Genomic DNA, 57,671 nt, shown 5'->3' with positions numbered 1-57,671 from the left:
AGTCCGCCGACATGGCTGCTGCTTGGGTGCGCCTGTGCGCGTTGGTATTGATTGGTGTCTCCAGCGGCGCCGCGCTGGCTAAGGACAAGACGCCCACGGCGATTGTCGTGGGTGGCGGCCTGGCGGGCCTGACGGCAGCGTACGAGCTGCAAAACAAAGGCTGGCAGGTGACCCTGCTGGAAGCCAAGTCGGGCATGGGCGGGCGTTCTGGCCTGGCCACCAGCGAGTGGATCGGCAATGCCAAGGCGCAACCGGTGCTCAACCAGTACCTTGACCGTTTCAAGCTTGAAACACTGCCGGCACCGGAGTTCGTGCGTACACCCGGTTACCTGATCGACGGTGAGTACTTCAGCGCCGCCGACCTGGCCACCAAGCAACCGGCTACCGCCGAAGCGCTCAAGCGCTACGAGAAAACCCTCGATGACCTGGCCCGTTCGATCGATGACCCGCTGAACCCGCAGGCAACCAGCACGCTGTTCGCCCTCGACCAGATCAACGTCTCCACCTGGCTGGACAAACTGCAACTGCCTGCCACCGCCCGTCAGTTGGTCAACCAGCAGATCCGTACCCGTTACGATGAACCGTCGCGCCTCTCGCTGCTGTATTTCGCCCAGCAGAACCGTGTGTACCGCGGTGTCAGCGACCGTGACCTGCGTGCCGCGCGCCTGCCCGGTGGCAGCCCGGTGCTGGCCCAGGCCTTCGTCAAGCAGCTGAAGACCATCAAGACCAGCTCGCCGGTCACCGCCATCGTCCAGGACAAGGATGGCGTAACGGTAAAAGTCGGCAGCGTCGGCTACCAGGCTGATTACCTGGTCATGGCCGTGCCGCTGCGTGCCCTGGCCAAGATCCAGATGACCCCGGGCCTGGACACCCAGCACGTGGCGGCGCTCAGAGGCACCAACTATGGCTGGCGCGACCAGCTGATGCTCAAGTTCAAGAAGCCCGTGTGGGAAAGCCGCGCGCGCATGTCGGGCGAAATCTTCAGTAACGCCGGCCTCGGCATGCTGTGGATCGAGCCAGCGCTCAAGGGCGGCGCCAACGTGGTGATCAACCTTTCCGGTGACAACGCCCGCCTGCTGCAGGCGTTCGGCGACAAGCAGATGGTCGATCAGGTGCTGATCCGCCTGCATGCGTTCTACCCGCAGGCCCGTGGTGCCTTCACCGGTTACGAGGTCAAGCGCTACAGCACTGACGCCGGTACCGGCGGCGCTTACCTGGCCTATGGCCCGGGGCAGATCAGCAAATACTGGCGCCTGTGGGAGCGCCCGGTGCAGCGCATCACCTTTGCCGGTGAACACACCGATGCCCTGTACCCGGGCACACTGGAAGGCGCCCTGCGCAGTGGCCAGCGTGCGGCCAGCCAAGCACAGGACCTGTTGGCCGGGAAGTCGTTCGACCCCGCCAAGGCGGTGCCGGTTGCGGCGGCAGCTGCAGCAGGTGCAGCTGCGGCCAAGGACAGCAAGGGCGGGTTCTTCTCCAATATGTTCGGTGGTTCGTCCGACAAGGCCGACAAGGCTGACAAACCGCCGGTCAAGGCTGAGCCGAAGCAGGCCGAAGAGGCCAGGCAGGACAAGCCAGGTTTCTTCAAACGCCTGTTTGGCGGGGCGGATACGCCAGAGGTGAAGGCTGAGCCAATCGCCAAGGCAGAGGAAGTGGCGCCGGCACCTGCGCCTGCTCCCCAGGCCGCGCCAGCTCCGGCAGCGCCTGCACCTGTCACCAAGGAAGCGGCAGCCAAGCCTGCGGCAACCAAGGCTGCCCCGGCCAAGCATGCGCCGGCGCGCAAGCCGGCCGAAACGAAGAAGGCAACTGCCAAATCCGAGCCGACCAAGAAACCTGTGGCCAGTACCCAGGCCAAGGCTGGCTGATTGATCGACAGTGCCGGCCTCTTCGCAGCACAAGGCTGCTCCTACAGGCACCGCATACCCCTGTAGGAGCAGCCTTGTGCTGCGAAGAGGCCTGTACTGGCATCCTCTACTTCCCCGACTATCGTTAATGTTTCCTTAATGGCAAGCTTACAGAATACATATCGGATTTCTCGATAAACCGAAGCAACTTTTTCCGCTTTTCTTCGATACGTTACGCGTTAGTCTGTGCACAGCTTTCACGGGGATACACGCCAACATGCAACTGCGCAATTCACCATCTCGCTACGGCGTGGTCAGCATCATCCTGCACTGGGGCGTGGCGCTGGCAGTCTTCGGCCTGTTCGGCCTGGGCCTGTGGATGGTCGGCCTCGACTATTACAGCCCTTGGCGCAAAGCCGGCCCGGACCTGCACAAAAGCATCGGCCTGGTGTTGCTGGCGGTGATGCTGCTGCGGGTAGTCTGGCGTTTCATCAGCCCGCCACCACCGGCCCCCGCCAACCATGGCGCAGTCACACGCCTGGCGGCCAAGCTTGGCCACCTGGCCCTGTACCTGGGTCTGTTTGCGGTAATGGCTGCCGGATACCTGATTTCTACCGCCGACGGCGTCGGCATTCCGGTGTTTGGCCTGTTCGAAGTGCCGGCACTGATCAGCGACCTGCCTGACCAGGCAGATGTTGCGGGTGTGGTTCATCTTTGGCTGGCCTGGGGCCTGGTGATTTTTGCCGTGCTGCATGCCCTGGCAGCGCTCAAGCACCATTTCATCGACCGTGACGCGACCCTGACTCGCATGTTGGGCCGCAAAGCTTGACTCTCCACCACAATTGCATAGGAAGGAAATAAGGATGTTGAAAAAGACTTTTGCCGCTCTGGCGCTCGGTACCGCTCTGCTTTCCGCCGGCCAGGTCATGGCTGCCGAGTACAAGATCGACAAGGAAGGCCAGCACGCGTTCGTCGACTGGAAAATCAGCCACCTGGGCTACAGCTTCATCCACGGTACCTTCAAGGACTTCGACGGCAACTTCACTTGGGACAGCGCCAAGCCAGAAGCCAGCAAGATCAGCGTCGACCTGAAAACCGCCAGCCTGTGGTCGAACCACGCCGAGCGTGACAAGCACATTGCCAGCGCCGATTTCCTCGACGTGAAGAAGTATCCTGAAGCCAAGTTCGTCTCCACCGCCGTCAAGTCGACTGGCGAAAAGACTGCTGACGTGACCGGCGACCTGACCCTGCACGGCGTGACCAAGCCGGTCACCTTCAAGGCTACCTTCAACGGTGAAGGCAAGGACCCATGGGGCGGTGAGCGCGCTGGTTTCAACGCCACCACTACCCTCAACCTGAACGACTTCGGCATCAAGGGCCCAGGCGCGACTTCGCAGACCCTGGACCTGGATATCAGTGTTGAAGGTGTGAAGCAAAAGTAATCTGCTTTAAGTGAAAGACCGAGGGGGCTGCTTCGCAGCCCGTTCGCGGCACAAGGCCGCTCCTACAGGTATTGCGCAGTATGTAAAATCTGCGCAATACCTGTAGGAGCGGCCTTGTGCCGCGAACGGGCCGCAAAGCGGCCCCCTCATGCTTTCTATCAGCCCTTGCGGGTCAGTAGCGCCGGGCGCTCACCGCGCGGGCGGCTTGGCAGGTCATCCAGTTGCTCAGGTGTCGGGAAACGGTCGAGTTTGGATTCCTTGCGGATGATCACTGGCTGTTTTTCCGGCTGGCGCTGGTTGCTCACGGCCGGCTCTTGCCGGGCAGAATCGTCACGGTTCGGGCGACCACGGCCACCGCCGCCATCACGACGGGCACCGCCACCGTTGTTGGCGCGGGGCGGGCGTTTTTCGCCGCCGGCACTGCCACCATTGCGTTGCTGGCCGCCACTGCGCGCCTGGCCCTGGCCCCCGGTGTTGCTGCGTTGGCCGGTACCCTGGGCTTGGCCAGCACCACCGCCTGGGCGGCGATTGCGGCCCTGGTTCTTGCCTTGGTACGGGCTGACATAGTCGGCACGGTTGCCGAAGTTGTCGACGTCGTCGTCCAGGAATACTTCCGGGTCGCGGTTACCCTGTGCTTTAGGCTCGCTGCTGGCCTGCTGCTGTGGCTGGCGCGGCTTTTTGTCACGCGGTTTACGCGGCTGCTGTTGCTTGTCGCCGCTCTTTTCCTTGTCGGCCGGCTTGTCGGCAGCCTGTGGCTTGGCCCTGCCTTTATCCTTGCCTTTGTCCTTGCGGCCGCCGTTGGAGTCTTTACCCCCTTCGCCACGGGCCTGCTGGTTGCGACCGCCACGGCCGTTGCCCTGCGGGCGCTCGCGTACTTCGGGTTTCTCGGCTTCCACCTGGCTGGCGTCAAAGCCCATCAGGTCGCCGTCCGCGATCTTCTGCCGGGTTACCCGCTCGATGCTCTTGAGCAGCTTTTCTTCATCCGGTGCGACCAGCGAAATGGCCTCGCCCGAACGACCGGCGCGGCCAGTACGACCGATACGGTGTACGTAATCTTCCTCGACATTCGGCAGCTCGAAGTTGACCACGTGGGGCAACTGGTCGATGTCCAGGCCGCGGGCGGCGATGTCGGTGGCGACCAGTACGCGCACGCTGTTGGCCTTGAAGTCGGCCAGGGCCTTGGTGCGGGCGTTCTGGCTCTTGTTGCCGTGAATCGCGGCGGCGGTCAGGCCTTGTTTTTCAAGGTACTCGGCCAGGCGGTTGGCGCCGTGCTTGGTACGGGTGAACACCAATACCTGTTCCCAGGCACCCAGGGTGATCAGGTGTGCCAGCAGCGCACGCTTGTGGCTGGCGGGCAGGCGGTAGACGCGCTGCTCGATACGCTCGACGGTGGTGTTCGGCGGTGTCACCTCGATACGCTCCGGGTTGTGCAGGAGCTTGTCGGCGAGGTCGGTGATGTCCTTGGAGAAGGTGGCCGAGAACAGCAGGTTCTGGCGCTTGGATGGCAGGCGTGCCAGTACCTTCTTGACGTCGTGGATGAAGCCCATGTCGAGCATGCGGTCGGCTTCGTCGAGCACCAGGATTTCCACGTGGGCCAGGTCGACCTTGCCTTGGCCGGCCAGGTCGAGCAGGCGGCCCGGGCAGGCAACCAGCACGTCAACGCCTTTGGCAATCGCCTGGACCTGCGGGTTCATGCCAACGCCGCCAAAGATGCAGGCGCTGACCAGTGGCAGGTCACGGGCATAGACCTTGAAGCTGTCGTGCACCTGGGCTGCCAGCTCGCGGGTCGGGGTCAGGACGAGCACGCGCGGTTGGCGCGGGCCGTGACGCTGCGACTTGTCGGGGTGGCCGGCCGGGAACAGGCGCTCGAGAATCGGCAGGGCGAAGCCGCCGGTTTTACCAGTACCTGTCTGTGCGGCAACCATCAGGTCGCGGCCTTGCAACACGGCGGGAATCGCCCGCTGTTGCACGGGGGTCGGCTGGGTATAGCCCGCAGCCTCGATAGCGCGGACAAGAGCCTCGGAGAGACCGAGGGAAGCAAAGGACATGGGCGATCCTGTTCTCGTGTGGGCTGGGCCCGTTGGGATGTTCTGCCTGGCGCGACGGGCATCGGTGGGATGCGATCGCGTCCGGTCCAGCTGGGCTTTCACTGCACATCCGGGAAACGGAGGGGAACGCCAGGGGGCGTCGGTGCCGATCGGGATGCCTGTTGCGAGGCCGAGCGTCCGGGCGTGAGCCGGGCGGGAAGGCCCGAGTATAACAGAGCTATCGCGCTGTGCTGCTTTCCTGCTGCTCAACGGCGTTGAGAATGTTTCCGATGTCGCCTGTGTACCGGTGGCTTATGGCGGCAAAGGCCGGTTCCTGCTTGAAACGCTGCAGTTCTTCGGCAAAGGCCAGGGCCAGTGTTTCGCGCCCCGGTTTGCGCACCAGCCCCAGGTACTGGGCCTGGCGGTTGATCACCAGCGGCAGTTCCTCGACTTGCTGCTCCATGCCCAGCTGCTGGATCAGGTAATGCCCGACCACGCGGTCGGTGATTGCCAGGTCGATACGGCCCAGCAGCAGTTTGCCGAAGTTGGCTTCCTGTGTCGGCGCCGCTTCACGTCGAAAATGCGTGGCCAGGTTGAACGCAGCGCCATAGGCGTAGCCGGGCGAGGTGCCTACGGTGAGGCCTGTGAGGTCTTCAGGCACGGCCACGGCATGGCGGCGTGCACGGGCCTGGAACAGCACGAACTCGACCTCCGACAAGGGCTCGGGGGCGTACACCAGATAGGGGCGCCGGGTTTCGCTCTGGAAGATGTCCAGAATGCCGTCGGCCAGACCTTGCTCGATCATTGCCAGGCAGCGCTTCCACGGCAGGAACTGCCATTCCACTTCGACACCCAGGCGTTTTAATACCTCGGTGGTGACTTCGTAGTCGATACCGCGTGGTTGGCCATCGTGCTGATAAATGTAGGGCGCCCAGTCATCGGATACCAGGCGCAGGCGCTCGCCCAGTGCCAACGGGCTCAGGCAGGCGAGCAGCAGGATCCAGAACAGGCGGGCGACGAGTGGCATGGCCGGAGATTACGCGCTCGGCCGAATCAAGGCCAGAGGCCTGATATTCAAAGCGGCCGCGATCTTGTGGGGTAATTGTCCTGCTCAGAAACTGATCTGCGGGAGCGGGCATGCCCGCTCCCGCAGGGATGGTGTAAGGCAATGGGGTGGCGGGCGTATCAGCCTTGCGATGCTCTGAGCAGATGCACCTCGATCTCTTTGCGCCGTTCGCCCAACGACAGGCGCAACCCCGGGTGGCGCAAGCACTGGCGCAGTTGCTCGGGCTGCATCTGGCCATGACGGGCATTGAGGTTCTCCAGGGCCTTGTCCCACCAGGCCGGCGCGCAGGCGAGGTCGAATTCGTTGGGGTAGGGGTAGCACCCATACAACAGCTCGCGGGCAAACTGGCGTTCGTGGCGCGGCAGGGTCAGGCTCAGCGCCTTGTAGCCCAGGCGGTGCAGGGCAGGCGGCCGTGGTAGCTGGTCATTGACCAAGGCGACGTCGGCCAGCGCCGCCTGGCTCAGCGGGTCATGGCCGTGCTTGCGCAACCAGGCCTGGATCTTGGCGCGGAACTGCGCCTTGCGGCTCCAGTAGTGGTGAATGACATCGGTGCACTCGGCCAGCTCCAGTTTGCGGTAGGCCGCCACCGCCAGGCAGAACTCTTCGAGTGTGTACGCCTCGCGCGCCAGCGGGTGGAACTCGTCCATCATGTCGATGGAACGGTCCAGGGTGCTGGCGTCCGCTGCCGTGAGGCCGATTACCCCAGAGTTGACCAGTGGCATCTGGCAGTCGGCCAGGCCCCGGGCTTGCAATATGGACAGCAGGCTCTTGTACAGCAGGCACTTCTGGTTCGCACCATAGCGTGGGCCGATGGCATTGCACAGCAGCTTGCCAGGGGCCACCCGGGCGAACAGCTGCAGCGGCGATGTGCGGAAGAAGGTGTCGGTGTCGATCAGCACGGCCAGCGGGTGTTGCTGCAGCACTTGGCGCAGCAGCACATGCTTGCTGCGAAAATGATAACCGTGTGGGGCGTTCCATGCCTGGCGCGTGGCTTCGTCCAGCAAGTGGACCGTGACGGGCAGCCTGGCGTAGGGCTGCGGGTTGTCGGTGTATACCTGGATGTCCATGGCTTCGCCTGCTGCCGGCCCCAGGTGGGCGAGGGCGCTGACGATGCTGAAGCAGGCTTCCTGATGGTAGGTTGCCGGACCAAAAGCCAGGTAGACAAGTTGTGGGCGCGATGGCTGGGGATGCTGCATGGCTGGCAAGACCTGTAACCCGGAAATGAATAAGGCTTTAGTCTATGACCAAAGCCTTAATCATTTCTTAAGCAGACTTTGCCAAAAAGTTTCAGCGCGGCAGCTTCAGGTTGTTCCAGATCGCCAGGCTTGGCTCGGCCTGGTTCAAGGTGTAGAAGTGCAGGCCCGGTGCGCCGCCTTGCAGCAGCTGTTCGCACATGCGGGTAATCACTTCTTCGCCAAATGCCTGGATGCTGGCGGTGTCGTCGGCATAGGCTTCCAGCTGCTTGCGGATCCAGCGCGGGATCTCGGCGCCACAGGCGTCGGAGAAGCGCGCCAGCTTGCTGTAGTTGGTTATCGGCATGATGCCGGGTACCACCGGGATGTCCACGCCCAGCTTCTGTGTGCGCTCGACGAAGTAGAAGTAGCTGTCGGCGTTGAAGAAGTACTGGGTGATGGCGCTGTCGGCGCCAGCCTTGACCTTGTGCACGAAGTTGGCCAGGTCGGTTTCGAAATTGCGCGCCTGTGGGTGCATTTCCGGGTAAGCGGCCACTTCCAGGTGGAAGTGGTCAGCAGTTTCCTGGCGGATGAACTCGACCAGGTCACTGGCGTAGCGCAGTTCGCCACTGGCCATGCCCATGCCCGATGGCAGGTCGCCACGCAGGGCGACGATGCGCTTGATGCCGGCAGCCTTGTATTCCGCCAGCAGGGCGCGCAAGTCGTCCTTGGAGTCGCCCACGCACGACAGGTGCGGTGCGGCCGGTACCTTCACTTCGCTTTCCAGCTGCAGCACGGTGTTCAGCGTGCGGTCGCGGGTCGAGCCACCGGCACCGTAGGTGCAGGAGAAGAAGTCCGGGTTGTAGGTGGCCAGCTGGCGGGCGACGCCCATCAGCTTTTCGTGACCGGCGTCGGTCTTGGTCGGGAAGAACTCGAAACTGTAGCGGCGTTCTTGTGACATTACTCGTTCCTCAAGCAGCCTGCTTCAAGCGGCAGGCTGCAAGTAAAAGCCAGGGCGGTGTGGGCCGGCCTGGCTTGGGCATCGTTGCGAAGCGTTGCCTGCGACTACTTAGTAGCGGTAGGCGTGCGGCTTGAACGGGCCCTCGACGGTCACGCCGATATAGTCGGCTTGCTGCTTGGTCAGCTTGGTAACCACGCCGCCGAAGCCGCGGACCATTTCCAGGGCCACTTCTTCGTCGAGTTTCTTGGGCAGTACTTCAACAGTCAGGCGCTCGGCTTTCTTCTCGGCCGACAGGTCGGCGTACTTCTGCTCGAACAGGAAGATCTGTGCCAGCACCTGGTTGGCGAACGAACCGTCCATGATGCGGCTTGGGTGGCCAGTGGCGTTACCCAGGTTGACCAGACGGCCTTCGGCCAGCAGGATCAGGTAGTCGTCGTTCTGCGGGTCGAAGCTGCCAGCGCCGGTACGGTGGATCTTGTGTACCTGCGGCTTGACCTCTTCCCAGGCCCAGTTCTTGCGCATGAAGGCGGTGTCGATCTCATTGTCGAAGTGGCCGATGTTGCAGACCACGGCACGCTTCTTCAGGGCCTTGAGCATGTTGGCATCGCAGACGTTGACGTTACCGGTGGTGGTGACGATCAGGTCGATCTTGCCCAGCAGGGCCTTGTCGATGCTGGCTTCGGTGCCGTCGTTGATACCGTCGATGAACGGCGAGACCAGCTCGAAGCCGTCCATGCAGGCTTGCATGGCGCAGATCGGGTCAACTTCGGTGACCTTGACGATCATGCCTTCCTGACGCAGGGACTGGGCCGAGCCCTTGCCCACGTCACCGTAGCCGATAACCAGGGCCTGCTTGCCCGACAGCAGGTGGTCGGTACCACGCTTGATGGCATCGTTCAGGCTGTGACGGCAGCCGTACTTGTTGTCGTTCTTGCTCTTGGTGACCGAGTCGTTGACGTTGATCGCCGGGACTTTCAGCTCGCCCTTGGCCAGCATGTCCAGCAGGCGGTGTACGCCGGTGGTGGTCTCTTCGGTCACGCCGTGCACGCGGTCCAGTACCTGCGGGTACTTCTTGTGCAGCAGTTCGGTCAGGTCACCACCGTCGTCGAGGATCATGTTGGCGTCCCATGGCTGGCCATCTTTCAGGATGGTCTGCTCCAGGCACCACTCGTACTCTTCTTCGGTTTCACCTTTCCAGGCGAACACCGGGATACCGGCGGCGGCGATCGAAGCGGCGGCCTGGTCTTGAGTCGAGAAAATGTTGCAGGACGACCAGCGCACTTCGGCACCCAGGGCAACCAGGGTTTCGATCAGCACGGCGGTCTGGATGGTCATGTGGATGCAGCCCAGGATCTTCGCACCCTTGAGCGGTTGCTCGGCCAGGTACTTGCGACGCAGGCCCATCAGCGCAGGCATTTCCGATTCGGCAATAATGGTTTCGCGACGGCCCCAGGCGGCCAGGGAGATGTCGGCGACTTTGTAATCGGTAAAACCAGCAGGCATGTTTGCAGCGCTCATGAGAGCCTCCATTCGTAATGTGCGAATGGGCGCCGTTGTGCGTTAAGCGCTCGCGGGAGCGAGCAACGCCCCATCCGAGCCTGACAGGCCTAGCCTGCTGCAGCGCCCCTCGGACAGGTGGCGGGCATGGCACCGCTGTGGGCAACCATGTAAAACGGCGCAGATTATAGCTGCCCCCGCCGGCTTGCCCAAGGTTTTCCGTCGATTAATCGCGACGATAGTCGATGTTCAATGGAGCGAAGGCAGCCGCTCTGCCATCATTGCTACACGTTAGCCAAGCAGGTCAGGAGTACAGATGAACTTTCACACCCGCAAGTGGGTTAAACCCGAAGACCTCAACCCCAATGGCACCCTGTTCGGTGGCAGCCTGTTGCGCTGGATCGACGAAGAGGCGGCCATCTACGCCATCGTCCAGCTGGGCAACCAGCGCGTCGTGACCAAATACATATCGGAAATCAACTTCGTCAGTGCTTCGCGCCAGGGTGACATCATCGAGCTGGGCATCACTGCCACAGAGTTCGGCCGCACCTCGATCACCCTCAAGTGCGAAGTGCGCAACAAGATCACCCGCAAGAGCATTCTGACCGTCGACAAGATGGTGTTCGTCAATCTCGGTGAAGACGGCTTGCCGGCAGCGCACGGGCGCACCGAGATCAAGTATGTCCAGGACCAGTTCCCGGATTCGGCAGTCGAGTGACGATTTTCTGGGGCCGCAAAGCGGCCCCGGCATTCTCAAGGCTGGGCGCTGACCTTGCGCACCACCCGCCCGATGCTCAAGCCCTGCACCAGGATCGACGACAACACCACGATGTAGGTGATCGACAGCAGCAGGTCACGCTCCGCGCCCAGTGGCAGCGACAGCGCCAGTGCCACCGACACCCCGCCACGCAGGCCGCCCCAGGTCAGCACCCGCACCGTGCCTTTGGGCACCGGGCGCCAGCGGCGCAGCAACACAATTGCCGGGGCCACGGTCAGCAGCCTCGACAGCAGCACCGCCAGCGCCAGCACACTGCCGGCCGCCAGGTGCATCCAGTTGAACGGCAACAGCAGCAGCTCCAGGCCGATCAGCGCGAACAGCAGGGCGTTGAGCATGTCATCGATCAGCTCCCAGAAACCGTCCATGTAGCGACGGGTCATGTCGTTCATCGCCAGGTTGCGGCCCAGGTTGCCGATGATCAGGCCGGCCACCACCATGGCGATCGGCGCAGAGACGTGCAGCTCGTAACACATGGCCGAGCCGCCGATGACCAGCGCCAGGGTCAGCATGACTTCCACCTGGTACTGCTCGATGCTCTTGATCATGCGGTAGGTGGCGTAGCCGATCAGGCCACCAAACACCACGCCGCCTATGGCCTCGCGGGCGAACAGGATCGCCGTGTCGGTCATGCTCGGCGTTTCACCCAGCTGAATGATGCCCAGCAACACGGTGAACACCACCACCGCGGTGCCATCGTTGAACAGCGACTCACCGACGATGGTGGTTTTCAGCGGTTTGGAGGCGTTGGCGGTACGCAGCGCGCCCAGCACGGCAATCGGGTCGGTAGGCGAGATCAGCGCACCGAACAGCAGGCAGTAGATCAGCGGCACTTGCCAGCCGAACATCGCGAATACCCAGTGCGACAGGTAACCGATGACCACGGTGGCAATCAGCACCCCGATTGTCGCGAGCAAACCGATCGGCCAGCGGTAACTGCGCAGATCGCTGAGGTTCACGTGCAGTGCGCCGGCAAACAGCAGGAACGCCAGCATCCAGTGCATCAACAGGTCGTTGAAATCGATCTGGTTCATCAGCCCTTCGACGCGTTCTTCCAGGCCAGGGAAGCCGATCAGGCTCAGGCCCTGCAGCATCAGGGAGAACAGCAGTGCCGTAACCATCACGCCGATGGCGGGGGGCAGGCCGATGAAGCGGTAATTTACATAGGTGAGGAGGGTGGTGAGGCAGATAAACGCGGCAACTAATTCAAGCATCCCGAATCCTGTGACAGTGGCTTCCAAGTCGTTACCCGAATGGCTCGGGCAGTTCTTTGATGACCTGGCGCGGGGTTCGGGACACAAGGTTTGACCCAATTAGTCCAAATCGTTCCCATGTAAGGGGCTGCTGCGCAGCCCAATCGCCGGCAAGCCAGCTCCCACATGTAGGGCATCATCCTTGAAAGCGGCGCGGTCAATGTGGGAGCTGGCTTGCCGGCGATTGGGCCGCACAGCGGCCCCTGAACGCTATATATTCACATCAATAAAAAGCCATTAAGGATAAGAAGGCGTGTTGGCAACATCCCTGGTGCTGGTCGCCGCCTTGCTGCATGCGACCTGGAATACCCTGATCAAATTCAGCGGCGAGCGCTTGCTGGTGATCGCCAGCATGGACACGGTGGCCCTGGTGTTCGCGGTGCTGGCGGTATCCTTCGTCGATGTGCCGCCAGCTGAAATATGGCCCTGGTTGATAGCATCAGCGTTGGCCGAGCAGCTGTACCGCTACCTGCTGATAAAAGCCTACCAAGTGGGCGACCTGGGGCTGGTCTATCCTCTGATGCGCGGGCTGTCGCCGCTGGTGGTGCTGGGGCTGACCCTGGCCTTCGCCGGGGAGTCGCTGAGCCAGCAGCAGATCATCGGTATCCTGTTGATCCCCTGTGGAATGGCCTGCCTGTTGTGGCAGGGCGGCGGCGGTGAGCGGCTGCCCTGGTCGATGTTACCGGTGGTTGCGTTGATTGGCCTGTGCATTGGTTGCTACACCTGGTTCGACGGCCAGGCCGTGCGACTGTGGGGCAAACCATGGGATTACCTGGTGTGGCTGACCCTGCTCAGTGCTTGGCAATTTCCGTTGTTGGCTGGCATAGCGCGGCGGGCGCCGTTTGTACTGTTCTGGCGTACCCAATGGCGCCTGGGGCTGGCGGTAGGGTTCTGCGTATTGTTCAGTTATGCCCTGGTGTTGTGGGCCATGCACCTGGGGTCAGTGGCCGAGGCGGCCGCATTGCGGGAGTTGAGCGTGATACTGGTGGTGCTGCTGGGTATGCGCTACCTCAAAGAACCTTTTGGCGGGCCGAGACTCCTAGCTTGCGGGCTGGTCCTGGCAGGCATGCTGGTGATGAAGCTCTAACCCATTATCGAACAAGGAGTCTGAGCATGACCGTTGCCCTGTGGTGCATCCTGATCGCGCTGCTGCTGAACCCGCTGTGTGCCTTGATCGCCAAGGTGGCCAGCGGCCGGTTCGGCCTCAAGGACAATCACGACCCGCGAGCCTTTCTTGATACCTTGTCGGGCTTGCCACGGCGTGCCCATGCGGCGCAGCAGAATGGCTACGAGGCATTCCCGGCGTTTGCGGCTGCGGTGCTGGTGGCGGATATCGTCGGTAATGCCGAGCAGGTGACGCAGGATGTGCTGGGGGTGATGTACATCACCAGCCGCTTGCTTTACATCATCTGCTACCTGGCCGATTGGGCGGCCTTGCGCTCGCTGGTGTGGTTTGCCGGGTTGGCAATTATCGTGTCGTTCTTCGTGGTTTCCATCTGAAACCGCGTTGCCTTCTTCGCGGGCTTGCCCGCGAAGAAGGCAACACCGATCAAGGTACCTTAGGTACCTCAGGTAGTGGCTGGCCTTTAGGCCAAAGCATCCAGATCTGCCCCTGCTGCTTCATGTTCCCCGCCAGCTCGCCGGCTTCCGGCCCGGTGCCCCAGAACAGGTCGGCACGCACTTCACCCGCAATCGCCCCACCAGTGTCCTGCGCACCCACCGGGCGCACCACTGGCGAGCCGTCCGGGCGCGTGGTGGAAAGCCACAACAGGCTGCCCAGCGGAATTACCTTGCGGTCGATCGCCACGCTGTAGCCGGCGGTGAGCGGTACGTTCAAGGAACCGCGCGGGCCTTCGTTGCTGTCCGGGCGGGTGCTGAAGAATACGTAGCTGGGGTTGCTGGCCAGCAGTTCCGGTACGCGCTGCGGGTTGGCCTGGGCCCAGGCATGAATCGCACCCATGCTCACTTCTTCTTTTTTCAACTGGCCCTGCTCCACCAGCCAGCGGCCAATCGGCCGGTAGGGGTGGCCGTTCTGATCGGCGTAGCCCAGACGCAGCTGACGGCCGTCTTCCAGTTGAACCCGGCCCGAACCCTGGATCTGCAGGAATTGCAGGTCCATCGGGTCGGTCAGCCAGGCCAGCACCGGTGCCTTGACGCCGTTACGGTTGATCACTTCGGCAGTGTCGTATGGTTTGAGTACCCGGCCATCGAGCCGACCACGCAGGCGCTTGCCCTTCAGCTCGGGGTATACGCTGGCCAGGTCGACCACGATCATGTCATCCGGGGGGCCGTAAACCGCCACATGGTTGGTCGCCGATTGGCTCAGGCTGCCGGGGTAGACCGGCTCGTAGTAACCGGTAATCAGGCCGTTGGCATTGTTCTCGGCGGAGCGCAGGCCATAAACCTGCAGATTCTGCTCAAGGAAGGTACGCACCTGGGCAGCGCTCGCCGTGTCGCTGCCGGCGGCTTCGCAGGTGGCGGCCCACACCGGGTCGCGCTTGAGCTTCTCACAGCCGCTGCGCCAGGCGTAGAAACCGGCCAGCAGGTCTTCGTCGCTGACTGCGGGGAGGTCTTTCCAGGTGGCCGGGGCGTAGGTGGCGATGGCGTGGGGCTCGGGCTTGGCGCTTTCGCCGCCGTTGCAGCCGGCCAGCAAAGCCAGCACTGGGAGTGTCCAGGCCAGGTGGCGCAGGGCAGATGTCATGTGTGCATTCCTGTCATGGGCGAACATGAAAATTCGCCCCTGTTTTTTATGTGGCTATTGGTGTTTGGCCCTTGGGCAGCGATACTGGCCGCCCATTTGCGTAGGCCGAAGTGAGCGTGATGTTGAAGCGATTGACCGTTGTTCTGCTGGCCGCCCTGGCCCTGAGTGGTTGTGACCGGGTTGACCCGAACTCGCCACTGGGCAAACGCAAGGTGATATTCAAGGACATGCTCAAGACCAGTGAAGACCTGGGCGGCATGCTGCGTGGCCGGTTGCCGTTCGACGGGCTGAAGTTTGCCGACGGTGCGCTGAAGCTGGACAGCCTGTCGCATCAACCCTGGCAGCACTTTCCGCAGGTGCGCGATGGCGGTGACAGTGCCGCGCGCGCAGAGGTATGGGAGCGTCAGGCGCGTTTTCATGACCTGGCCCGGCAGCTGGAAAGCGTCACGGGCGAACTGGTCGATGTCAGCCGCAGCCAGCCGCTGGACGCTGCACAGCTGAAAGCGCCGATGGACAAGGTCGAAGCGGCGTGCAAGGCGTGCCATACCGAGTTTCGTAATCATTGATGGCCTGCTGTGGCCTCATCGCCGGCAAGCCAGCTCCCACAGGTACTGCGCAGTAATTGAAGGCAGTGTGATACCTGTGGGAGCTGGCTTGCCGACGATGAGGCCAGTAAGGGCAACGCAAATCGCTGTTAGCGATCCAGATCGTCCACGGCTTCCTGCAGCTCCTTACGCGATTCGGCAAGCTTGTCCTTGCGCTTGTTGATCTTCTCCGCGTCGCCTTTTTTCTCGGCTTTCTTCAGGTCTTTTTCCCGCTGCGCCACTTCGTGACGTGCATCCAGCACCTTCTGCTCACGCTCTTTGCGCAGGCTCGCGTCGGTGCAGTTGTCCACGCCACGCAGTGCTTCCTCCAGCCCGGCGACCTGGTCGCTGTTGCCGTGGTCGCGGGCGATTTTCAACTGGTTCTCGATGGCGCTGCGCTTGGCGGCGCAACCGGTCAGGCCTGGGTCCGGCTGGGCCGCTTGTACAGCTCCCGCAGCCAAACCCAGTGATGCGAGCAGGATAAGAGTCGAAATGCGTTTCATGAAAAGCCTCCTGAACGGGGCGGGGCAGCAAAAGTTGGTGGAAATCCTGCCTTGGTTTTGCCCATTTAGGAACCCTTGGTGAGGTTTTCGGCTTGAATCTCGGGTTTTTCCTACGAGCTAAATGGTAAAAAATCATTGCTCAATGCGCTGGGGGCTCGCGGGGAACCCCTCTATGCCGGTTTTCGCCAACCGTGCAGCAACGGCCTGCACCTCAGGGGCCGCGAAGAAATCCACAAGTTGGCGCGAGCGTTTTGCGCCGATGCCGGGCACGGTTTGCCATTGCCCGGTACTGCGTGACGCCAGCTCTGCCCAGTCGCCTGTCAGTTGTTGGTGCTTGCTGACGGGCGCGCCAATGCCGCGCAGCCACTGATCGAAGGGGCGTGAGCGCGCTTGGTCGAAGCTGCCCAGCAGCTGTGCCGCCGTCAGGCTGCTTATGCCGGGTACTTGCTGCAGGCGCTCGGCATCGAGATGCAGCCAGTCGGTCATCGACGTTACCAGGCCCGCTTCGACCAGCCGGCGCCATGTGCCGGGCCCGGTACGCGGCAAGGCCAGGCCTTGTTTTCCGCCAAGCCAGGCAAGCCGGGCAATGAATTGCTCTTCACAGCCTTCGCTGGCCTGCCAGCAGCTGTGGGCATGATGCTGGTCGGGTGCAGGCACGGCCAGTGGCTGGCGCTCGACAGCGCGGTGCACGACGTGGTCCAGACGTGGAATGGTCAGCCCGGCCAGGCTGATGGCCACCTGGTCGCCGGGGCGGATATCCAAGGCTTGCCAGCGCCCCAGCGAGCCAAGGCTTACCTGGGAAATGCGCCGGTCATCGAGGGTTACCGGCTGCACATGCACAATGGGCGTGACCCTGCCGGTGCGGCCAACCCTAAAGCGCACGTCGCGCACCTCGGCCAAGGCTTGCACATAGGGGTATTTCCAGGCCGCGATCCAGTATGGCGCCTTGGCTTGCCAGCGCTGCGCGGGCGGCCGGCTGCCCTGGCGCAGGATCACACCATCGGTGGCAAAGGGCAGGGGGGAGCGGTACCAGTGCTCACGCCAGTGTGCTGCGTCCTCCAGCGTGTCGATGGCGATGCTGTAACGCAGGCTGTCCGGGAACCCCAGTTGTGCCAGCTGTGCGAGGCGTTCTGCTTGTTGCCCGGGCCCCTGCGGCCAGCTCCACACGAACAGGCCGATCGTGTCCGCTTGCTCGGCGGACAGTTGCTTGCGTGCGAGCAGCCCGGCCACGGTGCCGCGGGCGTTGGCACTGCCTGCCTTGGCTTGTACGTGTTCGTTCAGGCGCAGATACAGCTCACCTTGCAAGTGCAGGTCTACCGGCATGGGCAACTGTCGGGTGATTGCGCCGAGTTCTGGAATGTGTCGGCTCCAGTCATGGCCGTGTACACCGTCACCCCGGCTGGTCAGCTGTACCAATCGGCCCTGCTGGTAAGTGAGGGAAACTGCAACACCGTCGACCTTGGGCTGTACCCACACGCCGGTCTTGCCGGCCATCCATCGCGCCACGGCCTGGCGGTCTGCCAGCTTGTCGACGCCGGTATGCGGCACTGGGTGGGGGACCGGGCCGCGAGCGCTGGCCAAGGCGGAGGTGCTGCTGCCAACCGCGAAGCACTGCTGCAGGTGATTCAGGCGCTGGCGGCTTTGGTCGTACAGTTCATCGGCGACCAGGGCAACGCCCTGGCGATGGTAGTGCTCGTCCCATCGGGCAAGCGTGGCGCGCAGTTGCGCAACTTCGGCCCTGGCCTGTTGCGGCTTCCAGTCGGGGCATGAGGTGGCGCTGGCCAGTGGGGTGTGCAGCGCAAACAGCAGGACAAGCAGCAGGTAAGGCATGGCCAGCATCCTTGCATGGCGGGTGAGTCCTCCAGCCTAGGCAGGTTCGCAGGCGCTTGCCGCCGCGCGATTGTCAGCCGATATGTCACAAAAAAGCCCCTGCCGATTGCTCGGCAGGGGCTTTCGTCTGGCGCTGCAGGAAAACTTACAGGCCGGCAGCGTCACGCAGCGACTGGGCGCGGTCGGTGCGCTCCCAGGTGAAGGTGGTGAAGGTGTCGTCGCCGACAGTCTTCTGCTGTGGGGTACGGCCGAAGTGGCCGTAGGCAGCGGTTTCCTGGTACATCGGGTGCAGCAGGTCGAGCATGGTGGTGATGGCGTATGGACGCAAGTCGAAGCACTCACGCACCAGCTGGATGATCTTGTCGTCGGAGACCTTGCCGGTGCCGAAGGTGTTGATCGAGATGGAGGTCGGCTGGGCCACGCCAATGGCGTACGACACCTGGATCTCGCAGCGCTCGGCCAGGCCGGCGGCAACGATGTTCTTGGCTACGTAGCGGCCGGCGTAGGCAGCGGAACGGTCGACCTTGGACGGGTCCTTGCCGGAGAACGCGCCACCACCGTGGCGGGCCATGCCGCCGTAGGAGTCGACGATGATCTTGCGGCCGGTCAGGCCACAGTCACCCACCGGTCCACCGATGATGAAGTTGCCGGTCGGGTTGATGTGGTACTGGGTGCCCTTGTGCAGCAACTCGGCAGGCAGGGTGTGCTTGACGATCAGCTCCATCACGGCTTCTTGCAGGTCTTTCTGCGACACCTCCGGGTTGTGCTGGGTCGACAGCACCACGGCGTCGATACCGACTACCTTGCCGTTTTCGTAGCGGCAGGTGACCTGCGACTTGGCATCCGGGCGCAGCCACGGCAGCAGGCCGGACTTGCGCGCTTCGGCCTGGCGCTCGACCAGACGGTGCGAGAAGCAGATCGGTGCCGGCATCAGCACTTCGGTTTCGTTGCTGGCATAGCCGAACATCAGGCCCTGGTCACCGGCGCCCTGGTCTTCTGGCTTGGAGCGGTCCACGCCCTGGGCGATGTCCACCGACTGCTTGCCGATGATGTTCATCACGGCGCAGGTGGCACCGTCGAAGCCGACGTCCGAGCTGTTGTAGCCGATGTCGATGATGACCTTGCGCACCAGGTCTTCAAGATCGACCCAGGCCGAAGTGGTGACTTCGCCGGCGATGATGGCGACACCGGTCTTGACCAGGGTTTCGCACGCTACGCGGGCGTATTTGTCCTGAGCGATGATGGCATCAAGGACGGCGTCCGAAATCTGGTCGGCGATCTTGTCCGGATGCCCTTCGGACACGGACTCGGAGGTGAAAAGGGAGTATTCGCTCATCTCGAAGGTTCCTGAAATTTACCGATGGTGTATGTCGCCAGCCGTCCGCTGGAAATGGCGGACCTGGATCTGGAAACCGTTACGCAAGCCCACGTACAGGCTGTCCCCATGGGCCAGCCCGGCAGCGTTGGCCCAGCGGGCCAGGTCGTCCTGTTCAAAGCCAAGCCACAGGTCGCCGCAGGCGTCCCGCGCCCACCCCTGGTCATGGCTGCACAATTCGGTGACCAGCAGGCTACCGCCTGCCTTCACCCGTTTGGCCAACTGGCGCAAGGCCAGGGCCGGGTCGCTGAAATGGTGCAGCACCATGTTCAGCACAACGCAGTCGGCGGCCACATCCGTTGCACCCAGTGCATCGGCCAACTGCAGGTTCACGTTGTCGAGCCCCTCGCGCTGGCACACTTGGCGCGCCAGTTCGAGCATGGTCGGGCTGTTGTCCAGGGCGGTCACCTGGGCGAAGCGCCGGGCCAGGTCGGGGAGGAAGCCGCCGTCACCGGGGCCGACCTCCAGGGCGCTGGCGGCCGGGTCGAAATGCAGTTTGTCGAGTAGCGCAAGCAGGCTTTCGCGGTACTGTGGCAGGCCGGCGATCAGGTCTTGCTGAGCGCGAAACTTTTCTTCAACGCGCAGGAAGAAGTCCTGGCTGGTGGCCGCACGGCGCTGCTGCACCTGGGCGATCCGCGCCTGCACATCTGGCGGCAGGACCAGGTCGTCGACTTCATCGAGCAGCGCCGCATGCAGCCGACCGCCCAGGCGCAGGCCGTCGGGCAGGGCACGGCGATAGAAGATGGCGTTACCTTCGCGGCGGGTTGCCACCAGCTCGGCCTGGGCCAGCACCTTCAGGTGGTGGCTCATGCCCGACTGGCCGATGTCGAAGATCTGCGCCAGCTCCAGCACGCCGAACGAATCGTTGGCCAGTGCGCGCAAAACATTCAGGCGCAGCGCATCGCCACTGGCTTTGCACAGGGCGGCCAATGCTTCGCGTTGCTCGGGAATCGATTGCGCACGGAGGTTCATGGGGCGGCAGTCTAGACAGGCATCGATGCCCTAGCAAGGCCAATATCAAAAAGTTTTGATATTGGGTGATAGGCGGAGCGGTTAACCCGGTTTTGCCCCGAATTGAATGCCAATCACAGGAAAATCCCCCGACTGCGACCATACGTCATTGCCCCAAGCCCCCCCAGTGGGCGAAAATGGCCGCCTTTTTCGTAACACTACCTATTCAAGCCCCCAGGAGATCAGCGATGCCCAGCCGTCGTGAACGTGCCAACGCCATTCGTGCACTCAGCATGGATGCCGTGCAAAAGGCCAACAGCGGCCATCCAGGTGCCCCCATGGGCATGGCGGATATCGCCGAAGTGCTTTGGCGCGACTATCTGAAGCACAACCCGAGCAACCCGAGTTTCGCCGACCGTGACCGCTTCGTGCTGTCCAACGGCCACGGCTCGATGCTGATCTACTCGCTGCTGCACCTGACCGGCTACGACGTCACCATCGACGACCTCAAATCGTTCCGCCAGCTGCACAGCCGTACCCCGGGCCACCCGGAGTTCGGCTACACCGCAGGTGTGGAGACCACCACCGGCCCGCTGGGCCAAGGCCTGGCCAACGCCGTGGGCTTCGCCCTGGCCGAGAAGGTACTGGGCGCCCAGTTCAACCGTGAAGGCCACAACGTCGTCGACCACAACACCTACGTGTTCCTGGGCGACGGCTGCATGATGGAAGGCATCTCCCACGAAGTCGCCTCGCTGGCCGGCACCTTGGGCCTGAACAAGCTGGTTGCCTTCTATGACGACAACGGCATCTCCATCGACGGTGAAGTGGAAGGCTGGTTCACTGACGACACGCCGAAGCGTTTCGAGTCCTACAACTGGCTGGTGATCCGCAACGTCGATGGCCACGACGCTGAAGAAATCCGCACCGCCATCGAGACCGCCCGCAAGAGCGATCGCCCGACCCTGATCTGCTGCAAGACCATCATCGGTTTCGGTTCGCCGAACAAGCAGGGCAAGGAAGACTGCCACGGTGCTCCGCTGGGCAACGACGAAATCACCCTGGCGCGCAAGGAACTGAACTGGAACCACGGTCCGTTCGAAGTACCTGCCGACATCTATGCCGAGTGGGATGCCAAGGACGCTGGCGCCAAGGTCGAAGCCGAGTGGAACAAGCGCTTCGACGCCTACGCCGCTGCCTTCCCTGAGCTGGCAGGCGAACTCAAGCGCCGCCTGAGCGGTGAGCTGCCAGCCGACTTCGCGGAAAAAGCCGCTGCCTATATTGCTGAAGTCGCGGCCAAGGGCGAGACCATTGCCAGCCGCAAGGCCAGCCAGAACACCCTGAACGCCTTCGGCCCGCTGCTGCCGGAACTGCTGGGCGGCTCGGCCGACCTGGCCGGCTCCAACCTGACCCTGTGGAAAGGTTGCAAGGGCGTCAGCCATGAAGATGCCAATGGCAACTACATGTACTACGGCGTGCGCGAGTTCGGCATGACCGCCATCATGAACGGCGTTGCCCTGCACGGTGGCCTGGTGCCTTACGGCGCGACCTTCCTGATGTTCATGGAATACGCCCGCAACGCCGTGCGCATGTCTGCCCTGATGAAGCAGCGTGTGATCCACGTCTACACCCACGACTCCATCGGCCTGGGCGAAGACGGCCCGACTCACCAGCCGATCGAGCAGCTGGCCAGCCTGCGCTGCACGCCGAACCTGGACACCTGGCGCCCCGCTGACGCCGTTGAGTCGGCGGTTTCCTGGAAGCACGCCCTGGAGCGCAAGGATGGCCCTTCGGCGCTGATCTTCTCGCGTCAGAACCTGCAGCACCAGGACCGCGACGCCCAGCAGATCGCTGACATCGCCCGTGGCGGTTACGTGCTGAAAGACTGTGCTGGCGAGCCTGAGCTGATCCTGATCGCCACCGGTTCCGAAGTGGGCCTTGCCGTTCAGGCGTTCGACAAACTGACCGAGCAAGGCCGCAAGGTGCGCGTCGTGTCGATGCCAAGCACTAGCGTGTTCGACGCCCAGGACGCTGCCTACAAGCAGTCCGTGCTGCCGTTGGAAGTGGGGGCGCGCATCGCCATCGAAGCCGCCCATGCCGACTTCTGGTACAAGTACGTCGGCCTGGAAGGTCGTATCATTGGCATGACCACCTACGGTGAGTCGGCCCCGGCCTCTGCACTGTTCGAAGAATTCGGTTTCACCCTGGAGAACATCCTGGGCACTGCCGAAGAGCTGCTGGAAGACTGATACAAGGAAGGCGAGGGCCTTTGGCCCTCGTTCGCGGCACAAGGCCGCTCCTACAGGGTATTGCATACGCCGTCCCCTGTAGGAGCGGCCTTGTGCCGCGAATGGGCCGCGCAGCGGCCCCGTTCAACTGCCGGAGTTCAAGAGCTACCTATGTCCCACCTGCGTCCCTACAAAGTTGCACTCAACGGTTATGGCCGCATCGGCCGCTGTGTCCTGCGCGCGCTGTTCGAGCGGGGGGCGAAGGCCGGTTTCGAGATCGTCGCGCTGAACGACCTGGCCGACCAGGCCAGCCTGGAATACCTGACACGCTTCGACTCCACCCACGGGCGGTTCCCCGGTGAGGTGAAAGTCGACGGCGACTGTCTGCATATCAATGGCGACTGCGTGAAGGTAATGCGCAGTGCCACCCCCGAAGGCATCGACTGGGCCTCGCTGGGTATCGACCTGGTACTGGAGTGCTCGGGTGCCTATAACACCCGTGCCGATGGCCAGCGTTTCCTCGACGCCGGCGCGCCACGTGTGCTGTTCTCGCAGCCCATGGCCAGCGAGGCCGACGTTGACGCCACGGTGGTCTACGGTATCAATCAGGCCTGCCTGACCGGCAGCGAACGCCTGGTGTCCAATGCCTCGTGTACCACCAACTGCGGCGTGCCGCTGCTACGTGTGCTGGACCAGGCGTTCGGCATCGAGTACGTGCAGATCACCACCATCCACTCGGCGATGAACGACCAGCCGGTAATCGACGCCTACCACCACGAAGACCTGCGCCGCACGCGTTCGGCCTTCCAGTCGGTGATCCCGGTGTCCACTGGTCTGGCACGTGGCATCGAGCGCCTGCTCCCGGAACTTGCCGGGCGAATCCAGGCCAAAGCGGTACGTGTACCGACCGTCAACGTCTCGTGCCTGGACATCACCCTGCAGACCGCCCGCGACACCAGTGCGGCCGAGGTCAACCGGGTGCTGCGCGAGGCCGCGCTGGAAGGCCCGCTGAAAGGCTTGCTGGCCTACACCGAGCTGCCGCACGCCAGCTGTGATTTCAACCATGACCCGCATTCGGCGATTGTCGATGCCAGCCAGACCCGCGTTTCCGGCCCCCGCCTGGTGAACCTGCTGGCCTGGTTCGACAACGAATGGGGTTTTGCCAACCGTATGCTCGACGTTGCCGAACACTTTCTGCACGTCGTTCACCCAACCCGCAACAAACAGCCCTGAAGGACTGCATTCATGACCGTGTTGAAGATGACCGACCTCGACCTGCAAGGTAAGCGCGTACTGATCCGCGAAGACCTCAACGTGCCTGTGAAGGACGGTGTGGTAACCAGCGATGCGCGTATCCTGGCAGCGCTGCCGACCATCAAGCTGGCCCTGGAGAAGGGCGCGGCGGTAATGGTCTGCTCGCACCTGGGCCGCCCGACCGAAGGTGAATTCTCTGCCGAGAACAGCCTCAAGCCGGTTGCCGACTACCTGAGCAAGGCCCTTGGCCGTGACGTGCCACTGGTTGCCGACTACCTGGACGGTGTCGCGGTACAGGCCGGTGAGCTGGTGCTGTTCGAGAACGTGCGCTTCAACAAGGGCGAGAAAAAGAACGCAGACGAGCTGGCGCAGAAGTACGCTGCCCTGTGTGACGTGTTCGTCATGGACGCCTTCGGCACCGCCCACCGCGCCGAAGGTTCCACTCACGGTGTAGCCAAGTTTGCCAAAGTCGCTGCTGCAGGCCCGCTGCTGGCTGCTGAACTGGACGCCCTGGGCAAGGCCCTGAAGGCCCCGGCCAAGCCAATGGCAGCCATCGTTGCCGGTTCCAAGGTATCGACCAAGCTGGACGTACTGAACAGCCTGAGCTCGGTCTGCGACCAACTGATCGTTGGTGGCGGGATTGCCAACACCTTCCTGGCCGCTGCTGGCCACCCGGTTGGCAAGTCCCTGTACGAGCCTGACCTGGTCGACACCGCCAAGGCCATCGCCGCCAAGGTCAGCGTGCCGCTGCCCGTCGACGTGGTGGTTGCCAAGGAGTTCGCCGAGAGCGCCGAAGCTACCGTCAAGGCCATCGCCGACGTTGCTGCCGACGACATGATCCTGGACATCGGCCCGCAAACTGCAGCCAACTTCGCCGAGCTGCTGAAGTCGTCGAAGACCATCCTGTGGAACGGCCCGGTCGGCGTGTTCGAGTTCGACCAGTTCGGCAACGGCACCAAGGTGCTGGCCAAAGCCATTGCCGAGAGCGCAGCGTTCTCCATCGCCGGTGGCGGTGACACCCTGGCAGCCATCGACAAATATGGCGTCAGCGAGCAAATCTCCTACATTTCTACCGGTGGTGGTGCTTTCCTCGAGTTCGTCGAGGGCAAGGTCCTGCCAGCGGTGGCAATCCTGGAAGAGCGGGCCAAGGCCTGATGACGTCGGCGCTTGGCAAAGGGAGTGGCCTGATGGTCAAGCAATTGCCTGTGATGATGCTGGCTGGCCTGCTGAGCGCCTGCTCTGGCAGCCCGGCCTCGGATGGCGACCCGGCGCATCCGCCCAAGGGTGGTTGCTACCAGTCCGAGTGGCAGGCCGAAACCGTGCCGGTCATCAGCAAGCGCGTGGGCCCGGAAGGCCTGGAAAAGTACGACGAAGACCACCAGCGCAAGGCGCCGGGTTGCCCTTGACCCCGGCGTTTCGTCGGGCCAGGCAACCAAGCGACCGCTGTGTGGTCATCTAGAGGATATGTAATGAAAGCGCTTTTGGCCGTAACGGCCCTGGCGACACTGGCAGGATGCTCACTGCTGCAGCCGGCGCAATCCGCCCCGGCAGACAACTGGACCCGTTGGGTCTGCGACACCCAGACCGAAGTGCTGTGGCGCTTCGCCGATGCACAGCGCGACCAGGTCGACGTACGCCTTGGCGGCGGTGACCAGGTCTACCGGCTCAAGTCCGAGCCGGGTGCTTCGGGTGCGCTGTACAGCGATGGCATGCTGGCCTTCCACACCAAGGGCGAAGAAGGCCTGGTGTACTGGGTGGCAACCAACGACCTGATTGGGCGGGGCTGCAAGGCACCGTGACTGGCCGGGCCGCGTGAATGGCCCACACTACTTGAACAGCAACCGCCCCTGCGGCAGGCTTGCACGAAACAAACGACGCTTGTCGGGAGAGAGATACACAATGGCACTCATTAGCATGCGCCAGATGCTGGACCACGCCGCCGAGTTCGGTTACGGCGTACCAGCTTTCAACGTCAACAACCTTGAGCAGATGCGCGCCATCATGGAAGCGGCTGACAAGACCGACTCCCCGGTGATCGTCCAGGCCTCGGCCGGTGCCCGCAAATATGCCGGTGCCCCGTTCCTGCGTCACCTGATCCTGGCTGCGATCGAAGAATTCCCGCACATCCCGGTGTGCATGCACCAGGACCACGGAACCAGCCCTGACGTCTGCCAGCGCTCCATCCAGCTGGGCTTCAGCTCGGTGATGATGGACGGTTCGCTGGGCGAAGACGGCAAGACCCCGACCGACTACGAGTACAACGTCCGCGTTACTCAGCAGACCGTTGCCATGGCGCACGCCTGCGGCGTTTCGGTAGAAGGCGAGCTGGGCTGCCTGGGTTCTCTGGAAACCGGCATGGCCGGTGAAGAAGACGGCATCGGCGCCGAAGGCGTGCTGGACCACAGCCAGATGCTGACCGATCCGGAAGAAGCGGCCGACTTCGTCAAGAAGACCCAGGTCGACGCCCTGGCGATCGCCATCGGTACCAGCCACGGTGCCTACAAGTTCACCAAGCCACCTACCGGTGACGTGCTGGCCATCGACCGCATCAAGGAAATCCACAAGCGCATCCCCAACACCCACCTGGTGATGCACGGTTCTTCCTCGGTACCGCAAGAGTGGCTGGCGATCATCAACCAGTACGGCGGCGACATCAAGGAAACCTACGGTGTACCGGTCGAAGAGATCGTTGAAGGCATCAAGCACGGCGTGCGCAAGGTCAACATCGACACCGACCTGCGTCTGGCTTCCACCGGTGCAATGCGTCGCTTGATGGCGCAGAACCCGAGCGAGTTCGACCCACGCAAGTTCTTCGGTGAAACCGTCAAAGCCATGCGTGACGTGTGCATCGCCCGTTACGAAGCCTTCGGCACCGCGGGTAATGCCTCGAAGATCAAGCCGATCTCCCTGGAAGGCATGTACCAGCGCTACCTGAAAGGTGAGCTGGCCGCCAAGGTCAACTGATCGACCGGCAGCCGTAAAAAACCCGCAGTGATGCGGGTTTTTTTTGGGGCGACAAAAAGCCGGAGGATAAATCCGGCAGACCGACCGTTAGTCGGCTACCGTACAGTTGAACCGCTGATAGCGTTCTGATTGCATTGCGTGTTACCACCTCAGGTCTAGAGTACTAATGGATCCAACCGTATTTTGAAGTCGGTCACATAATCGAGAAGCAGCATGGATGGCGCTCAAGCTCAAGTTCAACCACAGCCACTGGATGGCTGCTCGGTTCTACTGGTGGTAGATGACTACCCGGAGAACCTTATCAGCATGCGGGCGTTGCTGGCCCGGCAGGATTGGCAAGTGTTGACGGCAAGCTCGGGGACGGAAGCCTTGAGTGCGTTGCTCGAACACGATGTCGACCTGGTCTTGCTGGATGTACAGATGCCGGAGATGGATGGTTTCGAAGTCGCCCGGCTGATGCGTGGCAGCCAGCGCACCCGGCTGACACCCATCATATTCCTCACCGCCAACGAACAGTCCGAAGCCGCCGTGCTCAAAGGGTACGCCAGCGGCGCTGTGGACTACATGTTCAAACCGTTCGACCCGCAAATTCTCAAGCCCAAGGTCCAGGCCTTGCTCGATCAGCAACGCAACCGGCGCATGCTGCAGCGCCTGACGCGCGAACTGGAAGCGGCCAGGGCGTTCAATGCGTCGATCCTGGAGAATGCCGCCGAAGGCATCCTGGTGGTGGATGCCCAGGGCATCATCAGTTTTGCCAACCCGGCCATTTCACGCTTGCTGTCTGCCCCGATGCAGCAACTGCAGGGCGTGCACCTGCTCGACCTGGTGCAACTGACCAGTGCCAGCCTGTGGGGTGATTCTGACTTCTACCAGGCCTACCTGGGGCGGCGTATCTTCCGGGTGCATGATGCCCAGCTGCGTACCCCCGGCGGCGAACTGGTGCCGGTGGCGTTGTCCTGCGCACCGCTGCCGGCTGACCAGCAGGCCATGGTGGTCACCGTGCTGGACATGTCGGTGGTGCGCAACCTCCACCAGCAGCTGGAATACCAGGCCGTGACCGACCCGCTCACCGGCCTGCTCAACCGCCGCGGTTTCTACCAGGCTGCCGAAGGTGCGCTGCTGCGCAACGAGCGCTCGGACAAGGCGCAGGCGTTGATGTACATGGACCTGGATGGCTTCAAGCGCATCAACGACTCGTTGGGCCACGACACCGGTGACCGCGTCCTACGCTGGGTGGGCGAGCAACTCAAGGATTGCCTGGGCAGCGAGGCCTTGCTGGCACGCATGGGAGGGGATGAATTCACCGCGCTTTTCGACAGCCTGCCCTATCCCGAACAGGCCGGGCGCTATGCCGAGAAACTGCTTGAGCGTATTTCCATCAGCCACCAGATCGAAGGGCTGGATGTGTGCCTTGGGGTCAGCATCGGCATCGCCACCTTCCCGGACTGCGGGGCCAATGTGGAAGGCCTGCTGCGCGCAGCCGATGCGGCGATGTACGCCGCCAAGCAGGCCGGGCGCCAGCAGTACCGTTTCTACGACCAGGAGCTCAACGGCCGGGCGCGTTCGCGGCTGATGCTGGAAGACAGTGTGCGCGCCGCCATCGAGCAGCAGGACTTCACCTTGGTGTACCAGCCGCAGGTGTCCTTCATTGATGGCCGACTGCGTGGCTTCGAGGCCTTGTTGCGCTGGCAGCACCCCAGCGTCGGCGACGTGCCGCCGGGGCTGTTCATTCCATTGCTGGAAGAAGCCCGCCTGATCAACCGCCTGGCCAGCTGGATCTACCGCCAGGGGGCCGCCCAGCGCCACGCCTGGTACGACCGGTTTCCCGCCGACCTTGTGCTTGGCATCAGCCTGAGCCGCGCGCAGTTTGTCATGCCCGGCCTGGTAGAGGAGTTGCAGCGGGTGATCCAGCTTTACCAGCTGGACCCGGCGCAGCTGGAGGTGGAAGTCGCGGAAACTTCGCTGATGTACAACATCGATGCGGCGGTCAAACAGATACACCGCTTGCGCGAGCTGGGGGTGCGGGTGGCCCTGGACGATTTTGGCGCCGGCGACTGCTCGTTGCGCATGCTGCGTGACTTGCCGATCGACACCTTGAAGCTCGACCGCCACCTGGTGGCGCGCTTGCCCGATTCGGCAGTGGATGCTGCCCTGGTCCGCAGCGTCATCGGCCTGTGCGCCGACTACGGCATCACAGTGATCGCCGAGGGTGTGGAAACCCCGGCCCAGGCGGCTTGGCTGAAGGCCAATGGTTGCGAATACGTGCAGGGTTTCCTGGTGGCGTACCCGATGACCGCGGCGGATGCCAACGGCTTCCCGGCGATTTTCTCCTGGCCTGGCCCGTGATTGGCTAGAATCGGCATTCGTTACGCCGAATGCAGCGCCATGACCGTATTACGTTACTTGCAAGCCTACCCCCCGCACCTGCAAGAGCAGGTGCGGCAGATGATCGACAGCGACCGCCTGGGCGAATACCTCCAGCGCCGCTATCCCGACCGCCATGACGTGCAAAGCGACAAGGCGCTGTACGGCTATGCCCAGGACCTGCGCCAGCAATACCTGCGCAGTGCGCCGAACCTGGACAAGGTGCTGTTCGACAACCGCCTCGACCTGACCCATCGGGCCCTGGGCCTGAACACGGCGGTTTCGCGGGTGCAGGGCGGCAAGCTCAAGGCGAAGAAGGAAATCCGCATTGCCTCGCTGTTCAAGGAAGCTGCGCCGCAGTTCTTGCGCATGATCGTGGTGCACGAACTGGCGCACCTGCGCGAGCGCGATCACAACAAGGCGTTCTACCAGCTCTGCCAGCACATGGAGCCGGACTACCACCAACTGGAATTCGACCTGCGCGTCTACCTGACCTATCGGGAGCTGCCAGGCAACTGCTAAGGACCCCGCAGCATGGAAGTGAGCAAGACCAAGAGCAGCTTCTACCGTCGCCTGTACGTCGCCTGGCTGATCGACAGCCAGACCGCGACCAGCGTGCCCGCCCTGATGGAGGCCACCGGCATGCCGCGGCGCACGGCCCAGGACACCATCGCCGCCCTGGCCGACCTGGACATCGTCTGCGAGTTCGAACAGCAGGAAGGCGCACGCAACCACGCCGGGCATTACCGCATTCATGACTGGGGGGCGATCGACAAGCAGTGGATCATCCGCCATCTGCGGCAGATCCGCGAAGTGCTGGGTTACCCCTGAAGCATTTGGGGCCCAGGCCTGTGCGGAACCTGTGGCAGCTGGCTTGCCGGCGAAAGGGGGGCAAAGCACCCCCGGCAATGTCAGCCTTTGCGCATCCCGATGTGCGGGATGTCATCTTCAAGATGTTCCTCGCCCACCACCGCAAACCCATGGCGGGCATAAAACTCCTGCAAATGCGCCTGCGCCGACAGGTAAACCGGTACTCCCGGCCAGCAATGCTCTGCCGCCTCCAGCCCCTTGAGCAGCAACGGGTGCCCCAGTTTCAGGCCGCGCGCTTCGGGGGCGGTCACCACCCGCCCGATAACCACATCCCCGCCCTGGGACTGCGGGTCGAGCAAGCGCAGATAAGCCACCAGCTTGTCGTCCTGCCAGGCCATCAGGTGCACGGTATCGCCGCTCAGGTCCTGGCCATCGACTTCCTGGTACGCGCAGCGCTGTTCGACCACAAACACTTCGGTGCGCAACTGCAGAATGGCGTAGAGCTGCTCCTTGCCGAGGTCGGTGTGGTGCTTGCAGAGCCAGTCGATGGACATGGGCGAACTCCTTGAGTGGGTAGTCGATCATCGCACGTCGTCGGTGCTTCGGCCAAAATAGAGGCTAAATGACACTATTGGCCGCTGCCCTTGGTAACAGCTTTGTGTAATCTCTTCGGCAGTGTGTGCCCACCATTGCGAAAGGACTTGAGCATGCGGCCACTGCTTTGTGTTCTGGGATTACTGGCAATGCTGGGGGCCACGGCCGCCCCGGGTCACGACAAGCTACGCCTGGTGGCTGACAACTGGCCACCGTTCACGGATGCCAATATGCCGGGCGGCGGCCTGGCGACCAGCATCGTCACCACGGCGCTGGCCCGTGCCGGCTACACCAGCAGCTATGAAGAAGCGCCCTGGGCGCGGGCGCTGCTGGGGGTAGGTGAAGGGCGCTACGACATACTGATCAATGCCTGGTACAACGACTCGCGCACCAACATCGGGCAGTTTTCCAGTGCCTACCTGACTAACCGCATTCGCCTGCTGCAACGCACGGGCGAAGCGTTCCACTACAAAGGCCAGTCGGATCTGTACCCCTACACCATCGCCGTAGTGCGTGATTACGCCTATTCACCGGAATTCGACGGCGATACCCGCCTGCACAAGGTGCCGGTGCGCAACTTTTCGTCGGCGGTACGCATGCTGGCGGCAGGGCGGGTGAACCTGGCGGTGGAAGACGAGTACGTGGCCCGCTACAACCTGCAGCGTGAGCCGCAGGAAGTGCGTGATGGGGTAATGCTGGTGGAGCCGCCGCTGGGGGAGAACACCCTGCATATCCTGGTGAGCCTGAAGCACCCGGAGCATAAGCGCATTGTCGAGCGTTTCGAGCAGGCCATCGCGGCGATGAAGGCCGATGGCAGCTATGACCGGCTGTTGCGCCAGCATGGCTTCTGATCTGTATCGCCTGTGCTGGCCTCTTCGCGGGCACAGGCAACAAAGCAATCAGGCCGGCGCACCTTCCTTGATCAGGTGTGCCGCCAAGGTCCGCAACGGCCCCAACTGCCGGCAAATCAACGCCAACTGTGTCTGCACCAACCGCTGATGTTCATCCAGCTCTTCCGGCATCTGCTCCAGCGCATTGGCCAGCGCCTCTTCGGCATCGCTGTGAATCGCCACCGGTAGCCGTGCGGCCAGGCCGTTGGCAATCTCGTCCAGGCTGCTGGCCAGGCTTTGCCCGGCGCCCTCGATCAACTGCTCCTGCACCTCTGCCGGCAAGGCCGTGTCACGGTGCGCGCCCAGCCCCGAGAGGTAGCTGAGCAAGGTGTGCGACAGCACCAGGAAGCGGAAGCCGACGTCGGCTTCCTTACGGAAGTGCCCAGGCTCCATCAGCATGTTGGCCAAGGTCGTGGACAGCGCGGCGTCGGCGTTATGGGCGTTGCGCCGGGCCAGGCGGTAGGCCAGGTCGTCGCGCTTGCCGTGGGCATACTGCTGCATGATCTGGCGCAGGTACACGCTGGCGCAGGCCAGGGTATTGGCCAGCGCCTTGTTCAACCGTCGCCCTTGCCAGTCCGGCAGGAACAGGAACACCGCCAGGATGGCGATCAGGCTGCCCACCAGGGTATCGAACAGGCGCGGCAGGAACAGGCCGTAGCCATCGCCGATCTGGTTGAAGCAGAACAGCACCATCAGGGTGATCGCGGCGGTGGCCAGGGTGTAGCGGGTGGTGCGGTTGACGAAGAACACCACCCCGGCAACCACGGCGAACAGCGACTGGATGACCGGGTTGGGGAACAGGTCGAACAACGCCCAGCCCACTGTCAGGCCAACGGCGGTGCCGAAGATTCGCTGCACCAGCTTACGCCGGGTTGCACCGTAGTTGGGCTGGCACACGAACAGCGTGGTCAGGATGATCCAGTACCCCTGGGTCGGGTGGATCAGGTGCACCATGCCGTAGCCGATCGACAGCGCCAGCGGCAGGCGCAGGGCGTGACGGAACAACAGCGAAGTCGGCGTGAGCTGGGTGCGCAGGCGCTTCCACACGTCCTTCAGCGAGCGTGGCGAGCGGTCGAGCAGGCTGCTGTCGCTGGCATCGGCCAGGCTGTCCGGGTTGCTGGCGGCGCTTAGCAGGCGGTCCAGTGTTGCCAGGTTGGCGGCCAGTGCCCGCAGCGAACGCAACAGGCTGCGCCAGGCCGGGTTGTTCTGGAGGCGCAGGTGCTCCAGCGAGGCGTTGAGGTCTTCGAGGGCTTCTGGATAACCACTGGCCAGCACAAACGGCTGGCGCAGGCGGATCGAGCGGGCCAGCTCCTGGCAGGACGAGCCTTGTTTACGCAGCAGGCGCTGGCAGCGGAACATCACGTCGCTGTGGAAAAACGCTTCGGTCAGGCCGTTGTAGGGGTAGTGCGAGGCACTGACTCGCTCGTGAATGTCCTGGGCCAGGAAGTACAGTTTGAGGTAGCGGCTGACCTTGGAGTTCGGCTGGCTGTTGCCCACGCGGTGCAGGATGATCTCCTTGGCTGCGTTGAGCGCTGCCACCACCTTGCCGTTCTGCTGGGCCAGCTCCAGGCGCCGGGCCTCGACGTCGAGGGTGCGGATGGGCTCGAACAGGCTGGCCTTGAGCTTGAGGTAGCTGCCCAGTTCGAAGAACAGCTTGGCCAGGCTCTGCTGCACCGGCTGGTTGGAAAACAACGCCTGCCAAAGTACCGAAAGCAGCCCGTACCAGGCCGCACCGGCCACCAGCAACAGTGGCTCGTGCCAGAAGTCCGTCACTTGGCCACCGCGCTGGTCCACACCGATCATGGTGTAAACCGCCGTGATGAGTGTCGCCGAGGCTATCGCACCATAGCGCTCGCCCAACGCGCCGAGCATGGTCAGGCCGAACGCCGCCAAGGCCAGGGCGATGGCGAAGATCCAGGGGTAGGGGAACAGTAACTCGACCGCCAGCGCAGCGATGGCGAAACACACCAAGGTAACGGCCAGGGCGCTGAGGCGGCCCTGCCAGCTGTCGTCGGTCTCGGCCAGGGCGCTGGCGATGATGCCGAGGAACAGCGGAATCAGCAGGGCCATCTCGTTCTGGTACCAGCACAGGGCCAGGCTGCCGGTGAGGGCGATGGTGACCCGGATGCTGTAGCTGAACTTGTCTTGGCCCCACAGGCGACGCAGTGACTGACGGAACGAGCTCGATGACATGATGGCCTGCTAGGCAGTGAGCGAAGAATGCATTGCAGCACGGGCCAGCAAGAAGCGTTCCGTGCTGCTGAATGGATTCTACTCTACACGAACTGCGCCGCGGCGTTGGCCGATGCCCAGGCCCACTGGAAGTTGAAACCGCCCAGGTGGCCAGTGACATCCAGCACTTCCCCGATGAAGTACAGCCCCGGGCTTTTCAGCGATTCCATGGTCTTGGACGACACTTCGCGGGTATCCACGCCGCCCAAGGTCACTTCGGCGGTGCGGTAGCCTTCGGTGCCGGCCGGCACCACTTGCCAGTTCGCCAGTTTTTCGGCGATTTGCGCCAGTTCCGCCGGGGTGTACTGCTTCATCGGCCTGGACTCGAACCATTGCTCGGCCAGCAGGTTGGCCAGCTTGCGGGTGAATACCTCGCCCAGCACGGTCTTCAGTTCGGCGTTGGCACGTTCGGCCTGCATCTGTTGCAGCCAGGTGAGCGCATCGCGGTCCGGCAGCAGGTTGATTTCGACCGTGTCACCGGCTTCCCAGAACGACGAAATCTGCAGGATCGCCGGGCCGCTCAGCCCGCGGTGGGTGAACAGCAGGTTCTCGCGGAAGCTGGTGCCGTTGCAGCTGGCGGTGCAGTCCAGCGAGGTGCCGGACAACTCGGTGCACAGTGCCTTGAGCTGGGGCTCGGTGATGGTGAACGGCACCAGCCCGGCGCGGGTAGGCAGCAGGGTGTGGCCAAACTGGCGCGCCACCTGGTAGCCGAAGCCGGTGGCGCCCAGGGTCGGGATCGACAGGCCCCCGGTGGCGATCACCAGCGACTGGCAGGCGAACTGGCCGCCGCTGGTCTGCAGCAGGTAGCCGCTTTCGGTCTTCTCGATGTGTTCGATGCTGGTGTGCATGCGGATCTCGGCGCCGGCCTCGTCGCATTCGGCCAGCAGCATGTCGAGGATGTCGCTGGCCTTGTTGTCGCAGAACAGCTGGCCGAGCTTCTTCTCGTGGTAGGCCACGCCATGTTTGCACACCAGCTCGATGAAGTCCCATTGGGTGTAGCGGGCCAGGGCCGACTTGCAGAAGTGCGCATTGTGCGACAGGAAGTTGGCTGGCTCGGTGTACATGTTGGTGAAGTTGCAGCGCCCGCCGCCGGACATGAGGATTTTCTTGCCCGGCTTGTTGGCGTGGTCGAGCAGCAGCACCCGGCGGCCACGGCGGGCGCTGAGCTGGGCGCACATCAGGCCGGCGGCGCCGGCGCCGAGGATGATCACGTCGGTGGAGTGCACGGTGTTACCTCATGGGTAGTTTGGGGCCGCTGTGCGGCCCATCGCCGGCAAGCCAGCTCCCACAGGCCCTGCACAAGCATGAGGCCTGTGGTGGTCCTGTGGGAGCTGGCTTGCCGGCGATGGGCTACAGAGCAGCCCCAAAAAATGTCAGAGAATACGGACTTTCAGAGCGCGGCCCTTGATCTTGCCGCTGTTCAGCCGCTGCATGGCCTGCTTGGCGAGCGCGCGCTCCACGGCAACAAACGCCTGGAAGTCGAAGATGGCGATCTTGCCCACCTGCTTGCCCGGGATGCCGGCATCACCGGTCAGCGCACCAAGAATATCCCCTGGGCGCAGTTTGTCCTTGCGGCCTGCGGCAATGCACAGCGTGGTCATCACCGGCAGCAACGGTTCACCGCCCTTGTTCTTCAAGCTGTCCAGCGAGTCCCAGCGCAGCGGGCTTTTCTGCAGGTCTTCGATGGCCTGGGCGCGGTGGCCTTCTGCCGGTGCCACCAGGCTTACCGCCACACCTTTCTCGCCAGCACGGCCGGTGCGGCCCACGCGGTGCACGTGGATTTCCGCATCACGCGCCAGCTCCACGTTGATGACCATGTCCAGGCCATCGATATCCAGGCCGCGTGCGGCCACGTCGGTGGCCACCAGCACCGAGCTGCTGCGGTTGGCGAACATGGCCAGTACCTGGTCACGGTCGCGCTGCTCCAGGTCACCGTGCAGCGCCTGGGCGACGATGCCCTTGGCCGTCAGGTGGGCAACCACGTCCTCGCACTGCTGCTTGGTGAAGCAGAACGCCACGCAGGATTGCGGGCGGTAGTGGCCGAGCACACGGGTGACGGCTTCAAGGCGGTGCTGTGGGTCGATCTCGATGAAGCTCTGTTCGATCTGGTTATCGGTGTGCAGGCTCTCGACCTTGACCTGTTGCGGGTTACGCATGAAGTCGGCGGCCAACTGCTTGATGCCGGACGGGTAGGTGGCCGAGAACAGCAGGGTCTGGCGGCGCGATGGGGTCTTGCCGATGATGCTGGCGATGGCGTCGAAGAAACCCATGTCGAGCATGCGGTCGGCTTCGTCCAGCACCAGCGTGTTCAGGCCGTCGAGCACCAGGGTGCCTTTGTCCAGGTGCTGCTGGATGCGCCCCGGGGTACCGACGATGATGTGCGCACCGTGCTCCAGCGAAGCGATCTGCGGGCCTAGCGAAACGCCACCGCACAGGGTGAGGATCTTGATGTTGTCCTCGGCGCGGGCCAGGCGGCGCAGCTCTTTGGCCACCTGGTCGGCGAGCTCGCGGGTAGGGCACAGCACCAGCGCCTGGCAGCCGAAGTAGCGCGGGTTGATCGGGTTCAGCAGGCCGATGCCGAAGGCGGCGGTCTTGCCGCTGCCGGTCTTGGCCTGGGCGATCAGGTCCTGACCCTTGAGGATGACGGGCAGGCTCTGGGCCTGGATCGGCGTCATCGAGGCATAGCCGAGGGCGTCCAGGTTCGCCAGCATGGCGGCGGACAACGGCAAAGTTGCAAAGGCGGTGGATTCGGTGGTCACGAGGCGGGCCTGCGTTGCGAAGCGAAAAAATGCCGCACAGTCTACCAGCCTCGTGGCCATTCGCCCTACGGTTCCATGTGTTGTTCCGGACGACGGGCACGCCTTCCGTCCGTCGGCGCCAGTTGCAGGAAGATCGCTGCCGCCAGCATGGCCATCACGCCGATGGTGACAAACGTCAACTGGAAGGCGCCGAGGGTGCTTTCCACACCCTCGGCGCTACCGGCGGCGGTAAAGCCTCCAAGCAAGGCGCCGGCACAGGCCACGCCCAGGCTCAGCGCCAATTGTGCGACCACCGACAGCAGGCTGTTGCCGCTGCTGGCGCTGGCGTCATCGAGGTCGATCAGGGTTACCGTGTTCATGGCCGTGAACTGCATGGAGTTGACCGCGCCCAGCAGGCCCAGCTGGATCAGCAGCACTGCGTAGGGTGTCTGCTCGTCGACCAGGCCGAGGCTGGCCAGCAGCAGGCCCAGCAACAAGGTGTTGCCGGTGAGGATGATGCGGTAGCCGAAGCGCTCGATCAGCGGCCTTGCGACAGACTTGGCCAGCATGGCCGCTGCCGCCAGCGGAATCATGCTCATACCGGCCTGGGCGGGTGAGTAGCCCAGTGCCACCTGCAGCAGCAACGGCACCAGGAACGGCAGTGCGCCGCTGCCCAGGCGGGCGAACAGGTTGCCGAGGATGCCGATGGCGAAGGTCCGCACGCGGAACAGGCTGGGCGAGAACAGCGGCTCCGGGTCGCGCCCGGCGCGCAGCCAGTAGGCGGCCAGGCAGGCCATGCCGGCGAACAGCAGCAACATCACCCGCAGGTGCGGCAGGTGCAACTCGCCCAGGCCTTCCATGGCGATGGTGATCAATACCATCGCTGCGCCAAACAATAGGAACCCCGGGCCGTCGAACGAGGTTCGCTCGGCACCGCGCAGGTCCGGGATGAATTTCCAGACGGCAATGCAGCCGATCAGGCCGACTGGAAGGTTGAGCAGGAAGATCCAGTGCCAGCTGAGGATTTCCACCAGCCAGCCGCCGACGGTCGGGCCCAGCAGTGGGCCGAGCAGGCCAGGGATGGTGATGAAACTCATGATCCGCACCAGCTCGCTGCGCGGGTAGGCGCGCAGCACCACCAGCCGCCCGACCGGCAGCATCAGTGCACCGCCCAGGCCCTGGACGACGCGGGCGAAGATCAGGAAGCCGAGGCTGTTGGCTGCGGCGCACAGCAGCGACCCGAAGCTGAACAGCAGGATGGCGCTGAAGAAGATGCGCTTGGTGCCAAAACGGTCTGCAATCCAGCCCGAGGCGGGGATCAGCAGGGCCACCGTGAGCATGTAGGCGATGATCACACCCTGCATGCGCAGCGGGTCTTCGGCCAGCGAGCGGGCCATGGCCGGCAGCGCGGTGTTGAGGATGGTGCCGTCCAGGGATTGCATGAAGAAAGCGATGGCCACCACCCAGGGGATCCAGCGGGCGGTGACGGGGTCCAGCGGGGTGCGCTCAGGCATGACTTCCTCGTTTGTCAGTGCCGCCCCTTTCGCTGCTAAAGCCGCGAAAGGGGCGGCAAGTCCAGTCACAATGTCAGGGTCAGGCCTTTGACCAGTGCCCCGGGCAAATGGCTCGACCCGGTACTGCGCTGGCCATAGGTACTGGTCGACAAGATCATCTCGCGCTCCTGGGTCAGGTCCTCCAGCTGGTTGCCCAGCAAACTGTACAGGCTGTCATCGAAGCGCATGGTGCTCACCGGCCCCTGGATCTGCCCGTTTTCCACCCAGAAGGTGGCGAAGCGGGTCAGCCCGGTCATGCGTGCTGCCGGCAGGTCAGAGTAGTTCAGGTACCACAGGTTGCTGATGTACAGCCCGGTGCCAAGCCGCTCAAGGACCTGCTCATTGGCCAGGTTGCCCGGCGCCAGGCTGAGCGCGCAGGGCGACTCGTAGCTGTCGGCGCCATTGGCCAGTAGCTCGAACTCGACCGCGCTGCGTGCGCAGATCAAGCGTTGCTGCGCGGCGCCTTGCTGGATCAACGGCACATCCAGGCGTGGCGCCCCCTCATCGGAAAACGCCGGACTCAGCGAGCCGCTGACCTGCTCGGCGAAGCTCACCAGCGGGCTTAACCGTGCATCGCCGTTGTACAGGCGCTGCAAGGCGCTGTTGCCGGTGGCGAGGGCCTGTGCGGAAAAACCGCCCCAGCACAGCATGCCGGCGATTTCGTCCATGGCCGCAGGCGCCAGGTAGGCTCGGTAGCTGCCAGGCTTGAGGGTAACTGCCGGGCGGCCAAGGAAGCCCAGTTGTTCACGTGCCTGGCGCAGGCGCTCGGTGAAGTCGTCGGCGCTCCACCGCTGGCCGGCGTAGTTGGCCTTCACCGCCTGGCCGTTTTCGTGGAACAGGCTCCAGTCAAAGTTGAAGCTGTTGGCCTGGTGCCAGCCAAAGGCCCCGAACGAACTGGCAAAGCCCCGGCAGATCGGGCCGGCGGCGTAGATGCCGACCAGGTCCAGGTTGCCAGCTTCACGGTCGAGCAGAGCCAGTACTTCGTCCAGTGCGGGCAGGGGATGGTCCAGCAGGCTGTGGCTGTGCCAGGCGCTTTCGTCCAGGCGCAGGTACGGGTCGAGGGCCAGCAACGGCAAGGTCTGGCGCAGTTGCTGAAGGGCATCGCTCAGGCGCTGGCGGTCCAGTTGCACGTCGCCACTCAAGGTCACCTGCTGTTCCGCCTGGCGGCCATCGCGCACCAGCCGCAGTTGCGCGCTTGCCTGGCTCACTTCACCGGCCTGGCGCACCTTGGCGTGGTTGAACCGCACGAACTGCGACTGTTCTGCGCTGTAGCCAAGGGTGAACTGCTCACCAGCTTGCAGGGCAGCGCATACATCCCCGACAAGCGTTTCGAAAGCGTGCTTCATCAGGCGTCTCCTCCGAATACATCGATCTGGCGGAATACGCAGGCCGGCGAGGCATGGCCGACCCGCACCACCTGGTTAGGTTCGCCTTTGCCACAGTTGGGCGTGCCCAGTACCTGGAAGGTGCTGCGGTCGCCGACGGCCGACAGGTTGCGCCAGAACTGCGCGGAGATCCCACGGTAGTTGGGGTTCTTGACGATGCCCTTGAGCTCGCCGTTTTCAATCAACTGGCCATATTCACAGCCGAACTGGAACTTGTTGCGCGCATCATCGATGGACCACGAGCGGTTGGTACGCATCAGGATGCCGTGCTCGATGCCTTGCACCAGTTGCTCCAGGCTCTGATCACCCGGTTCGATGTTGAGGTTGGCCATGCGGTCGATCGGTGCACGGCTCCAGCCACAGGCGCGGCTGTTGGCCACGCCGTCCAAGCCAGAACGGAACTGCGACAGCGCGCCGCCCAGTGGGCGCAGCAGCAGGCCGTCGCGGATCAGGAACTGCTTGCTGGCCGGGGTGCCGTCATCATCAAAGCTGTAGCTGGCCAGTTCTTCGCCGATGGTCGGGTCGAAGGTCACGTTCAACAGGCTGGAACCGTACTGCAGGCGGCCGAAGTCGCTGGCTTTGACGAAGCTGGTGCCCGCGTAGTTGCGCTCGTCGCCGAGGATGCGGTCCATCTCCAGCGGGTGGCCGATGGACTCGTGGATCTGCAGCATCATCTGGTCGGGCATCAGCAGCAGGTCGCGCGGGCCGCTGGGGGTGTTGGGGGCCAGCAGCAGTTGCAGTGCCTCGTCGGCCACCTGCCGGGCGGCGCCGACCAGCCCGCAGCGCTCGATGATCTCGAAACCGCCCTGCTGGCCGAAGTTGTCGCGGCCCAGGCTGCGGCTCTGGCTGTCCTGGCCATCGCTGGCGGTTACGCCCAGCCCCGGGAACAGGAAACGCTGTGCGTGGCGCAGTTCGGCGCCCGCGGAGTTCAGGTAGGTTTGCTCGACCAGGCTCAGGCCCAGACTGGCCTGCCAGTCCACCAGGCGGCTGTCCTTGGGCACGCTGGCCGATTCGGCGGCGAGCAGGCCAAGGCAGTCGGCGAGGGAGGGGACGGGCTGGTCGAAGTTGGGCGAGATATGGTCGTGGCGTGCGCTGGTCACCGGCTGGTTGCGCAGGTCCAGCAGGCTGTGTCGTGCAATCTGCCGGGCCAGCGCCTCGGCTTGTTCCAATGCGCGTTGCAGGCCAGCCTGGGAGAGGTCGGCGGTGGCCGCGTAGGCCTCCACGCCATTGACCCGCACGGTGAGCATGGCGCCTTCGTCCTGGCTGAAGAACGGCGGTTCGGCAACGTTGCGGCGAACCGAAAGCGCCTGGTGCGACTGTTTCACATGGCGCAGGGAAAACAACTCGGCCGTACTGCGCAGCGCGGCAAAGCGCTGGCGCAGCAGGGCGCTGGAATCGAACATGCAAAAGCCTCCGTGTACACGGTGGCTCCCCCTTAGAACCACTCGTCCTGCATGGTGAGGCAAGTGTTGTCGCGCGCCTCTAGCAATGCCAGCTCATTATGGCAGCCCGGTACTTCCCAGGTCAGGAAATAACGCGCGGCCTGCAGCTTGCCCTGATAGAAGTCGCGATCGGCAGGGTGACCTTTCTGCAGGCCAAGCTCGGCGTGAATGGCCTGTTCCAGCCAGCGCCAGCCGATCACGCAATGGCCGAAGGCCTTGAGGTACAAGGCCGAGTTTGCCAGGGCACCCGCGACTTCGCCTTGGGCCATGTCGCCGAGCAGGGCCAGTGTCACGCCCTGTAGGCGGTTGACCAGATGCTCCAGTGGCTGGCGCAGTGGGTCGAGTTTGGGGTGGTGGCTTGCACGTTCGCCTGTGGTGGCGATCAGGCGGATCAGTTGCTTGAGCCCGGCACCTTGGTTCTGTGCCAGCTTGCGGCCGAGCAAGTCGAGCGACTGGATGCCTTCGGTGCCCTCGTGTATCGGGTTCAGGCGATTGTCGCGGTAGTACTGTTCCACCGGGTATTCGCGGGTATAGCCGTGGCCACCGAGGATCTGGATTGCCAGTTCGTTGGCCTTGAGGCAGAACGTCGAGGGCCACGACTTGACGATCGGGGTCAGCAGGTCGAGCAGCGCCTGCGCTTGTGTGCGGGACGTTTCGTCATCGGCGGTGTGGGTATCGTCGAACAGGCGCGCGGCGTAAAGGCCCAGGTCGAAGGCGCCTTCCACGTACGCCTTCTGTGCCAGCAGCATACGTTTCACATCGGTGTGCGCGATGATCGGCACCGCCGGGCTGAGCGGGTCCTTGCTGTCCGGCAGCCGGCCTTGCGGCCGTTGGCGGGCATATTCCAGCGAGTACAGGTAGCCGGCGTATCCGAGCATCACCGCGCCCATGCCAACGCCGATGCGCGCCTCGTTCATCATCTGGAACATGCAGGCCAGGCCCTGATGCGGCTGGCCGACCAGGTACCCGACGCACTGGCCGTTGTCGCCGAAGTTCAGCGCAGTGGAGGTAGTGCCGCGCCAGCCCATCTTGTGGAACAGCCCGGCCAGCAGTACATCGTTGCGCGGGCCAGGGCTGCCGTCGGGGTTTACGTGGTACTTGGGCACGATGAACAGCGAGATGCCTTTCACCCCGGGGGGTGCGTCCGGCAGCTTGGCCAGCACCATGTGCACGATGTTTTCCGACAGTTCGTGGTCGCCACCGGAGATGAAGATCTTGTTGCCCTTGAGCCGGTAGCTGCCGTCGCCCGCAGGTTCGGCACGGGTGCGGATGTCGGCCAGAGACGAGCCTGCGTGGGGTTCGGTCAGGGCCATGGTGCCAAAGAAGCGGCCCTCGATCATCGGCTGGAGGAACAGGCGTTTCTGTTCGTCTGTGCCGAAGCTCTCGATCAGGTTGGCCGCGCCCATGGTCAGGAACGGGTAGGCCGTGGTGCCGGCGTTGGCGGCCTGGAAGTGTGCGAAGCACGCCTGCGAGACCAGGCTGGGCAGCTGCATGCCGCCGACCTCGAAGTCGCGATTGGCGTTGAGGAAGCCGGCCTTGAGGAAGGCATCGACGGCAGGCTTGACCTCAGGGATCAGTTCAGCGCGGCCGTCCACGTAGCGCGGCTCGTTTTCGTCGGCCTTGCGGTTGTGCGGGGCGAAGTACTTTTCGGCGATGGTGCGGGCGGTGGTCAGTGCCGCGTCGAAGGTTTCGCGGCTGTGCTCGGCGAAGCGCGGGCGCTGGGTGAGGGCTTGGGCGTCGAGCACTTCGTAGAGCTCGAAGGCCAGGTTGCGGGGGCTGAGCAGGGTCTCGGGCATGGTGGCGGTCCTGAGGCGGGATGCTGCGAGTGTAGGGAATCGGGTGGGGTGGGGGGAGGTTAATAGGTTTGGGTGATATGGGTTTAGAACGGGTGGGGCATACAGGTGCTTGCCTTGATGTTTTCTGCGCCTGTGAGACCGAGCGCCGCCCGCGCGGCGCTTCGCAGCACAAGGCTGCTCCTACATCTGTTTCGGGCCAGTTAAGCCTGTGGCAGGCGCGCGCGACCGCTTTGTTTGTACGACGCGATTTCGCGCCATGCACCAAGGGGGTCGCGCGCAATTCCCCAGGAATAATTGGCCCGAAACAGATGTAGGAGCAGCCTTGTGCTGCGAAGCGCCGCGCGGGCGGCGCTCGATCTCACAGGCGCCAAACATCTCAAGATATGCGCCCATAAAAAAGGAGAGCCGAAGCTCCCCTTTTTTATCAACAGCAATCAGCCAATGGTCATCAAGCTGGCATTACCCCCCGCCGCCGCAGTGTTCACACTCACCGCCCGCTCAATCACCAACCGCTCGAGCGCAATCTGGTGATCCCCGCTGGACAGCCCGTGCACACCGACGATCGCACCAGCACGCTTGGCCACCTGCTGGCACACGCTGCGCAGCTGGTCCGAGTCGCCATGGTGAATCACGGCGTCGAACGCCACGTCATCCTTGTTCCAGTCCGCCACCAGCTTGACCTTGGCCTGCAGCTCACGCGGCAGACGGGCACGCAGGGCCTTGCCCGGTTCGCTGTCAGCCCACACCGCCGAGCTACCAACGGCCAGTACGGCAGCCAGTTGCGCCAGCAGGTCAGCGTCGTTGTCGGCCAGGCACAGAACGTGCTCACGCGGCAGGATGGTGTAGCTGTTGCGCTCGCCGGTCGGGCCTGGCAGCAGGCGGGCGATGCCGCTCTGCGACTGGCTGGCGAACTGGTCGCACAGCGCAGCCAGGTCGGCCAGCTGGTTGCTCTGGGCCCAGGCCTTCAGGCCGTGCAGTGGCTTGACCAGCTGTTCGTGCAGGGTGCGGTCTGGCTTGCCTTCGCCATCCTGCTGCTGGAAGTGGCGGCCAATCGCGTCGGCCGGGCGGGTCGACAGCAGGCGGTACAGGTACAGCGGGCCGCCGGCTTTAGGGCCGGTGCCAGACAGGCCTTCACCACCGAATGGCTGCACGCCCACCACTGCACCGACGATGTTGCGGTTGACGTACATGTTGCCGGCATTGGCGTTTTCCACCACCTTGGCGATGGTCTCGTCGATGCGGGTGTGCACGCCGAGGGTCAGGCCGTAGCCGGAGGCGTTGATCTGCTCGATCAGTTGGTCCAGGTTGCGGCGGTTGTAACGCACCACGTGCAGCACCGGGCCGAAAATTTCACGCTTCAGCTCGTCGAAGCTTTCCAGCTCGATCAGGGTCGGCATCACGAAGGTGCCACGTTTGACCTCGGCAGCATCGGCAATGGCCACTTGATACACCGCGCGGCCTTTCTCACGCATGCCCTGGATGTGCTTCTCGATGCCGGCCTTGGCTTCGGCATCGATCACCGGGCCAATGTCCACGGCCAGGCGGTCCGGGCAGCCCAGGCGGCTTTCGGCCATGGCGCCCTTGAGCATTTCGATCACGCGGTCGGCGGAGTCTTCCTGCAGGCACAGCACGCGCAGGGCCGAGCAACGCTGGCCGGCACTGTCGAAGGCCGAGGACACCACGTCGATCACCACCTGCTCGGTCAGTGCCGAGGAGTCGACGATCATCGCGTTCTGGCCACCGGTTTCGGCGATCAGCGGGATCGGACGGCCCTGGTTGTCCAGGCGGCCGGCGACGTTGCGCTGCAGCAGGCGGGCAACCTCGGTGGAACCGGTGAACATCACGCCTTTGACGCGTTCGTCACCAACCAGGCCGGCACCGACGGTTTCGCCACGGCCCGGCAGCAGTTGCAGCACGCCCTCGGGGATGCCGGCTTCCAGCAGCAGGCGCACGGCCTGGGCGGCAATCAGCGGGGTTTGTTCGGCTGGCTTGGCCAGCACCGGGTTGCCGGCAGCCAGGGCCGCAGCTACCTGGCCGGTGAAGATCGCCAGCGGGAAGTTCCACGGGCTGATGCACACCACCGCGCCCAACGGGCGGTGGGCGTCGTTGCTGAAGTCGTTGCGTGCCTGCACGGCGTAGTAGCGCAGGAAGTCAACGGCTTCACGCACTTCGGCGATGGCGTTGGCGAAGGTCTTGCCGGCCTCGCGGATGAGCAGGCCCATCAACGGCTGGATTTCGGCCTCCATCAGGTCGGCGGTGCGTTCCAGAATGGCAGCACGTTCGGCGGGCGGGGTGGCCTGCCAGATCGGCGCGGCGTTCAGTGCGCACTGGATGGCGTTGTCGACGTCGGCAACGGTGGCTTCCTGCACATGGCCGACCACGTCGCGATGATCCGCCGGGTTCAGTACCGGCGCGGCAGCGCTTTCACTGGCGGCGCAGGCCAGCAGCGGGGTGGCCTTCCAGTCGTTGTGAGCGGTGGCCAGCATGGCACAGGACAGCGACGCCAGGCGGTGTTCGTTGGCCATGTCGATGCCGGCCGAGTTGGCCCGCTCGGTGCCATACAGGTCGCGCGGTAGCGGGATACGCGGGTGTGGCAGGCCGATGTTGCCTTCCTGGGTGCCCATGCGCTCGATGCTGGCGACCGGGTCGGCGACCAGTTCCTGGATGGAAATCGAGTGGTCGGCGATGCGGTTGACGAACGAGGTGTTGGCGCCGTTTTCCAGCAGGCGACGCACCAGGTAGGCCAGCAGCGTTTCGTGGGTGCCGACCGGTGCATAGACGCGGCACGGACGGTTCAGCTTGCCATCGGCAATCTTGCCGACCACTTGCTCGTACAGCGGCTCGCCCATGCCGTGCAGGCACTGGAACTCGTACTGGCCCGGGTAGTAGTTCTGCCCGGCAATGTGGTAGATGGCCGAGAGAGTGTGGGCGTTGTGGGTGGCGAACTGCGGGTAGATGGCTTCTGGCACGGCCAGCAGCTTGCGGGCGCAGGCGACGTAGGACACGTCGGTGTACACCTTGCGGGTGTAGACCGGGTAGCCTTCCAGGCCCTCGACCTGGGCGCGCTTGATCTCGCTGTCCCAGTAGGCGCCTTTCACCAGGCGGATCATCAGGCGGTGGCGGCTGCGCTTGGCCAGGTCGATGACGTAGTCGATCACGTACGGGCAGCGCTTCTGGTAGGCCTGGATGACAAAGCCGATCCCGTTCCAGCCCGCCAGCGACGGCTCGAAGCACAGGCGCTCCAGCAGGTCGAGCGACAGCTCCAGGCGGTCGGCTTCTTCGGCGTCGATGTTCAGGCCGATGTCGTACTGCTTGGCCAGCAGGGTCAGCGACAGCAGGCGCGGGTACAGCTCTTCCATCACGCGCTCGTACTGGGCGCGGCTGTAGCGCGGGTGCAGTGCCGACAGCTTGATCGAGATGCCCGGGCCTTCATAGATGCCGCGGCCATGGGAGGCTTTGCCAATCGAGTGGATGGCCTGCTCGTAGGACGCCAGGTACTTCTGCGCATCGTGCTCGGTAAGCGCGGCTTCGCCGAGCATGTCGTAGGAATAGCGGAAACCCTTGGCCTCAAAGCGGCTGGCATTGGCCAGTGCTTCGGCGATGGTCTCGCCAGTGACGAACTGCTCGCCCATCAGGCGCATGGCCATGTCGACGCCCTTGCGGATCATCGGCTCGCCGCTCTTGCCGATGATGCGCGTGAGCGAGGAGGTAAGGCCGGATTCGTTGTGGGTGCTGACCAGCTTGCCGGTCAGCAGCAGGCCCCAGGTGGCGGCGTTGACGAACAGCGACGGGCTGTTGCCCAGGTGCGGCTGCCAGTTGCCGGTGCTGATCTTGTCGCGGATCAGCGCGTCACGGGTGCCCTTGTCGGGGATACGCAGCAGGGCTTCGGCCAGGCACATCAGCGCCACGCCTTCCTGGGACGACAGCGAGAACTCCTGCAGCAGGCCCTGGACGATGCCGGCACGGCCGCCAGCGCTCTTCTGGTTGCGCAGTTTTTCGGCGATGCCAGCGGCCAGCTTGTTGGTGGCCTCGGCCAGCGGTGCGCTCAGGCGCGCCTGCTCCAGCAGCATTGGTACCACTTCCTGCTCGGGACGGCGGTAGGCGGCGGTGATCGCCGAACGTAGTACCGACTGTGGCAGGATGCTTTCGGCAAATTCAAGGAAGCACTGGTGGCTGTGGTCGGCCTGAACATCACCGGCATCATCAGCCAGGCTGGTGGCGTGGCCGTTGAGTTCGGTCAGGGTGGCACCACCCTCGAGCTTCTCCAGGTAATTGAAGATCGCTTGCTTGATCAACCAGTGCGGCGTGCGGTCAATCGACTGCGCAGCTGCCTTGAGTCGCTCACGGGTCGGGTCATCGAGTTTGACCCCAAGGGTGGTCGTCGCCATTTCTTATCCTCGTTATTGCCACGGCTGTGGCCTAAGCTGGCGCCAAGAGTAGCTGTAGGACAATTCGGGTGCAACCAGGTGCAACCCGAATTTTTTGTGTAAAAGGTGCAACTCGTCTGACAGACATTTCCACACCCTGAAAAGGGGCGTTTCCGGTTCGTTTTGATCTGAAAAACCGGCTTGATGCGCCAAAAAGGAGCAAAAAAGTGGCTTTTACAAAAAATGCTCAAGCGGGTGCAACTTGTAAAAGAAAAATGGTTGCACCTGCTTTGCGTTGTTGCATAGGATTCGCCGCCTGGGTGCAACCGCCATGGCTGCGGTTGTGCATGAGATAAAAACAAACGCCAGGGCACACGCATGGGCAATCCACTAACGATCACTTTCGTGGTCTACATCGCGGCAATGGTGCTGATCGGCTTCGCGGCCTATCGCGCCACCAACAACCTTTCCGATTACATTCTGGGCGGTCGCAGCCTGGGTAGCGTGGTCACCGCGCTGTCCGCCGGCGCATCCGACATGAGCGGCTGGCTGCTGATGGGCCTGCCGGGCGCCATCTACTTCTCGGGCCTGTCCGAGGCCTGGATCGCCATCGGCCTGACCGTTGGTGCTTACCTCAACTGGCTGTTCGTGGCCGGCCGGCTGCGCGTGCAGACCGAGCACAACGGTGATGCGCTGACCCTGCCTGACTACTTCGCCAGCCGTTTCGAAGACAATAGCGGCTTGCTGCGTATCATTTCGGCGATCGTCATCCTGGTGTTCTTCACCATTTACTGCGCCTCTGGCATCGTTGCCGGTGCCCGTCTGTTCGAAAGCACCTTTGGCATGCCGTACGAGACTGCCCTGTGGGCTGGCGCCGCAGCTACCATCGCCTACACCTTCGTTGGTGGCTTCCTGGCGGTGAGCTGGACCGATACGGTGCAGGCTTCGCTGATGATCTTCGCGCTGATCCTGACCCCGGTGATCGTGCTGATTTCCACGGGCGGCTTCGACACCACTTTTGCTGCCATCGAAGCGGTGAACCCGGCCAACTTCGACATGTTCAAAGGTGCCACCTTCATCGGCATCATCTCGCTGATGGGTTGGGGCCTGGGCTACTTCGGCCAGCCGCACATCCTGGCGCGCTTCATGGCCGCCGATTCGGTGAAGTCGATTGCCAATGCCCGCCGCATCTCCATGACCTGGATGATCCTGTGCCTGGCCGGTACCTGCGCCGTGGGCTTCTTCGGCATCGCCTACTTCTCGGCCAACCCTGACCTGGCAGGCCCGGTCACCGAGAACCATGAGCGTGTCTTCATCGAGCTGGCCAAGATCCTGTTCAACCCATGGATCGCCGGCGTGCTGCTGTCGGCTATTCTGGCGGCGGTGATGAGCACCCTGAGCTGCCAGCTGCTGGTGTGCTCAAGCGCCCTGACCGAAGACTTCTACAAGGCCTTCCTGCGCAAGAACGCTTCGCAGGTCGAGCTGGTGTGGGTCGGTCGGCTGATGGTACTGGCCGTGGCACTGATTGCCATCGCCATGGCTGCCAACCCGGAAAACCGCGTGCTGGGCCTGGTGGCTTATGCCTGGGCCGGCTTCGGTGCGGCCTTCGGTCCGGTGGTGCTGATTTCGGTGCTGTGGAAAGGCATGACCCGTAACGGCGCGCTGGCCGGTATCGTGGTTGGTGCACTGACCGTGATCCTGTGGAAGCAGATCGATACCTGGGGCCTGTACGAAATCATCCCGGGCTTCCTGCTGGCGAGCATCGCCATTGTTCTGGTGAGCAAGCTGGGCAGCCCGTCGAAAGCGATGGTGCAGCGCTTCGAGACTGCCGACGCGGCGTATCACGCTGACAAGTAATACCCGTTGAATCGGCGTTGCCTTCTTCGCGGGCTAGCCCGCTCCCACAGGTACTGCGCAGGGTTCTGAGAACTGTGCAGGCCCTGTGGGGGCGGGTTTACCCGCCAAGCAGGCGCCGCCGATCAGCAGCCAGGCCTGACTCCGCCTGCAAGGCAAGGTAAACTTGCCGCCTTCGCAGGAGTTGCCATGAACTATCGTCACGCCTTCCACGCCGGCAACCACGCCGACGTCCTCAAACACATCGTGCTGACCCGCCTCATCGCCTTGATGTCGCGCAAGGAGCAGCCGTTCGCCTACATCGATACCCACGCAGGGCTCGGTCTGTACGACCTGCAAGGCGACCAGGCAACCCGCACCGGCGAGTACCTGGAGGGCGTCGCCCGTCTGTGGGGTCGTGATGATGTGCCGGCCATGGCTGCCGATTACCTGCGCGTCATCAAGCGGCTGAACGCCGATGGTGAGCTGCGTTACTACCCCGGTTCGCCCGAACTGGCGCGCCGCCTGATGCGTCAGCAAGATCGCGCGCTGCTCAACGAAAAGCACCCTGAAGACGGGCCGCTGCTCAAAGAGAACATGAAAAAAGACCCGCGTGTGGTCGTGCACCTGGGCGAAGGCTGGCATGTGCCCAGGGCCCTGCTGCCGGTGCAGGAAAAGCGCGCGATCATGCTGATCGACCCGCCGTTCGAGCAGGCCGATGAGCTCAAACGCTGCACCAATTCCATGAAAGAGGCGATCAGCCGCATGCGCCAGACCGTCGCGGCCATCTGGTACCCGATCAAGGACCAGCGCTCGCTGACGCGTTATTACCAGGACCTGACCAGCACCGGCGCGCCGAAGCTGCTGCGGGTCGAGCTGTATGTGCACCACCAGGATAGCCCGCAGGGCCTCAATGGTTCGGGTCTGGCCATCGCCAACCCGCCGTGGGGCCTGGAGGAAGAGCTCAAGGAGCTTCTGCCGTGGCTCGCCAAGGAGCTGGCCCAGACGGACGGTAGCTATCGCATGGACTGGCTCATCGCCGAATAATATTGCTTGCCTGTACTGGCCTCATCGCCGGCAAGCCAGCTCCCACAAGTACCGCATCTCCCTTGAGGTAGCGGTGTTCCTGTGGGAGCTGGCTTGCCGGCGATGAGGCCAGTACAGGTTGCCGCGTTGCGCGCATGTTTGCGTTATAATCCCGCCCTTTAGCCGCCACCCGCCCAAGAGGCCGCTGGCGCATTTTTACCGAATGAAGAGGCTAATCCCTTGGCATTGACGATTCTTGGCCTGTCCGGCGCCCTTAGCCATGACCCTTCCGCGGCCCTGTACATTGACGGCAAGCTGATTGCCGCCGCCGAAGAAGAGCGCTTCGTGCGTGACAAGCATGCGAAGAACCGCATGCCCTACGAGTCGGCGAAGTTCTGCCTGGAGCAGGCAGGCATCAAGCCGTCCGACGTCGACGTGGTAGCCATCCCGTTCGCCCCGATCAGCCTGTTCGGCAAGGCGCGCTGGCACTATGCCAAGCGTTACTGGTACGCCCCGGATCGCGCCCTCGACGCCATCCTGATGGGCAACCGTCGCTACAAGCGCTACCGCAAGAAGATCGTCTGGTGCCTGGAGCAGCTGGGCTTCGACCCGAAAAAGGTCAAGATCGAGCCAGTCGAGCACCACTTGGCCCACGCCTCCAGTGCCTACCACTGCTCGGGCTTCAAGGAAAAAACCGCGATCCTCGGCATTGACGGTAAAGGCGAATACGCCACCACCTTCTTTGGCTACGGCGAAAACGGCAAGATCCACAAGATCAAGGAATTCTTCGACCCGGACTCCCTGGGCGGCTTGTATGGCGCAATCACCGAGTTCCTCGGCTTCGAGATGCTCGACGGCGAGTTCAAGGTCATGGGCATGGCGCCATATGGCGACGCCAGCAAGTACGACTTCTCGCGCCTGGCCAGCTTCGAAAACGGCGAGCTGGTGATCAACACCGAGTACGCCAACGTCATCGGCTTGCGTCGCTATAAAGAGAAGGGCAAGGGGTTCTACTTCTCGCCAAAGCTGATCGAATGGCTGGGCCCCAAGCGTGAAGGCGATATCGCCGACGAGCCTTACATTCATTACGCGGCCAGCATGCAGGCGCTGTTCGAGAAGCTGGCGCTGCAGATGATCGACCACTACCTGGGCGACACCCTGCGTGAAACCGGTAAGCTGGCCTTCGCCGGCGGCTGTGCGCTGAACGTCAAGCTCAACCAGAAGATCATTGCCCGCCCGGACGTGAAAGAACTGTTTGTGCAGCCGGCCTCTGGCGACGCCGGTACTGCTGTCGGCGCGGCCGCCTATGTTTCCCACGCCCGTGGCGTACCGGTCGAGAAGATGGAACACGTCTACCTCGGCCCGTCGTACTCCAACGAAGACGTGATCGCGGCCTGCGCCCGGCACCCGAACCAGCCGAAGTGGCGCAAGCTCGACAACATGCCGCAGCAGATCGCCCAGATCATGGTCGATGGCAACCCGGTGGCCTGGTTCCAGGGCCGCATGGAGTTCGGCCCGCGTGCCCTGGGTGGCCGTTCGATCATTGGCTGCCCAAGCGTCGAAGGCGTGGCTGACCGCATCAACCACCAGATCAAGTTCCGCGAGCGCTGGAGACCTTTCTGCCCGTCGATGCTCGACACCGTCGCCCCGCAGATGATCAAGGTCGACCACCCGGCGCCGTTCATGACCTTCACCTTCGAAGTGGCTGAAGAGTGGAAGACCCGCGTACCGGAAGTGGTGCACGAGGACGGTACTTCGCGTGCACAGGTGCTCAAGCGCGAGTACAATCCGCGCTACTACGACATGATGAAAGCGCTGGAAGACCTGACCGGCAACGGCGTGTCGCTGAACACCTCGCTGAACCGCCGCGGTGAACCGATGATCTGCTCGCCGACCGACGCCCTGAACATGTTCTTCGGCTCGGACCTGCAGTACCTGATCATGGAAGACATCCTGGTTGTGAAGGACGGCGCGGCCGCGTATGACCAGCCGCTCTGAACCGCGCATCCTGCAGTTCTGCCATGGCTATGACGGGCCGTTCCTCGACTGCGCCCGTCAGTACGCCAGCCTGTTCCAGGGGCGTGGCTACCAGGTCACCACGGTGTTCCTCACCGGTGCAGCCGACCCGCTGGTAGCGGCCGGCTGCGCATCGGACGAGGTCCTCTTCCTGGAGTTCAGCTCCAAGGCTGTGCGTGGCCTGAAGCTCGGTGCCATTCGTGCCTTGCGGCGCATCGCGGCCGAGCGCAACTTCGCCTTCTGCATTGCCCACCGCTTCAAGCCCATCTACGTGGCCCTGCTGGGTACCGGCCTGCCGGTCATTGGCGTGCACCATGCCTTTGGCGACTATGAGCGCAAAGGCCGTCGGCTGTTCGCCAACCTGTTCAGCAAGCGCCTGAGCCTGCTGGGCGTGTCGGACGCGGTGCGCGACGACATGCGCCGCTGCCTGCCACAGTGGCCGGCCGAGCGCATCCAGACCCTTTACAACCGCATCGACATCGACGCCCTGCAAACAGCCCTGGTGCCGCGCGTCGAGGCACGCCAGGCCCTGGGCCTGGCTGCCCAGGCGTGGGTCGTCGGCAACGTCGGGCGCCTGCACCCGGACAAGGACCAGGCCACGCTGTTGCGTGGTTTTGCCCAGGCGCTGCCCGCGCTGCCGGCCGGTGCGCGTCTGGCGATCCTTGGCAAGGGCCGGCTGGAAGCCGAACTCAAGGCCCTGGCCGCCGAGCTGGGCATTGCCGGGGAGGTGGACTTCCTGGGCCAGGTGCCGGATGCACGCCGCTATTTCCAGGCCTTCGACGTGTTCGCCCTGAGCTCCGACCATGAGCCGTTCGGCATGGTCCTGCTCGAAGCCATGGTTGCCGGCGTGCCGGTGCTGGCCACGGCCTGTGGCGGGGCCCGCGAAGTGGTCGAGGGTGTGGGTGTGCTGTTCCCGCTAGGCGATGCCGCACAGTTGGCCCACGGGCTGAAGCACATGGCCACGCTGGACGCTGAACAGCGTCAGGCCTGTGCCGGGCACATGCTGCAGCGCCTGCATGAACGCTTCTCCGATCAAGCTGTACGCGAGGCCTTCTGGCAGCTGCCGCAAGTACGTGCGCTGGTGGGGCAGGCCTGATGCTCAATCGTATCCAGGCCTTCCGTGAGCGCGGTTGGCAAACCATCGACGCCCAGGCTTATGCCGAGGCATGGGGGCGTTTTGGTGGCAGTGTTGCCACCCATCCGCTGGTGGTCGAGCAACTGGCTGACCTGGCGCAGATCCCGGTGCGTTACCTGGGCTGGTACCAGGCCGGCGAACTGAAAGCCGCCATCCCGACCTGGGGGCGCCACCTGGCGCTGGCCAAGGACGTGCTCAAACGTGCCGGCAAAAAAGCCCTGTTCGACCTGGGCAATGCCGAAATCATCCTGCCAGCGGCGGCCGATGCCGCTGCACCGTTGCGCCATACCGCACGCTACCTGTCCGAACTGTGCCAGGGCCGTTTCAGCGGCCTCAAGGCGCAGAAGGAACAGCTGGCGATGGCGCGGGCGCACGAAGACCTGTCGAAGAAATTCCGCTACAACCAGCGCCGCGAACTGCGCCTGCTGGAAGAGGCGGGTGGCGTGGTACGCCCGATCAGCGACTTCAGTGCGCAGGAAATCGCCAGCATGTACTGCGACCTGTTCCAGCGCCGCTGGGGCTTCCCGGCCACCGGTGCCGAACGCATGGCCGAGGTGCTGGAGCGCCTGCGCGAGCTGCTGATCGGCTCGGTGCTGATGCTGGATGGCAAGCCGATTGCCATTCAGCTGGTGTACCGCGTCGAAGCGCCGGGATGGGTCAGTGTCGAGTACATCAATGGCGGTGTAGACCCGGAAACCAAGGCCTTCAGCCCCGGCAGCGTATTGAGCTTCCTCAATACCCAGGCCGCCTGGGAAGATGCCCGGGCGCGCAACAAGCCATTGCGCTTCTCGTTTGGCCGTGCCGACCGCGAATACAAGGACCGTTGGTGCAACCCTGTGCCGGTGTATCAGGCGTGAGCCGCAAGCAGCAGTTGCTCAAGCGCCATCGGCGCAACAAGCGCCTGGGCTTGCTGACCGGCCTGGTCGCGCTGATCGCCCTCGGTGTATTGGCCTGGTGGTGGCTGCCGCTGTTGCTGTTGCCGCTGCTCTGGGCCGCCCACGAGGCCTGGTTTGCCGACCACCTGTTCTATGCGCCAGGCGAGGACTACGCCTACGATTTCGGTGAACAGGCGCGGGAAGTTCCTGCCAGCCTGCACGATGGGCTGCTCAAGGCTGACTGCGCATTGCAGGGCGATGAAACCCTTGTGCTGGAGCTGCGGGTAAAAGGCAGCTGGCTCGGGCGGTTCTTCGACCCGCAGGTTGTGCTGGTGGCGGCTGAGCAGGCCGACCGGCAAACCTTCGAGCGTGGCGTCGATGGCGTGCGATTCCTCAACCTGACCGGCCTGGCTGCGCCACTGCAAGCCGGCATGTTGCGCCTGCGTGGTCGTCATTGCCGGCTGCTGGGCGAGCCGCGTCTGTGGATAACCCCGGCGGTCGAACTGCAGCGGCGCCGGGTGATGGTGATTGCGCCGCATGCCGACGACGCCGAGCTGGCTGCCTATGGCCTTTACAGCCAGGCGGATGAGACCTGGGTAGTGACGCTGACCGCCGGTGAAATCGAGGCCGAGCACTACCAGCAGATGGGCTTGGCCAAGGCCGAGGCAGCGCGCCTGAAGGGTCGCCTGCGCGCCTGGGACAGCATCGCGGTGCCGCGCTGGGCCGGTGTGCCGGAGTCGCGTTGCGTGCAACTGGGTTACTTCTGCCTGCAACTGCCTGCCATGCAGGCAGCGCCCGACCAGCCGGCAGCCTCCCGTGAAGCTGACCTCGCCGATATCCGCGTGTTCCGCCAGTTCAACCCGTTCCCGCTGCCGGGCGATCGCGATGGCGCGCCAACCTGGCACAACCTGCTGGCCGACCTGCGTGCCCTGTTGGAAATGGCCAAGCCAGAAGTACTGGTGATGCCGCACCCGCAGCTCGACCCGCACCCTGATCACATCTGTGCACAAGCAGCAGTGCTTGAAGCCTTGCAAGGCCTGGCCTGGCAGCCACAAACCCTGCTGTGCTACGCCAACCACCTGCATGATAACGACCGCTGGCCCATGGGCGACAGCGGCGATGGCGTGGCCTTGCCTCCGCAGTTGAGTGCTGCGCAGGCCTGGGCACCTTGCAGCCTGGTGCTGGACCTGGCTACCCAGCATGACAAGGCCATGGCCCTGGGCATGATGCACGACCTGCAGCCGCCCGCGCCGTTCAAGCGCCGCCTGCGCCGCTTGCTGCAACGCTGGCTGGCCGGGCGGCGGCCGTCGCCTTACGGGGAGAACGAGTTCTTCCGCAAGGCCGTGCGCCGACACGAGCTGTTCTGGCGGCGCGAGCTGTAAGCACGCCCCATGGTTGACCGCGATGGCGCAGAGCGCCCAAGGAAAGCAATGAAAGTCCTATTTCTGGTGCAGAAGGAACAGCGGGCGATTCTCGACCGCCTGTACGATGGCGTCGCGGCCAACTGCGAGTGCGACCTGCGTTGGCTGACCAGCGAAGACCAGCGCAACCTGCGTCGCTATTTCAAGCGCGAAGTGCAGGTCGAGCGCTATGACCGCATCGTGTTCTTCCTGCGCTTCAAGCAGGAAATCCGCCAAGTGGCCTTCATCCGCACCGTACCGAACCTGGTGATCCTCGAGCACGACGCCTACCAGAACTACATTCCGTGCAAGTACACCGGCAAATTCAGCGCTCATTACCGCCAATTGCCATGGGCACGGGTGATCAGCTCTGGCTACATGGTCAGCGAGCGCCTGCGCCAGGAAGGTTTCGATGCGGTGTTCGTGCCCAAGGGCTATGACGAGCAGTTGCTCGCCGACCAAGGGCGTGAGCGCGACATCGAACTGGCCTTCGTCGGCAGTGTCAACAGCGTGGCCTACAGCGGTCGCAAGGCGCTGCTGGACGAGTTGGGGCAGGTCGAGAACCTGCTGGTAACCCGTACCAAGTCGGGTGATGACTATTGCAACACGCTCAACCGTATTCGTTTCTTCGTCAGTGCCGACGTCGGTATGGGCGAATACATGATCAAGAACTTCGAAGCCATGGCCTGTGGTTGCGTGTTGCTGGCGTACGACCAGGGCGAGGAAGAAAACCGCGCATTGGGCCTGCAGGACATGCACAACGTGGTGTTCTATGACAACATCCCGACCCTTCAGGAAAAGCTCCGCCGTTTGCGTGCAGACCCTGAACTGGCCCGGCAGATTGCAGAAAATGGCCGCCATCTGGCGGTTTCCCGTTTCAGTTTCGCCGCAGTTGGACGTAGCATCGTCGACCACATGCGCCCCGCGCTCAGGCCTCACCCACCGTTGTCTGCATGGCAGCGGCTGCGCCTGAAACTGGGCATCTAAACAAGAGCTTTCGCGCCCAGGAGCGGGTGTTGAAAGCCGATAGTCGCAATGCGGAGGGAGTCCGGTGCGCTTTTCAGAAGAAAGTGATGTCACGCTTGTCGTGACCAGTTGTGGGCGGTTCGATCTGCTCAAAGATACCCTTGAGAGTTTCGATCGCTACAACACCGCGCCCATTCGCGAAGTGTTCATCACCGAAGATTCCGGTGACGATGCCGTGCATGGCGCTGTGCCAGAGCACTGGAAACCGTACTGCAAGGTGTTCGTGAACCGGCCCAAACTCGGCCAGTTGCCGTCAATCGACCTGGCCTACAGCCACGTCAAGACGCCGTACATTTTCCACTGCGAAGACGACTGGCATTTCTACCGCCAGGGCTTCGTCGAAGACTCGCGGGCCATCCTGGATGTCAGCCCCAACCTGTTGCAGGTGTGGCTGCGCAGCCATGCCCATGACCTGGCCGTCCACAGCCCGTACATCCACCTGGGCGATCGCCAGATCATCGCCGGTGTGCCGTGCTACCCGCTGCTGTCCGACAAGGCCGAATGGCAGGCGTTTTCGCTCAACCCCGGCCTGCGTCGATTGAGCGATTACCAGCGCTGTGCGCCATTTGCCGCCTATGCTGGAGAGAAGGCGCTTTCCCGACGCTACGCTGAGTTAAATCTGACAGCGGTCACCTTGGAGGGTGATGCAGTATTGCACACTGGATTTGGCAATCACGTGACCTTGCCCATTGAAGTGGAGCGCAAGGCCAAGCGTCGCCAACGTGATCGGATCAAACTGGCATTGACGCTGGTGACAGGTGCCTTGATCGGCATGGGTATCACCCTTTTTGTTCAATGAAGTCGCTGTCCCACCTGACATGAGCGGGAGAGGGCCCATGAACATCGTCAATATGATGTGGGCGGGTGGAACGCCGTACATGTCCATCCACAAGGTGCATCGGCAAGTGCTGTCGCATGCCGGTAACGATGCCCGGATCAGTAACTGGTTGCTGCTGGGTAGCGGGCTCTGCTGTGGGCTCGGTTCGACCCGGGAGTGGCACATGCCGCCACGTGCGCTGAAAGGGCGACACCTGTGGCGCCTGCTGCGGCCGTGGTTGCGCATGCGCTTGCGCAAGGCGCTGACCGAGGCCAAGGCAGAAATCGTGCTGCTCGACGGTATTGGTGTCGCGCGGCTGGTACTGCCGCTGTTGCAGAACATTCCCCAGGTGCGGGCCAAGGTGCTGTTCCATGGCAAGACGCGTCTGAACAGCAGCGATATTCGCCTGTTGCGTATGCTCCCGGCCGAGCGGCTGAGCATCGCGGCCGTGTCGCATACGCTGGCTGAATCGCTGGAGCATGACCTGGGTCGGCCGGTGCAGACCCTGCGCATGGCGCTTGATCCGCTGGCGTTCGTCGAGCCGTTGCTGAGCCGGGACCAGGCCAGGCAGGCGCTGCAATTACCTCAGGCCGACGGGGTGATGCTGGGCGCGGTAGGGCGGTTGGTAGAGAGCAAAGGCTTTGAAATGCTGATCGAGGCATTCGCCAAGGCCAATGCACGGCAACCGGGCCTGCAGTTGGCGATCATTGGTGAGGGGCCGCAGCATGCCGTGCTGCAGGCGCGTATCGACGCGCTGGGCCTGGCCGGGCGTGTTCACCTGCGCGGTCACCGTGAAGACCTGCAGCAGCTGTATCGGGCATTCGACTGGCTATTGGTGCCTTCGCGTTCCGAAGGCCTCGGGCTGGTGGTGCAAGAGGCCGTGATGGCCGATGTGCCGGTGGTGTGCAGTGACCTTCAGGTGTTCCGCGAGCAGTTGCGCGATACCGG

The 57,671-nt window shown here is 63.4% G+C and carries 46 protein-coding genes and 1 riboswitch (1 of these 47 running past the window's edge); of the genes, 26 read left to right on the top strand and 20 right to left on the bottom strand.

Annotation, left to right across the window (positions count from 1 at the left end; genetic code table 11):
* Positions 1–11: 11 nt before the first annotated feature.
* The 3 genes from SB765_RS05820 to SB765_RS05810 all read left to right on the top strand — a co-directional run bounded on the left by SB765_RS05820 (position 12) and on the right by SB765_RS05810 (position 3,286).
* Positions 12–1,865 carry a flavin monoamine oxidase family protein gene (locus tag SB765_RS05820; RefSeq protein ID WP_410931069.1) on the top strand — a complete coding sequence of 618 codons (1,854 nt, stop codon included), beginning with the start codon at positions 12–14 and terminating at the stop codon, positions 1,863–1,865.
* A 256-nt stretch (positions 1,866–2,121) separates the two neighbouring features.
* Entirely contained in the window at positions 2,122–2,673 is a 552-nt protein-coding gene (locus tag SB765_RS05815) for a cytochrome b (RefSeq protein ID WP_410931068.1), read from the top strand.
* Positions 2,674–2,707: 34 nt separating this feature from the next.
* Positions 2,708–3,286, top strand: a complete 579-nt coding sequence (locus SB765_RS05810) for a YceI family protein (RefSeq protein ID WP_341796954.1) — start codon at positions 2,708–2,710, stop codon at positions 3,284–3,286.
* A gap of 158 nt (positions 3,287–3,444) precedes the next feature.
* Here the strand turns inward: SB765_RS05810 and SB765_RS05805 are convergent, their stop codons facing one another.
* The 5 genes from SB765_RS05805 to ahcY form a co-directional block, all read right to left on the bottom strand.
* Complete coding sequence (locus tag SB765_RS05805) at positions 3,445–5,334, bottom strand: DEAD/DEAH box helicase (RefSeq protein WP_341796953.1); 1,890 nt, start codon at positions 5,332–5,334, stop codon at positions 3,445–3,447.
* A gap of 217 nt (positions 5,335–5,551) precedes the next feature.
* Positions 5,552–6,340: a substrate-binding periplasmic protein gene (locus SB765_RS05800; RefSeq protein ID WP_410931067.1), complete on the bottom strand. Its 789-nt coding sequence runs from the start codon at positions 6,338–6,340 to the stop codon at positions 5,552–5,554.
* Between the two features lie 158 nt (positions 6,341–6,498).
* Entirely contained in the window at positions 6,499–7,575 is a 1,077-nt protein-coding gene (locus SB765_RS05795) for a hypothetical protein (RefSeq protein ID WP_341796951.1), read from the bottom strand.
* A 91-nt stretch (positions 7,576–7,666) separates the two neighbouring features.
* Positions 7,667–8,512: a methylenetetrahydrofolate reductase [NAD(P)H] gene (metF, locus tag SB765_RS05790; RefSeq protein ID WP_341796950.1), complete on the bottom strand. Its 846-nt coding sequence runs from the start codon at positions 8,510–8,512 to the stop codon at positions 7,667–7,669.
* A 108-nt stretch (positions 8,513–8,620) separates the two neighbouring features.
* Entirely contained in the window at positions 8,621–10,030 is a 1,410-nt protein-coding gene (gene ahcY / locus SB765_RS05785; protein WP_410911028.1) for an adenosylhomocysteinase, read from the bottom strand.
* A 20-nt stretch (positions 10,031–10,050) separates the two neighbouring features.
* A riboswitch (S-adenosyl-L-homocysteine riboswitch) is annotated at positions 10,051–10,147 on the bottom strand.
* Between the two features lie 178 nt (positions 10,148–10,325).
* On the opposite strand from ahcY, the gene SB765_RS05780 reads away from it, so the two are divergent.
* Entirely contained in the window at positions 10,326–10,727 is a 402-nt protein-coding gene (locus tag SB765_RS05780) for an acyl-CoA thioesterase (RefSeq protein ID WP_016501956.1), read from the top strand.
* 35 nt (positions 10,728–10,762) lie between these two features.
* Here SB765_RS05780 and SB765_RS05775 read toward each other — a convergent pair whose 3' ends face one another.
* A complete protein-coding gene (locus tag SB765_RS05775) occupies positions 10,763–11,998 on the bottom strand; it encodes a cation:proton antiporter (RefSeq protein ID WP_049272981.1) in 1,236 nt (411 codons plus the stop codon).
* 292 nt (positions 11,999–12,290) lie between these two features.
* Between SB765_RS05775 and SB765_RS05770 the strand changes: the two genes are divergently transcribed.
* Entirely contained in the window at positions 12,291–13,124 is an 834-nt protein-coding gene (locus tag SB765_RS05770; protein WP_341796948.1) for a DMT family transporter, read from the top strand.
* Positions 13,125–13,150: 26 nt separating this feature from the next.
* The gene (locus tag SB765_RS05765; protein WP_016501953.1) at positions 13,151–13,537 is read left to right on the top strand and encodes an MAPEG family protein; all 387 of its coding nucleotides are present in this window, start codon (positions 13,151–13,153) and stop codon (positions 13,535–13,537) included.
* A 49-nt stretch (positions 13,538–13,586) separates the two neighbouring features.
* Here SB765_RS05765 and SB765_RS05760 read toward each other — a convergent pair whose 3' ends face one another.
* On the bottom strand, positions 13,587–14,738 hold the full coding sequence (locus SB765_RS05760; protein ID WP_016501952.1) for a murein transglycosylase A: 1,152 nt from the start codon (positions 14,736–14,738) through the stop codon (positions 13,587–13,589).
* A gap of 119 nt (positions 14,739–14,857) precedes the next feature.
* Here SB765_RS05760 and SB765_RS05755 point away from each other — a divergent pair, with 119 nt between their 5' ends.
* Complete coding sequence (locus SB765_RS05755) at positions 14,858–15,304, top strand: c-type cytochrome (RefSeq protein WP_016501951.1); 447 nt, start codon at positions 14,858–14,860, stop codon at positions 15,302–15,304.
* Positions 15,305–15,432: 128 nt separating this feature from the next.
* Here SB765_RS05755 and SB765_RS05750 read toward each other — a convergent pair whose 3' ends face one another.
* The 4 genes from SB765_RS05750 to SB765_RS05735 all read right to left on the bottom strand — a co-directional run bounded on the left by SB765_RS05750 (position 15,433) and on the right by SB765_RS05735 (position 20,002).
* Positions 15,433–15,825 carry a DUF1090 domain-containing protein gene (locus SB765_RS05750; RefSeq protein WP_063423366.1) on the bottom strand — a complete coding sequence of 131 codons (393 nt, stop codon included), beginning with the start codon at positions 15,823–15,825 and terminating at the stop codon, positions 15,433–15,435.
* Positions 15,826–15,957: 132 nt separating this feature from the next.
* Complete coding sequence (gene ligB / locus SB765_RS05745) at positions 15,958–17,655, bottom strand: NAD-dependent DNA ligase LigB (RefSeq protein ID WP_410931066.1); 1,698 nt, start codon at positions 17,653–17,655, stop codon at positions 15,958–15,960.
* Between the two features lie 145 nt (positions 17,656–17,800).
* On the bottom strand, positions 17,801–18,991 hold the full coding sequence (metK, locus tag SB765_RS05740) for a methionine adenosyltransferase (RefSeq protein WP_003249375.1): 1,191 nt from the start codon (positions 18,989–18,991) through the stop codon (positions 17,801–17,803).
* Positions 18,992–19,009: 18 nt separating this feature from the next.
* Entirely contained in the window at positions 19,010–20,002 is a 993-nt protein-coding gene (locus SB765_RS05735; protein WP_016501948.1) for an ArsR/SmtB family transcription factor, read from the bottom strand.
* Positions 20,003–20,229: 227 nt separating this feature from the next.
* Here SB765_RS05735 and tkt point away from each other — a divergent pair, with 227 nt between their 5' ends.
* The 9 genes from tkt to SB765_RS05690 all read left to right on the top strand — a co-directional run bounded on the left by tkt (position 20,230) and on the right by SB765_RS05690 (position 29,619).
* Complete coding sequence (gene tkt, locus SB765_RS05730) at positions 20,230–22,227, top strand: transketolase (protein WP_410931065.1); 1,998 nt, start codon at positions 20,230–20,232, stop codon at positions 22,225–22,227.
* A gap of 150 nt (positions 22,228–22,377) precedes the next feature.
* Positions 22,378–23,439: an erythrose-4-phosphate dehydrogenase gene (gene epd / locus SB765_RS05725; RefSeq protein ID WP_049272988.1), complete on the top strand. Its 1,062-nt coding sequence runs from the start codon at positions 22,378–22,380 to the stop codon at positions 23,437–23,439.
* 12 nt (positions 23,440–23,451) lie between these two features.
* Positions 23,452–24,615 carry a phosphoglycerate kinase gene (locus SB765_RS05720; protein ID WP_016501945.1) on the top strand — a complete coding sequence of 388 codons (1,164 nt, stop codon included), beginning with the start codon at positions 23,452–23,454 and terminating at the stop codon, positions 24,613–24,615.
* The gene (locus tag SB765_RS05715; protein WP_016489511.1) at positions 24,615–24,866 is read left to right on the top strand and encodes a hypothetical protein; all 252 of its coding nucleotides are present in this window, start codon (positions 24,615–24,617) and stop codon (positions 24,864–24,866) included. The genes SB765_RS05720 and SB765_RS05715 overlap by 1 nt, the downstream gene beginning before the upstream one ends.
* A 63-nt stretch (positions 24,867–24,929) precedes the next feature.
* Positions 24,930–25,259 carry an MliC family protein gene (locus SB765_RS05710; RefSeq protein WP_410931064.1) on the top strand — a complete coding sequence of 110 codons (330 nt, stop codon included), beginning with the start codon at positions 24,930–24,932 and terminating at the stop codon, positions 25,257–25,259.
* Between the two features lie 100 nt (positions 25,260–25,359).
* Entirely contained in the window at positions 25,360–26,424 is a 1,065-nt protein-coding gene (fba, locus tag SB765_RS05705) for a class II fructose-bisphosphate aldolase (protein WP_016501943.1), read from the top strand.
* A 213-nt stretch (positions 26,425–26,637) separates the two neighbouring features.
* Positions 26,638–28,770 (top strand): putative bifunctional diguanylate cyclase/phosphodiesterase, encoded by a 2,133-nt coding sequence (locus tag SB765_RS05700; RefSeq protein WP_410931063.1) that lies wholly within the window; start codon positions 26,638–26,640, stop codon positions 28,768–28,770.
* A 39-nt stretch (positions 28,771–28,809) separates the two neighbouring features.
* A complete protein-coding gene (locus SB765_RS05695; protein WP_051099874.1) occupies positions 28,810–29,310 on the top strand; it encodes a M48 family metallopeptidase in 501 nt (166 codons plus the stop codon).
* A 12-nt stretch (positions 29,311–29,322) separates the two neighbouring features.
* Positions 29,323–29,619 carry a helix-turn-helix domain-containing protein gene (locus tag SB765_RS05690; protein ID WP_003249396.1) on the top strand — a complete coding sequence of 99 codons (297 nt, stop codon included), beginning with the start codon at positions 29,323–29,325 and terminating at the stop codon, positions 29,617–29,619.
* A gap of 80 nt (positions 29,620–29,699) precedes the next feature.
* Here the strand turns inward: SB765_RS05690 and SB765_RS05685 are convergent, their stop codons facing one another.
* A complete protein-coding gene (locus SB765_RS05685; RefSeq protein ID WP_410911033.1) occupies positions 29,700–30,152 on the bottom strand; it encodes a GNAT family N-acetyltransferase in 453 nt (150 codons plus the stop codon).
* Between the two features lie 153 nt (positions 30,153–30,305).
* On the opposite strand from SB765_RS05685, the gene SB765_RS05680 reads away from it, so the two are divergent.
* Complete coding sequence (locus SB765_RS05680; protein WP_341796941.1) at positions 30,306–31,043, top strand: substrate-binding periplasmic protein; 738 nt, start codon at positions 30,306–30,308, stop codon at positions 31,041–31,043.
* A 48-nt stretch (positions 31,044–31,091) separates the two neighbouring features.
* On the opposite strand, the gene yccS is transcribed toward SB765_RS05680, so the two are convergent.
* The 8 genes from yccS to putA form a co-directional block, all read right to left on the bottom strand.
* Complete coding sequence (yccS, locus tag SB765_RS05675) at positions 31,092–33,275, bottom strand: YccS family putative transporter (RefSeq protein ID WP_341796940.1); 2,184 nt, start codon at positions 33,273–33,275, stop codon at positions 31,092–31,094.
* Between the two features lie 83 nt (positions 33,276–33,358).
* On the bottom strand, positions 33,359–34,540 hold the full coding sequence (locus SB765_RS05670; RefSeq protein WP_016489502.1) for an NAD(P)/FAD-dependent oxidoreductase: 1,182 nt from the start codon (positions 34,538–34,540) through the stop codon (positions 33,359–33,361).
* 147 nt (positions 34,541–34,687) lie between these two features.
* Positions 34,688–36,025 (bottom strand): ATP-dependent RNA helicase DbpA, encoded by a 1,338-nt coding sequence (gene dbpA, locus SB765_RS05665; RefSeq protein ID WP_231995348.1) that lies wholly within the window; start codon positions 36,023–36,025, stop codon positions 34,688–34,690.
* Positions 36,026–36,138: 113 nt separating this feature from the next.
* On the bottom strand, positions 36,139–37,566 hold the full coding sequence (mdtD, locus tag SB765_RS05660) for a multidrug transporter subunit MdtD (protein ID WP_061202575.1): 1,428 nt from the start codon (positions 37,564–37,566) through the stop codon (positions 36,139–36,141).
* A 65-nt stretch (positions 37,567–37,631) separates the two neighbouring features.
* Entirely contained in the window at positions 37,632–38,951 is a 1,320-nt protein-coding gene (locus SB765_RS05655; protein WP_410931062.1) for a TldD/PmbA family protein, read from the bottom strand.
* Positions 38,951–40,393: a TldD/PmbA family protein gene (locus SB765_RS05650; protein ID WP_410931061.1), complete on the bottom strand. Its 1,443-nt coding sequence runs from the start codon at positions 40,391–40,393 to the stop codon at positions 38,951–38,953. The genes SB765_RS05655 and SB765_RS05650 overlap by 1 nt, the downstream gene beginning before the upstream one ends.
* A 32-nt stretch (positions 40,394–40,425) precedes the next feature.
* Positions 40,426–42,228, bottom strand: a complete 1,803-nt coding sequence (locus SB765_RS05645; protein ID WP_341796937.1) for an acyl-CoA dehydrogenase — start codon at positions 42,226–42,228, stop codon at positions 40,426–40,428.
* A 434-nt stretch (positions 42,229–42,662) separates the two neighbouring features.
* Positions 42,663–46,616, bottom strand: coding sequence for a trifunctional transcriptional regulator/proline dehydrogenase/L-glutamate gamma-semialdehyde dehydrogenase (gene putA / locus SB765_RS05640; RefSeq protein ID WP_410931060.1), 3,954 nt, complete (start codon positions 46,614–46,616; stop codon positions 42,663–42,665).
* Between the two features lie 357 nt (positions 46,617–46,973).
* Here putA and putP point away from each other — a divergent pair, with 357 nt between their 5' ends.
* The 9 genes from putP to SB765_RS05595 all read left to right on the top strand — a co-directional run.
* Complete coding sequence (putP, locus tag SB765_RS05635; RefSeq protein ID WP_341796935.1) at positions 46,974–48,452, top strand: sodium/proline symporter PutP; 1,479 nt, start codon at positions 46,974–46,976, stop codon at positions 48,450–48,452.
* A gap of 186 nt (positions 48,453–48,638) precedes the next feature.
* Positions 48,639–49,475 (top strand): 23S rRNA (adenine(2030)-N(6))-methyltransferase RlmJ, encoded by an 837-nt coding sequence (locus SB765_RS05630; RefSeq protein ID WP_016501929.1) that lies wholly within the window; start codon positions 48,639–48,641, stop codon positions 49,473–49,475.
* A 219-nt stretch (positions 49,476–49,694) separates the two neighbouring features.
* Positions 49,695–51,452, top strand: a complete 1,758-nt coding sequence (locus SB765_RS05625; protein ID WP_264360982.1) for a carbamoyltransferase — start codon at positions 49,695–49,697, stop codon at positions 51,450–51,452.
* The gene (locus SB765_RS05620; protein WP_341796934.1) at positions 51,436–52,566 is read left to right on the top strand and encodes a glycosyltransferase; all 1,131 of its coding nucleotides are present in this window, start codon (positions 51,436–51,438) and stop codon (positions 52,564–52,566) included. The genes SB765_RS05625 and SB765_RS05620 overlap by 17 nt, the downstream gene beginning before the upstream one ends.
* Positions 52,566–53,462, top strand: coding sequence for an antimicrobial resistance protein Mig-14 (locus SB765_RS05615; RefSeq protein ID WP_410911036.1), 897 nt, complete (start codon positions 52,566–52,568; stop codon positions 53,460–53,462). Before SB765_RS05620 ends, SB765_RS05615 begins: the two co-directional genes overlap by 1 nt.
* Positions 53,459–54,862 (top strand): PIG-L deacetylase family protein, encoded by a 1,404-nt coding sequence (locus tag SB765_RS05610; protein WP_341796932.1) that lies wholly within the window; start codon positions 53,459–53,461, stop codon positions 54,860–54,862. Before SB765_RS05615 ends, SB765_RS05610 begins: the two co-directional genes overlap by 4 nt.
* 48 nt (positions 54,863–54,910) lie before the next feature.
* The gene (locus SB765_RS05605) at positions 54,911–55,867 is read left to right on the top strand and encodes a glycosyltransferase (RefSeq protein ID WP_368977446.1); all 957 of its coding nucleotides are present in this window, start codon (positions 54,911–54,913) and stop codon (positions 55,865–55,867) included.
* 64 nt (positions 55,868–55,931) lie between these two features.
* Positions 55,932–56,705: a glycosyltransferase family 2 protein gene (locus SB765_RS05600; RefSeq protein WP_016501923.1), complete on the top strand. Its 774-nt coding sequence runs from the start codon at positions 55,932–55,934 to the stop codon at positions 56,703–56,705.
* A 37-nt stretch (positions 56,706–56,742) separates the two neighbouring features.
* Positions 56,743–57,671: the 5' portion of a glycosyltransferase gene (locus tag SB765_RS05595; RefSeq protein ID WP_341796930.1), read on the top strand. Its footprint extends 163 nt past the window's final position; the window shows 929 of its 1,092 coding nt (coding positions 1–929); it begins with the start codon at positions 56,743–56,745; its stop codon lies off the right edge, out of view.

The organism is Pseudomonas sp. SIMBA_067, assembly GCF_046534675.1.
Classification (GTDB): domain Bacteria; phylum Pseudomonadota; class Gammaproteobacteria; order Pseudomonadales; family Pseudomonadaceae; genus Aquipseudomonas; species Aquipseudomonas putida.
Note: the sequence above shows the minus strand (reverse complement) of the source record. Positions and strands in the feature narration are given on the sequence as shown.

What these genes read in the sequence shown, in the direction of transcription:
- SB765_RS05775 (WP_049272981.1), bottom strand. Translation starts at nt 11,998, where the DNA reads ATGCTTGAATTAGTTGCCGCGTTTATCTGCCTCACCACCCTCCTCACC.
- mdtD (WP_061202575.1), bottom strand. Translation starts at nt 37,566, where the DNA reads ATGCCTGAGCGCACCCCGCTGGACCCCGTCACCGCCCGCTGGATCCCC.
- SB765_RS05715 (WP_016489511.1), top strand. Translation starts at nt 24,615, where the DNA reads ATGACGTCGGCGCTTGGCAAAGGGAGTGGCCTGATGGTCAAGCAATTG.
- SB765_RS05685 (WP_410911033.1), bottom strand. Translation starts at nt 30,152, where the DNA reads ATGTCCATCGACTGGCTCTGCAAGCACCACACCGACCTCGGCAAGGAG.
- ligB (WP_410931066.1), bottom strand. Translation starts at nt 17,655, where the DNA reads ATGCCTTACCTGCTGCTTGTCCTGCTGTTTGCGCTGCACACCCCACTG.
- SB765_RS05810 (WP_341796954.1), top strand. Translation starts at nt 2,708, where the DNA reads ATGTTGAAAAAGACTTTTGCCGCTCTGGCGCTCGGTACCGCTCTGCTT.
- tkt (WP_410931065.1), top strand. Translation starts at nt 20,230, where the DNA reads ATGCCCAGCCGTCGTGAACGTGCCAACGCCATTCGTGCACTCAGCATG.
- SB765_RS05800 (WP_410931067.1), bottom strand. Translation starts at nt 6,340, where the DNA reads ATGCCACTCGTCGCCCGCCTGTTCTGGATCCTGCTGCTCGCCTGCCTG.
- SB765_RS05710 (WP_410931064.1), top strand. Translation starts at nt 24,930, where the DNA reads ATGAAAGCGCTTTTGGCCGTAACGGCCCTGGCGACACTGGCAGGATGC.
- SB765_RS05630 (WP_016501929.1), top strand. Translation starts at nt 48,639, where the DNA reads ATGAACTATCGTCACGCCTTCCACGCCGGCAACCACGCCGACGTCCTC.
- epd (WP_049272988.1), top strand. Translation starts at nt 22,378, where the DNA reads ATGTCCCACCTGCGTCCCTACAAAGTTGCACTCAACGGTTATGGCCGC.
- metF (WP_341796950.1), bottom strand. Translation starts at nt 8,512, where the DNA reads ATGTCACAAGAACGCCGCTACAGTTTCGAGTTCTTCCCGACCAAGACC.
- dbpA (WP_231995348.1), bottom strand. Translation starts at nt 36,025, where the DNA reads ATGCTGGCGAACCTGGACGCCCTCGGCTATGCCTCGATGACGCCGATC.
- SB765_RS05805 (WP_341796953.1), bottom strand. Translation starts at nt 5,334, where the DNA reads ATGTCCTTTGCTTCCCTCGGTCTCTCCGAGGCTCTTGTCCGCGCTATC.
- SB765_RS05750 (WP_063423366.1), bottom strand. Translation starts at nt 15,825, where the DNA reads ATGAAACGCATTTCGACTCTTATCCTGCTCGCATCACTGGGTTTGGCT.
- SB765_RS05760 (WP_016501952.1), bottom strand. Translation starts at nt 14,738, where the DNA reads ATGACATCTGCCCTGCGCCACCTGGCCTGGACACTCCCAGTGCTGGCT.
- putA (WP_410931060.1), bottom strand. Translation starts at nt 46,616, where the DNA reads ATGGCGACGACCACCCTTGGGGTCAAACTCGATGACCCGACCCGTGAG.
- metK (WP_003249375.1), bottom strand. Translation starts at nt 18,991, where the DNA reads ATGAGCGAATACTCCCTTTTCACCTCCGAGTCCGTGTCCGAAGGGCAT.
- SB765_RS05735 (WP_016501948.1), bottom strand. Translation starts at nt 20,002, where the DNA reads ATGAACCTCCGTGCGCAATCGATTCCCGAGCAACGCGAAGCATTGGCC.
- SB765_RS05615 (WP_410911036.1), top strand. Translation starts at nt 52,566, where the DNA reads ATGCTCAATCGTATCCAGGCCTTCCGTGAGCGCGGTTGGCAAACCATC.
- fba (WP_016501943.1), top strand. Translation starts at nt 25,360, where the DNA reads ATGGCACTCATTAGCATGCGCCAGATGCTGGACCACGCCGCCGAGTTC.
- ahcY (WP_410911028.1), bottom strand. Translation starts at nt 10,030, where the DNA reads ATGAGCGCTGCAAACATGCCTGCTGGTTTTACCGATTACAAAGTCGCC.
- SB765_RS05645 (WP_341796937.1), bottom strand. Translation starts at nt 42,228, where the DNA reads ATGCCCGAGACCCTGCTCAGCCCCCGCAACCTGGCCTTCGAGCTCTAC.
- SB765_RS05795 (WP_341796951.1), bottom strand. Translation starts at nt 7,575, where the DNA reads ATGCAGCATCCCCAGCCATCGCGCCCACAACTTGTCTACCTGGCTTTT.
- putP (WP_341796935.1), top strand. Translation starts at nt 46,974, where the DNA reads ATGGGCAATCCACTAACGATCACTTTCGTGGTCTACATCGCGGCAATG.
- SB765_RS05780 (WP_016501956.1), top strand. Translation starts at nt 10,326, where the DNA reads ATGAACTTTCACACCCGCAAGTGGGTTAAACCCGAAGACCTCAACCCC.
- SB765_RS05765 (WP_016501953.1), top strand. Translation starts at nt 13,151, where the DNA reads ATGACCGTTGCCCTGTGGTGCATCCTGATCGCGCTGCTGCTGAACCCG.
- SB765_RS05680 (WP_341796941.1), top strand. Translation starts at nt 30,306, where the DNA reads ATGCGGCCACTGCTTTGTGTTCTGGGATTACTGGCAATGCTGGGGGCC.
- SB765_RS05720 (WP_016501945.1), top strand. Translation starts at nt 23,452, where the DNA reads ATGACCGTGTTGAAGATGACCGACCTCGACCTGCAAGGTAAGCGCGTA.
- SB765_RS05820 (WP_410931069.1), top strand. Translation starts at nt 12, where the DNA reads ATGGCTGCTGCTTGGGTGCGCCTGTGCGCGTTGGTATTGATTGGTGTC.
- SB765_RS05700 (WP_410931063.1), top strand. Translation starts at nt 26,638, where the DNA reads ATGGATGGCGCTCAAGCTCAAGTTCAACCACAGCCACTGGATGGCTGC.
- SB765_RS05755 (WP_016501951.1), top strand. Translation starts at nt 14,858, where the DNA reads ATGTTGAAGCGATTGACCGTTGTTCTGCTGGCCGCCCTGGCCCTGAGT.
- SB765_RS05815 (WP_410931068.1), top strand. Translation starts at nt 2,122, where the DNA reads ATGCAACTGCGCAATTCACCATCTCGCTACGGCGTGGTCAGCATCATC.
- SB765_RS05690 (WP_003249396.1), top strand. Translation starts at nt 29,323, where the DNA reads ATGGAAGTGAGCAAGACCAAGAGCAGCTTCTACCGTCGCCTGTACGTC.
- SB765_RS05650 (WP_410931061.1), bottom strand. Translation starts at nt 40,393, where the DNA reads ATGTTCGATTCCAGCGCCCTGCTGCGCCAGCGCTTTGCCGCGCTGCGC.
- SB765_RS05620 (WP_341796934.1), top strand. Translation starts at nt 51,436, where the DNA reads ATGACCAGCCGCTCTGAACCGCGCATCCTGCAGTTCTGCCATGGCTAT.
- yccS (WP_341796940.1), bottom strand. Translation starts at nt 33,275, where the DNA reads ATGTCATCGAGCTCGTTCCGTCAGTCACTGCGTCGCCTGTGGGGCCAA.
- SB765_RS05605 (WP_368977446.1), top strand. Translation starts at nt 54,911, where the DNA reads ATGAAAGTCCTATTTCTGGTGCAGAAGGAACAGCGGGCGATTCTCGAC.
- SB765_RS05695 (WP_051099874.1), top strand. Translation starts at nt 28,810, where the DNA reads ATGACCGTATTACGTTACTTGCAAGCCTACCCCCCGCACCTGCAAGAG.
- SB765_RS05655 (WP_410931062.1), bottom strand. Translation starts at nt 38,951, where the DNA reads ATGAAGCACGCTTTCGAAACGCTTGTCGGGGATGTATGCGCTGCCCTG.